General features: G+C 59.9%; 45 protein-coding genes (1 of these 45 running past the window's edge). 22 read left to right on the top strand and 23 right to left on the bottom strand.

The genetic code is table 11. The annotated features are described in order from the left end of the window. Positions 1–223: the 5' portion of a hypothetical protein gene (locus DY926_RS01565; protein WP_116701782.1), read on the bottom strand. 122 nt of this gene lie to the left of the window's left edge; 223 of the gene's 345 nt are visible here — the first part of the coding sequence; it begins with the start codon at positions 221–223; the stop codon falls past the left edge of the window. Positions 224–714: 491 nt separating this feature from the next. Between DY926_RS01565 and DY926_RS01560 the strand changes: the two genes are divergently transcribed. The 15 genes from DY926_RS01560 (at position 715) to DY926_RS01490 (ending at position 17,395) form a co-directional block, all read left to right on the top strand. Next, entirely contained in the window at positions 715–1,140 is a 426-nt protein-coding gene (locus tag DY926_RS01560) for an NADH-quinone oxidoreductase subunit A (RefSeq protein WP_116701786.1), read from the top strand. Next, positions 1,137–1,772, top strand: coding sequence for an NADH-quinone oxidoreductase subunit B (locus tag DY926_RS01555; protein WP_116701781.1), 636 nt, complete (start codon positions 1,137–1,139; stop codon positions 1,770–1,772). Before DY926_RS01560 ends, DY926_RS01555 begins: the two co-directional genes overlap by 4 nt. A 5-nt stretch (positions 1,773–1,777) precedes the next feature. Further along, a complete protein-coding gene (gene nuoC, locus DY926_RS01550; RefSeq protein WP_116701780.1) occupies positions 1,778–3,559 on the top strand; it encodes an NADH-quinone oxidoreductase subunit C/D in 1,782 nt (593 codons plus the stop codon). Next, a complete protein-coding gene (nuoE, locus tag DY926_RS01545; RefSeq protein ID WP_116701779.1) occupies positions 3,546–4,037 on the top strand; it encodes an NADH-quinone oxidoreductase subunit NuoE in 492 nt (163 codons plus the stop codon). Before nuoC ends, nuoE begins: the two co-directional genes overlap by 14 nt. Continuing rightward, positions 4,034–5,332: an NADH-quinone oxidoreductase subunit NuoF gene (gene nuoF, locus DY926_RS01540; RefSeq protein WP_116701778.1), complete on the top strand. Its 1,299-nt coding sequence runs from the start codon at positions 4,034–4,036 to the stop codon at positions 5,330–5,332. The genes nuoE and nuoF overlap by 4 nt, the downstream gene beginning before the upstream one ends. Positions 5,333–5,355: 23 nt before the next feature. Continuing rightward, a complete protein-coding gene (gene nuoG / locus DY926_RS01535) occupies positions 5,356–8,085 on the top strand; it encodes an NADH-quinone oxidoreductase subunit NuoG (RefSeq protein ID WP_116701777.1) in 2,730 nt (909 codons plus the stop codon). Next, a complete protein-coding gene (nuoH, locus tag DY926_RS01530; RefSeq protein WP_116701776.1) occupies positions 8,082–9,035 on the top strand; it encodes an NADH-quinone oxidoreductase subunit NuoH in 954 nt (317 codons plus the stop codon). The genes nuoG and nuoH overlap by 4 nt, the downstream gene beginning before the upstream one ends. A 24-nt stretch (positions 9,036–9,059) precedes the next feature. Continuing rightward, positions 9,060–9,572: an NADH-quinone oxidoreductase subunit NuoI gene (gene nuoI, locus DY926_RS01525; RefSeq protein WP_116701775.1), complete on the top strand. Its 513-nt coding sequence runs from the start codon at positions 9,060–9,062 to the stop codon at positions 9,570–9,572. Between the two features lie 6 nt (positions 9,573–9,578). Next, a complete protein-coding gene (nuoJ, locus tag DY926_RS01520) occupies positions 9,579–10,079 on the top strand; it encodes an NADH-quinone oxidoreductase subunit J (RefSeq protein ID WP_116701774.1) in 501 nt (166 codons plus the stop codon). A 1-nt stretch (position 10,080) separates the two neighbouring features. Continuing rightward, a complete protein-coding gene (gene nuoK, locus DY926_RS01515) occupies positions 10,081–10,392 on the top strand; it encodes an NADH-quinone oxidoreductase subunit NuoK (protein ID WP_116701773.1) in 312 nt (103 codons plus the stop codon). A gap of 4 nt (positions 10,393–10,396) precedes the next feature. Then, the gene (gene nuoL, locus DY926_RS01510; protein ID WP_116701772.1) at positions 10,397–12,352 is read left to right on the top strand and encodes an NADH-quinone oxidoreductase subunit L; all 1,956 of its coding nucleotides are present in this window, start codon (positions 10,397–10,399) and stop codon (positions 12,350–12,352) included. Next, positions 12,349–13,857: a complex I subunit 4 family protein gene (locus DY926_RS01505; protein ID WP_116701771.1), complete on the top strand. Its 1,509-nt coding sequence runs from the start codon at positions 12,349–12,351 to the stop codon at positions 13,855–13,857. Before nuoL ends, DY926_RS01505 begins: the two co-directional genes overlap by 4 nt. Then, positions 13,854–15,269: an NADH-quinone oxidoreductase subunit N gene (locus DY926_RS01500; protein ID WP_116701770.1), complete on the top strand. Its 1,416-nt coding sequence runs from the start codon at positions 13,854–13,856 to the stop codon at positions 15,267–15,269. Before DY926_RS01505 ends, DY926_RS01500 begins: the two co-directional genes overlap by 4 nt. A 51-nt stretch (positions 15,270–15,320) precedes the next feature. Then, entirely contained in the window at positions 15,321–15,821 is a 501-nt protein-coding gene (locus DY926_RS01495) for a CBS domain-containing protein (RefSeq protein ID WP_116701769.1), read from the top strand. A 218-nt stretch (positions 15,822–16,039) separates the two neighbouring features. Next, positions 16,040–17,395, top strand: coding sequence for an 8-oxoguanine deaminase (locus tag DY926_RS01490; protein WP_116701768.1), 1,356 nt, complete (start codon positions 16,040–16,042; stop codon positions 17,393–17,395). Positions 17,396–17,452: 57 nt separating this feature from the next. Here DY926_RS01490 and DY926_RS01485 read toward each other — a convergent pair whose 3' ends face one another. From DY926_RS01485 to DY926_RS01420, 14 genes are all read right to left on the bottom strand, one after another. After that, positions 17,453–19,042 (bottom strand): acyl CoA:acetate/3-ketoacid CoA transferase, encoded by a 1,590-nt coding sequence (locus DY926_RS01485; RefSeq protein WP_116701767.1) that lies wholly within the window; start codon positions 19,040–19,042, stop codon positions 17,453–17,455. 179 nt (positions 19,043–19,221) lie between these two features. Continuing rightward, entirely contained in the window at positions 19,222–19,914 is a 693-nt protein-coding gene (locus tag DY926_RS01480) for a TetR/AcrR family transcriptional regulator (RefSeq protein ID WP_116701766.1), read from the bottom strand. A 193-nt stretch (positions 19,915–20,107) separates the two neighbouring features. Then, a complete protein-coding gene (locus DY926_RS01475) occupies positions 20,108–21,142 on the bottom strand; it encodes a zinc-dependent alcohol dehydrogenase (RefSeq protein WP_116701765.1) in 1,035 nt (344 codons plus the stop codon). Positions 21,143–21,155: 13 nt separating this feature from the next. Further along, positions 21,156–22,112 carry an ABC transporter permease gene (locus DY926_RS01470; protein ID WP_196778560.1) on the bottom strand — a complete coding sequence of 319 codons (957 nt, stop codon included), beginning with the start codon at positions 22,110–22,112 and terminating at the stop codon, positions 21,156–21,158. Continuing rightward, complete coding sequence (locus DY926_RS01465) at positions 22,109–23,614, bottom strand: sugar ABC transporter ATP-binding protein (protein WP_116701763.1); 1,506 nt, start codon at positions 23,612–23,614, stop codon at positions 22,109–22,111. Before DY926_RS01465 ends, DY926_RS01470 begins: the two co-directional genes overlap by 4 nt. A 6-nt stretch (positions 23,615–23,620) precedes the next feature. Continuing rightward, the gene (locus DY926_RS01460) at positions 23,621–24,586 is read right to left on the bottom strand and encodes an ABC transporter permease (protein WP_116701762.1); all 966 of its coding nucleotides are present in this window, start codon (positions 24,584–24,586) and stop codon (positions 23,621–23,623) included. A gap of 45 nt (positions 24,587–24,631) precedes the next feature. Continuing rightward, on the bottom strand, positions 24,632–25,726 hold the full coding sequence (locus tag DY926_RS01455; protein WP_116701761.1) for a sugar ABC transporter substrate-binding protein: 1,095 nt from the start codon (positions 25,724–25,726) through the stop codon (positions 24,632–24,634). A gap of 102 nt (positions 25,727–25,828) precedes the next feature. Continuing rightward, positions 25,829–26,872: an aldo/keto reductase gene (locus DY926_RS01450; protein ID WP_116701760.1), complete on the bottom strand. Its 1,044-nt coding sequence runs from the start codon at positions 26,870–26,872 to the stop codon at positions 25,829–25,831. A gap of 178 nt (positions 26,873–27,050) precedes the next feature. Beyond that, complete coding sequence (locus DY926_RS01445) at positions 27,051–27,986, bottom strand: FAD-binding protein (protein WP_116701759.1); 936 nt, start codon at positions 27,984–27,986, stop codon at positions 27,051–27,053. Continuing rightward, positions 27,986–28,747 carry an electron transfer flavoprotein subunit beta/FixA family protein gene (locus DY926_RS01440; RefSeq protein ID WP_116701758.1) on the bottom strand — a complete coding sequence of 254 codons (762 nt, stop codon included), beginning with the start codon at positions 28,745–28,747 and terminating at the stop codon, positions 27,986–27,988. The genes DY926_RS01445 and DY926_RS01440 overlap by 1 nt, the downstream gene beginning before the upstream one ends. Before the next feature lie 15 nt (positions 28,748–28,762). Continuing rightward, positions 28,763–29,620, bottom strand: a complete 858-nt coding sequence (locus tag DY926_RS01435) for a sugar phosphate isomerase/epimerase family protein (RefSeq protein WP_116701757.1) — start codon at positions 29,618–29,620, stop codon at positions 28,763–28,765. Position 29,621: 1 nt separating this feature from the next. Further along, positions 29,622–30,770: a dihydrodipicolinate synthase family protein gene (locus tag DY926_RS01430; RefSeq protein WP_116701756.1), complete on the bottom strand. Its 1,149-nt coding sequence runs from the start codon at positions 30,768–30,770 to the stop codon at positions 29,622–29,624. Between the two features lie 8 nt (positions 30,771–30,778). Continuing rightward, positions 30,779–31,546 carry a 3-ketoacyl-ACP reductase gene (locus tag DY926_RS01425; protein WP_116701755.1) on the bottom strand — a complete coding sequence of 256 codons (768 nt, stop codon included), beginning with the start codon at positions 31,544–31,546 and terminating at the stop codon, positions 30,779–30,781. Further along, positions 31,543–32,685 carry an acyl-CoA dehydrogenase family protein gene (locus DY926_RS01420; RefSeq protein ID WP_116701754.1) on the bottom strand — a complete coding sequence of 381 codons (1,143 nt, stop codon included), beginning with the start codon at positions 32,683–32,685 and terminating at the stop codon, positions 31,543–31,545. The genes DY926_RS01425 and DY926_RS01420 overlap by 4 nt, the downstream gene beginning before the upstream one ends. 715 nt (positions 32,686–33,400) lie before the next feature. Here DY926_RS01420 and DY926_RS01415 point away from each other — a divergent pair. From DY926_RS01415 to DY926_RS01405, 3 genes are all read left to right on the top strand, one after another. After that, entirely contained in the window at positions 33,401–34,900 is a 1,500-nt protein-coding gene (locus DY926_RS01415; RefSeq protein WP_116701753.1) for an aldehyde dehydrogenase family protein, read from the top strand. Next, on the top strand, positions 34,897–36,492 hold the full coding sequence (locus tag DY926_RS01410) for a GMC family oxidoreductase (RefSeq protein ID WP_116701752.1): 1,596 nt from the start codon (positions 34,897–34,899) through the stop codon (positions 36,490–36,492). Before DY926_RS01415 ends, DY926_RS01410 begins: the two co-directional genes overlap by 4 nt. A 456-nt stretch (positions 36,493–36,948) precedes the next feature. Continuing rightward, entirely contained in the window at positions 36,949–38,448 is a 1,500-nt protein-coding gene (locus DY926_RS01405; RefSeq protein WP_116701751.1) for a carbohydrate porin, read from the top strand. Positions 38,449–38,593: 145 nt separating this feature from the next. Here the strand turns inward: DY926_RS01405 and DY926_RS01400 are convergent, their stop codons facing one another. From DY926_RS01400 to DY926_RS01375, 6 genes are all read right to left on the bottom strand, one after another. Further along, positions 38,594–41,098, bottom strand: coding sequence for a phosphocholine-specific phospholipase C (locus DY926_RS01400; RefSeq protein ID WP_116701750.1), 2,505 nt, complete (start codon positions 41,096–41,098; stop codon positions 38,594–38,596). Positions 41,099–41,297: 199 nt separating this feature from the next. Continuing rightward, a complete protein-coding gene (locus tag DY926_RS01395) occupies positions 41,298–43,469 on the bottom strand; it encodes a TonB-dependent receptor (RefSeq protein WP_241502995.1) in 2,172 nt (723 codons plus the stop codon). Between the two features lie 898 nt (positions 43,470–44,367). Next, entirely contained in the window at positions 44,368–45,240 is an 873-nt protein-coding gene (locus DY926_RS01390; protein WP_116701785.1) for an acid phosphatase, read from the bottom strand. Positions 45,241–45,768: 528 nt separating this feature from the next. Next, complete coding sequence (locus DY926_RS01385; RefSeq protein WP_116701748.1) at positions 45,769–47,049, bottom strand: NAD(P)/FAD-dependent oxidoreductase; 1,281 nt, start codon at positions 47,047–47,049, stop codon at positions 45,769–45,771. Positions 47,050–47,253: 204 nt separating this feature from the next. Next, positions 47,254–48,765 carry an aldehyde dehydrogenase family protein gene (locus DY926_RS01380; protein WP_116701747.1) on the bottom strand — a complete coding sequence of 504 codons (1,512 nt, stop codon included), beginning with the start codon at positions 48,763–48,765 and terminating at the stop codon, positions 47,254–47,256. A 1,073-nt stretch (positions 48,766–49,838) separates the two neighbouring features. Next, a complete protein-coding gene (locus DY926_RS01375; RefSeq protein WP_116701746.1) occupies positions 49,839–50,393 on the bottom strand; it encodes a TetR/AcrR family transcriptional regulator in 555 nt (184 codons plus the stop codon). A 114-nt stretch (positions 50,394–50,507) separates the two neighbouring features. Here DY926_RS01375 and DY926_RS01370 point away from each other — a divergent pair, with 114 nt between their 5' ends. Both DY926_RS01370 and DY926_RS01365 read left to right on the top strand, forming a co-directional pair. Then, positions 50,508–51,167, top strand: coding sequence for a DUF1349 domain-containing protein (locus DY926_RS01370; protein WP_116701745.1), 660 nt, complete (start codon positions 50,508–50,510; stop codon positions 51,165–51,167). After that, positions 51,164–51,700 (top strand): sugar O-acetyltransferase, encoded by a 537-nt coding sequence (locus DY926_RS01365; RefSeq protein WP_116701744.1) that lies wholly within the window; start codon positions 51,164–51,166, stop codon positions 51,698–51,700. Before DY926_RS01370 ends, DY926_RS01365 begins: the two co-directional genes overlap by 4 nt. Before the next feature lie 19 nt (positions 51,701–51,719). On the opposite strand, the gene DY926_RS01360 is transcribed toward DY926_RS01365, so the two are convergent. Together DY926_RS01360 and DY926_RS01355 are read right to left on the bottom strand one after the other, a co-directional pair. After that, positions 51,720–53,024, bottom strand: a complete 1,305-nt coding sequence (locus DY926_RS01360; protein ID WP_116701743.1) for an MFS transporter — start codon at positions 53,022–53,024, stop codon at positions 51,720–51,722. Positions 53,025–53,202: 178 nt separating this feature from the next. Further along, the gene (locus DY926_RS01355) at positions 53,203–53,784 is read right to left on the bottom strand and encodes a TetR/AcrR family transcriptional regulator (protein ID WP_116701742.1); all 582 of its coding nucleotides are present in this window, start codon (positions 53,782–53,784) and stop codon (positions 53,203–53,205) included. A 156-nt stretch (positions 53,785–53,940) separates the two neighbouring features. On the opposite strand from DY926_RS01355, the gene DY926_RS01350 reads away from it, so the two are divergent. Beyond that, a complete protein-coding gene (locus tag DY926_RS01350; RefSeq protein WP_158551897.1) occupies positions 53,941–56,073 on the top strand; it encodes a xanthine dehydrogenase family protein molybdopterin-binding subunit in 2,133 nt (710 codons plus the stop codon). Beyond that, positions 56,070–57,362: an FAD binding domain-containing protein gene (locus tag DY926_RS01345; protein ID WP_116701740.1), complete on the top strand. Its 1,293-nt coding sequence runs from the start codon at positions 56,070–56,072 to the stop codon at positions 57,360–57,362. Before DY926_RS01350 ends, DY926_RS01345 begins: the two co-directional genes overlap by 4 nt. Positions 57,363–57,671 lie beyond the last annotated feature (309 nt).

Here is a 57,671-nt window from a genome sequence, read left to right as displayed (position 1 = left end):
CGTCCGATGGCTTCAGGAGTACGACAATATTTCCCCGTTTCACATAGCGGACATCGGTTATTTCTTCCGCGCAGGACGATTTATCCATGGCAAGCGAGGCCGTACGTTCGTTCAGGGTCAGATGGCCGTCCCCCCCGTCAAAATGCCCATCAAAAACCTGCGGGGCAGCATGCGCCGTACCACAGGCAAGAAAAACACCGAGAATGACGAACAGATATTTCATTTTAAATACCATCAAAATAAGCCGGGCGCTTATTTACGATATCTCTATAAATCCGTAAACCATTAACATAAATAACATATATGTTGTATGTTTAATGCATGTTTCTGACTGCGCCATGTCCGGACCATCGGTTACTGGTCTCGACTATTTTCTTCCTGCTGCCATTCTCCCAGAACATACCAGCATAGCTGTGGATACCTTATCTGCCGCACGGATTACTGCATCCCCTGCTCTGCCCCAATATCCATAATCCTCTCCCGCCTGCTCCACTGGCGCTGGATCAAAAAAGAAGCCCCTGCGCCTTCCTGCCGGAACTTCCTTTCCGGCGGGGCGTATAGCGATCAACAGTGTTTTTTCAGGCATCTATGCCCTGATGGCGTCCGGCACGAAGCTGCAATGCACGACGCGACTGCCGCTGCCCATACATAAACACGCACCAGTATTACGCCGTGTATTCACGTTCATAATAAATGAAAATGGAAGGCTCCGTCATGGAAAACGCTTCCGATATCTGGTCCGTGTTCATCTATGCCGCAGCCATAGGCGTGCTTCTTGCCTGCATGCTCGGGCTATCCGCACTGACCGGAACCCGGCGGAGGGAGTCTGCTGGCGGGCCGTCACTCTCCACGCCTTTTGAATCCGGTATCATTCCCACCGGCTCGGCATATCTGCGCCTGCCCGCCCAGTATTATCTGGTCGCCATGTTCTTCGTCATATTTGATGTTGAAACCGCATTTCTATTTACATGGGGCACCGTTGTTACCGAGGTGGGATGGATCGGTTACGGCGCGGCCATGGCCTTTATTGCCTTCCTTGCCATTCCGCTCGCCTATCTGTGGCGGGCGGGCGCGCTGGACTGGGGGCCACGCCCACGGTTTCGCACCCCCGATGGTGATGGAAAGGTTCCTGCGCCATGAGATGGTCCCTCTCATCCCCCACCGCCGCTCAGACAGGGCAGGAGCGCCCCAGCTTTACCGAGACCATACGGCGCAACCTTGTCATGGGGCGCCTGCAGGATTTCGTGGCATGGGGGCGCAGCAACTCCGTCTGGCCGCTAAATTTCGGCCTGTCGTGCTGTTATGTGGAAATGGCGACCGCCTTTACCAGCCGGTTTGACATCGCGCGCTTCGGTTCCGAAGTCCTGCGCGCCACCCCGCGTGAGGCCGACCTGATCGTCATCTCGGGCACCGTGTTCGTCAAGATGGCCCCGGTCATCCAGCATCTGTACGACCAGATGCTGGAACCCAGATGGGTGATCTCCATGGGGTCGTGCGCCAATTCCGGGGGCATGTACGACATTTACAGCGTGGTGCAGGGCGTGGACAGCTTCCTGCCGGTTGATGTGTATGTGCCCGGCTGCCCGCCCCGGCCCGAAGCCCTGCTGGAAGGGCTCATGCTGCTCCAGAACGCCATCGGCACACAGCGCCGCCCGCTGAGCTGGATGGTGGGTGAACAGGGTGTGGAACCCGTCACGCCCCCCAGCCTGCGCGATGCGAAACGGGCGCAACGCCAGGGTGTGCGTGACCTTCGTTCACCAGATGGGGTCTGACAGCCATGGCCACGACCCTTTCCCCCGCACGCAGGCGTGAGCAGACCCAAAGCCTGCCGGACTGGATTTCCACACGCCTTGCGCCCCCGGGCATACTGGCGACCCAGCCCACGCGGGATGGCGTATGCACCATCTGGATTGCCGCAACCGACCTCCGCCCCACGCTTGCCGCGCTGAAGGAGGACGCCAGCACCACGCTCATGCTGTTTGACCTGACCGCAATAGACGAACGCGGCCGCACCCATCGGGAAGGACAGCCGCAGGCTGCCTTTACCGTAGTCTATCACCTGCTCTCCCTCACCTCCCGCGCGGATGAATTACGCATCAAGGTGCCACTGGGCGCAGCCAGCCCCGGCCTGCCCACCATCAGTGACCTGTGGCCCAACGCCAACTGGTACGAGCGCGAGGTATGGGACCTGTTCGGCATCCGTTTTGACAACCATCCCTTCCTGCGCCGCATCCTTACGCCGCCCACATGGACGGGCCACCCCCTGCGCAAGGACCATCACGCCCGCGCCACGGAAATGCCGCCCTACAGCCTGACCGAAGATGAGGAAATGCACGAGCAGCACGCCCTGCGCTTCGATCCCGCCCGGTGGGGCATGAAGCGGCACAGCGCGCATAGTGATTTCATGTTCCTCAACCTCGGCCCCAACCATCCCAGCGTGCACGGGGTCTTCCGCATCGTGCTGCAACTGGAGGGGGAACGGATTGTCGATGCCGTGCCCGACATCGGCTTTCACCATCGCGGCGCGGAAAAGATGGGCGAACGCCAGTCATGGCACACCTACATCCCCTATACCGACCGGGTGGACTACCTGGGCGGGGTCATGAACAACTTTCCCTACGTCATGGCGGTCGAGACACTGGCGGGCATAACCGTGCCGCCACGCGCGCAGATGATCCGCGTCATGCTGGCGGAACTGTTCCGCATTGCCAGCCACCTCGTGTTCTACGGCACGATGGCGCAGGATGTGGGGCAGCTCTCTCCCGTATTCTACATGTTTACGGACCGTGAGCGCGTATTCGGCATCATCGAGGCGATATGCGGCTTTCGCATGCACCCGGCATGGTTCCGTATCGGCGGTGTCGCCATGGACCTGCCTGCCGGGTGGGACGGGCTGGTGCGCGCGTTCATCAATGACCTGCCCAAACGGCTGGATGAATATGACGCCATGGTCATGCGCAACCCGATCTTTCGTGCCCGCACGCAGGGCGTGGGCGCCTACACCACCGCCGAGGCCGTGGAATGGGGCGTGACCGGGCCGGGGCTGCGCGCCACCGGGCTGGCGTGGGATTACCGCCGCCACGCGCCCTATGCCTGTTACGACCAGCTTGAATTCGACATTCCCACCGCCGCCAATGGTGACTGCTTCGACCGCGTGGCGGTGCATGTAGCCGAGATCCGCCAGAGCCTGCGCATCCTGCGCCAGTGCGTGGACAACATGCCCGCAGGCCCCATCAAGGCCGAACACCCCCTGACATGCCCCCCGCCCAAACCCCGGACGATGCATGACATAGAAACCCTGATCCACCACTTCCTCGGCGTAAGCTGGGGGCCGGTCATTCCGGCGGGGGAAGCACGCTGCTGCATTGAAGCGACGAAAGGGCTGAACAGCTACACCCTGGTCAGCGACGGGGGCACGACATCCTACCGCACCCGTATCCGCACGCCCTCCTTCGCCCATCTGCAGATGATACCGTTGCTCAGCCGTGGCGTCATGATTGCCGACCTGATCGCCATTCTGGGCAGCATAGACTTCGTGATGGCCGATGTTGACCGCTGATCCCCCCCTGCCCGCCACCGTGCGTGCGGAGATACTGGCCCTTGCGGCGGCGGAGCTTCACCCGCGCGGCGCGGCCGTTGCCGCCCTGCGGCTGGTGCAGGCGCATTTCAGGTGGATCAGCACGCCGCACCTGCGCGAGGTGGCGGAACTGCTTGGCATGTCGGCCGATGACCTGGATGGCGTCGCCACCTATTTCAACCTGCTGTTCCGCAGGCCGGTGGGGCGGCATGTCATCATGCTGTGTGACAGCGTTTCGTGCTGGATCATGGGGCGTGAACGGCTCTGCGCCCATCTGTGCCGGACGCTGGGCGTGAAACCGGGTGAAACCACGGCGGATGACGCCATCACGCTCCTGCCCACGGTATGCATCGGGCATTGCGATCATGCGCCAGCCATGCTGGTCGATGACACGCTGCATGGCGATGTGGACATCCCGACCCTCGACCGGCTGGTCGCGGCCCTGAAGGAGCAGCCCTGATGTCGCCCGCCGAACGCCCGCTGACCGCCATGATCGATCCCGCCGCCGGGCCACCGGACTGCACGGCCTATGAACGCGCCGGTGGCTGGCAGGCCGCACGCAGGGTGCTGACGGCCATGACCCCGGCGGAGGTCATTGACATCGTGACCCGCTCCAGACTGCGCGGGCGGGGCGGGGCTGGCTTCGGCACCGGGCAGAAGTGGAGTTTCGTGCCGCGTGAACCCGCATCCGCACGGCGCAAATACCTCATCGCCAATGCCGATGAAATGGAGCCGGGCACCTTCAAGGACCGATGGCTCATGGAGGGCAATCCCCTCCAGCTTGTCGAGGGGATGATCGTGGCCGCCTACGCCGTGCAGGCCGGGCATGGCGTGATTTTCCTGCGCGGGGAATACCATCTGGCCTGCACACGCCTGCAGGACGCCATAACCGAGGCCCGGCAGCGGGGCTGGCTGGGGGAACATATTCTGGGCACGGATTTCAGTTTCGACATCCACGTCCATTCCAGCGCCGGGCGCTACATATGTGGGGAGGAAACCGCCCTGCTGACCGCGCTGGAGGGACGTCGCGCCACACCGCGCAGCAAACCCCCCTTTCCCCAGACCGGCGGGCTGTGGGGCGCGCCCAGCGTTGTGAACAATGTCGAGACACTGTGCAATCTGCCCCACATCCTTGCCAACGGGCCGGAATGGTTCCTTGCGCTGGGCCGGGGGGAGGACGGCGGCACCAAGATCTATGGCGTAAGCGGCCGGGTCGTGCGCCCCGGCGCATGGGAGATGCCCATGGGCACGCCGCTGCGCCAGATCATTGAGGAGCAGGCCGGTGGCATGCGCCCCGGCTACAGGCTGCGCGCGCTGCTGCCGGGCGGGGCCTCCACCGCGTTTGTGGACACGAGCGCGCTGGATGTACCGATGGATTACGGCGCGATGGAAAAAGCCGGCAGCCGCCTTGGGACCGGCATGGCCATTGTCATGGATGACCGGACCTGCCCCGTGGGCATGATCGCCAATCTGGAACATTTCTTCGCGCAGGAGTCCTGCGGGTGGTGCACCCCCTGCCGGGACGGGCTGCCATGGGTCGAGCGCCTGCTGAACGCGATCGAGGCAGGCACGGGGCTGGAGGAGGACATTGACCAGCTTGTCCGCCACACCCGCATGCTGGGCCTGCCGGGGCGCACCTTCTGCGCGCATGCCCCAGGCGCCATGGCGCCGCTGGCCAGCGGGCTGAAACTTTTTGCGCAGGATTTCGCGGCCCACATCACCCAGGGCCGCTGCCCGCTGCGTCACGCCGCCTGAATGTCGGCCGGGGAGATACGATCATGACCAGCATCCGCATTGATGGAAGGGACTGCCCCACCCGCCCCGGCCTCAACCTGCTGCAGGCCTGTCTGGAAGCGGGCGCGGACCTGCCCTATTTCTGCTGGCATCCCGAACTCGGCTCCGTCGGGGCGTGCCGCCAGTGCGCGATCCGGCAGTTCAGTGGCCCTGATGACACGACGGGCCGCATCGTGATGGCCTGCATGACCCCGGCCAGTGATGGCGCCATCGTCTCCATTGCGGATGAGGAGGCCCGGGCGTTCCGCGCGGACGTGATCGAATGGATGATGGTCAACCACCCACATGACTGCCCGGTCTGTGAGGAAGGGGGCGAATGCCACCTGCAGGACATGACGGTAATGACCGGCCACAACATCCGCCGCTACCGTTTTACCAAACGCACCCACCGCAACCAGAACCTTGGCCCGTTCGTCAAACACGAAATGAACCGCTGCATCGCCTGCTATCGCTGCGTGCGGTTCTACCGTGACTATGCGGGCGGGGACGACCTGGCGGCCTTCGCATCGCATGACAATGTGTATTTCGGGCGTGCGGCGGATGGAACGCTGCAGAATGCCTTCAGCGGTAATCTGGTCGAAATCTGCCCGACCGGCGTGTTTACCGACAAGCCCTCTTCCAGTGTCTATACCCGCAAATGGGACATGCGCGGCGCGCCCTCCGTCTGCGTGCATTGCGCGGTGGGGTGCAACACCATTGTCAATGCGCGTGAGGAAACCCTGCGCCGTGTCCTTAACCGCTACAATGCCGATGTAAACCGCTACGTCCTGTGTGACCGGGGGCGGTTCGGGCATGGCTTTGTCAATGCCACCACGCGCATCCGCACGGCCATGCGCGCCATTGCGGGCCAGTACGTTCCCGTACCCGTGGCCGACGCGCTGGCACGGTTCGCAGATATGGCGGTGGAGGGACCGGTTGTGGGCATTGCCTCCCCCCGCGCCGCGCTGGAAACCTGCTTCGGCTTGCACACGCTTGTCGGGCCGCAGCATTTTTGCACCGGCCTTACACAACATGAACAGGCCTGCGCGGAACTGGCCCATACCCTATTGCGCGGGCACCCCGGCCCTGTTCCCACCGTGCATGACATGGAAAGTGCTGACGCCGCACTGGTACTGGGCGAAGATGTATGCACCACCGCCCCCCGGCTTGGCCTTGCCCTGCGCCAGTCAGTCCGGCAGGCGTCCTTTCACGCGGCGGATGCCGCCAAGGTGCCGCGCTGGATGGACGCCGCCGTACGCACGCTGGGGAGTGAATGTCCCACAGGGCTATATGTACTCACGCCTGCCCCGACCGATCTGGATGATGTCGCGGCCCGGCCCCATCGCGGCGCACCTGACGACATTGCACGCCTTGGCTTTGCCATCGCACACCTGATTGACCCGTCCGCCCCCGCCGTTGCCGCACTGGGGGACGAAGATACCCGACTGGCGGAACATATTGCCGCCACGCTCATGGCCGCACAGAAGCCGGTTATCGTATCAGGCATGCAGTATGGCGCGCCCGCGCTTATGCATGCCGCGGCCAGTATCGCCGCAGCCCTTGCGCGGCGTGGGCAAGTTGCCGGGCTGTCGCTGGTCATGCCGGAGTGTAACAGCATGGGGCTGGCCATGCTTGGCGGCCTGCCGCTTGAGGCCGTGCTGGAGCGGGCAAGAAATGGGGATATCGCCACCCTTATCATTGTGGAAAATGACCTGACCCGTCACCTGTCCGCCGCAATGGTGGCAGAACTTGTGGCCTGTGTGCCCAATATCGTCGTTGTGGACCACACGCTGACACCGCTTTGCCAACATGCGGAGCTTGTGTTGCCTGCCGCCGCGTTCAGCGAATGTAGCGGCACGCTGGTCAGCCACGAAGGCCGGGCGCAACGCTTTTTCCAGGCGGTTTTTCCTGCCGCCCCCATACAGGCAGGCTGGCGGTGGATGCAGGAACTGGCACGCAACACGGCGCAATCCCACCCGGCGGGGCTGACAACGTGGCGGAATCTGGATGATGTCATCACCGCACTGGCCCGCGCGTTCCCTGCCCTTGCCGCCATCACGGACGCGGCCCCCCATGCCGATTACCGGCTGGATGGCCAGAAATTGCGCAGCCAGACCTACCGCGCCAGCGGGCGCACCGTTATCCGCTCCTACATAAGCGTGCATGACCAGCCGCCCCCCGCCAGCCCCGACACCCCTTTCAGCAGTTCCATGGAAGGAGCCTACACCCCGGACATGCCCGCGCCACTGGTGCCGGGCTATCAGGTATCCCCATGGAACTCGGTGCAGGCGCTCAACCGCTTCCAGAACGAGATCGGGGGGGAAATGCGTGGGGGTAAATCCGGTGTCCGGCTGTTCACGGGGGGCGGAGGGCGCGATACCCCGGATGCGCCCCATCCCTACAGCACCGACATCCCGCCCCCGTCTGCCCCATCGGAGGGCAGCGTCCTTGTCCTGCCCGAGACACGCCTGTTCGGCAGCGAGGAACTGAGCATGCTCTCGCCCCCCGTCGCAGCCCGTGCCGATGCCCCCACCCTGCGGGTCCCCGCAGGGCCCGGGCTTCCCACCCACATGACACTCCATCTGGAAGACGGGCCGCATGTCCTGCCTGTTGCGCCAATGGTCGGACTGCCCACGGGCATCGTGCTGTGCCCGGCCCACATGGTCGCGCGCGCCTTCCATTTCCCCTGCCGGGCGCGTCTGGACATGGCGGATGGTGCGGGAGGTGGGTCATGATGCGCCTCTCCCTTCCGGTTCTGACACCGCTTGCGGTCCTCGGGCTTGCTACCATGCTGACATGGGTGGAGCGGCGGCTGCTTGGCTTATGGCAGGACCGTTATGGCCCCAACCGCGTGGGGCCGGGCGGTGTGTTCCAGGCCGTGGCGGACGGGGTCAAGCTATTGTTCAAACAGGACTGGGTGCCCCCGTTTGCCGACAGGGGCGTGTTCGTCCTCGCCCCCGCCATCGGCATGATGACGGTGCTGCTGTCCTTTGCCGTCATACCCTTCACCGCCATGGGGGGCATTGCGGGCGGGATGAATGTCGGGCTGCTGTTCATCCTGGCCATGATGGGGCTGGGGGTTTACGCCGTTGTGCTTGCGGGCTGGGCGTCCAACAGCAAATACGCACTGCTGGGCGGCATGCGGGCTGCGGCACAGATGATCAGCTATGAAGTGTTCATGGGGGTTTCCCTGCTGGGCGTGGTCATGGCCGCCGGTTCGTTCAGCCTGCGTGACATCGTGGCGGCACAGGGGCGTGTATGGTTCGTCATCCCGCAATGTCTCGGCTTTTGCGTGTTCATGCTGGCGGGCATTGCGGAGACGCACCGGCTTCCCTTTGACCTGCCCGAGGGTGAGAACGAGCTGGGGGCGGGCTTTCACACCGAATATTCTGGCCTGAAATTCGGCATGTTCTTCATTGCCGAATATGCCGGGATCATTCTGGTCTCCGCCCTTGTCACCACGCTTTACCTTGGTGGCGGGCTAGGGCCGGTACTGCCCGCCGCCGTGTGGTTCACGCTCAAGACCTGCGGCATGGTGATGTTTTTCATCCTGCTGCGCGCGGCCCTGCCCCGCCCGCGTTACGACCAGTTGATGGCGCTGGGCTGGAAGATCCTGCTGCCGCTCTCGCTGCTCAATGTCATGGCGACGGGCACCATCATGATGCTGCGTGCCACTACTCCCTAGCGCCCCCGTACAAAGGCATATCCCATGCTTGATACACTGCGCACCCTGTTCCTGACCTTCCGCCACGCCTTTTACCGGCGCGCGACGGTGCAGTACCCCGAGCAGCAGCCCTATCTGCCCCCGCGTTACCGGGGGCGGATCATCCTGTCACGCGATCCCGACGGGGCGGAACGCTGTGTGGCGTGCAACCTGTGCGCCGTCGCCTGCCCGGTGGACTGCATAAGCCTGCAGAAAGTCGAGGCCGATGGCCGGTGGTATCCGCAATATTTCCGGATCAATTTCTCACGCTGCATCTTCTGCGGGTTCTGCGAGGAAGCCTGCCCCACCTACGCCATCCAGCTCACGCCCGATTTCGAGATGAGCGAATATTCGCGCCCCAACCTTGTATATGAAAAGGAAGACCTGCTGATCAGCGGTACCGGGAAATATCCAGATTACAGCTTCTACCATGTCAGCGGAATTCCCATCCCCGGCAAGGACCGTGGCGCATCCGAACGTGAGCGCCCGCCGGTTGACATCCATTCCCTGCTGCCGTGACGCGCCATGCATGCCCTGGCCCTCCTTTCCGCCGGTATCGCATTCGTGGGGGCCATCATGGTCATCACGCGGCGGGTGGCCGTGCATGCCGTGCTCTATCTGGTCGTGACCCTGCTGGCCGTGGCGATGGTGCTGGCCCTGCTGGGGGCTGCGTTCGCGGCGATGCTGGAAATCATCATCTACGCGGGCGCCATCATGGTGCTGTTCGTGTTCGTGGTCATGATGCTCAACAGCGGCCAGCCTGATGCCGCGCGGGAGGGGGAATGGCTCAGGCCGCGCGCATGGGCGGGGCCGGGTGTGCTTGCCGGCCTGCTGTGCGGCGAACTCCTTTATGCCGCCACGCCCTTTTCCGGCCATGCGTGGCCCCTTGCCCCGCTTACGGCACGTGATGTGGGGCTAGGCCTGTTCGGGCACTACGTGCTGATGGTCGAACTGGCGTCATTCCTGCTTCTTGCTGGCCTGATCTCGGCTTTGCACATCGGGCGCAACCGCGTGGAGGACCGCTGACATGCCTGTCCTTTCCCTTAATGAAAGCCTGCTTTTCACCAGCATGCTCTTTTCAGTGGGGCTGGCCGGGATGCTGGTGCGACGTAACCTTGTGTTCATGCTGATGTCGCTCGACGTCATGCTCAATGCTTCCGCCGTACTGTTCGTCGCTGCCGGTGCGCGCTGGCATGATGCATCGGGGCAGGTGATGTTCCTCATGATCCTGGCGCTGGCTGCCGTGGAAACATCGGTCGGGCTGGCCATCATACTCTGCCTGCATGCACAAGGCCGCCCCACGCTTGATGCCGATACCGGCAACCTGTTGCGGGGATAGGCGCATGATGTCCCTCCTGCTCCCCTTGGCGGTCCTGTGCCCGCTTGCGGCATCCATCATCGTGTTCCTGTCTGCCGGGCGCCTGTCCGCGCGGGCCGTGGGGGGAGTGGCATGTGGTGGCGTGGGGCTTGCCGCCCTTTCCGCCATCATGCTGGCAACCGGGCTTCTGGCCGGGCCGCCGGGGGGCGTAGTGCATGCTCAACTGTGGGAATGGGTGCGTGTATCCGGTTTTTCAGCGGATATTGTCTTCACGCTGGACCGGATTTCCATGGTCATGATCCTTGTGGTCACGGTCGTTGGCCTGCTGATCCATGTCTATGCCGCACGTTACATGGCGGATGATCCGGGTATTGCGCGCTTTTTTGGCTGCATGACGCTGTTCGTGGCCGCGATGCTCGTGCTGGTGCTGGCATCGGACCTGCTGTGCCTGTTCATCGGGTGGGAGGGGGTGGGCCTGTGTTCCTACCTGCTCATCGGGTTCTGGCATGACGACCCGGCCAATACCGCCGCCGCGCGCAAGGCGTTTTTCATGACCCGTATCGGGGATACCGCCCTGCTGTGCGGCCTGCTGCTGCTGGCCACGCAAGCCGGGTCACTCCGGATCGAACCCATTCTGGCGGCCACCATGGCGGGTCTTGTGCCCTCATTTACCCTTATTGCGGCAGCATCGTTCGTGCTGGTGGGGGCGCTGGCCAAATCGGCCCAGATCCCGTTCCAGACATGGTTGCCCGACGCCATGGCCGGGCCGACACCCACATCCGCACTGATCCATGCCGCCACCATGGTTACGGCGGGGATTTACCTGATTGCGCGGCTGCATGTGCTGTTTGCTGCGGCCCCCGTCGTCATGGCGGTCATGGCCGTGACCGGGGCGCTCACGCTCCTTGTGGCGGCGTGCACGGCGCTGGTGCAATCCGACCTCAAGCGTATTCTTGCATGGTCCACCATCAGTCAGCTTGGCTACATGTTTCTCGCGCTGGGGTGCGGCGCGTGGCAGGCGGCCCTTTTCCACCTGATGACACATGCCTGCTTCAAGGCACTGCTCTTCCTTGCGGCGGGCGCCATCATCATGCGCCTTGGTCATGAACAGGATATTTTCCGCATGGGGGGGCTGCGCCGTACCATGCCGGGGCTGGGCGTGGCCTTTGTGGCCGGGGCGTCCGCGCTAGCGGGTCTGCCGGTGGTGACGGCCGGGTTCTACAGCAAGGAAATGATCCTTGCCGGTGTATGGGGCAGCCGCTTCATGACGCCCCTGTCCGCGCACGTCCTGTGGGCGACGGGATTGCTGGGGGCCTTCCTGACCGCGCTCTATATTTTCCGCTGCGTGTTCATTGTCTTTGCGGGGGAAGGAAAGGGCGCGGTTAGCGGCGGGACGCCGCGCCTCATGGCTGTGCCACTTGCCTGTCTTACCTTCCTCGCCCTGTTCGGGGGGATCATTGAAATGCCGGATGTAATTGCGCCCGTTCACCTGTTTACGGCCCTCCTTTCCCCCTCCGGCCATCCATCACCCATGCACGAACCCGGATGGACCGTGCTGGCAGGCGCGATCGTGCCCCTTGCCGGTCTGGCCGTGGCATGGGTGCTGTGGGGCCGCACGCCCGCCGTCATGCGCGAAATGCCGCAGCAGGCCGCCATTATCCGCCTCGCCCGGCCCGGACACGGCATGGACGTGCTGTATGACCATATTTTCGTACAACCGCTGCGCCTGCTGGTCTGGCTTACGCGACGTGACGTGCCTGACCGCCTGGTTGCGCAGGCAGGCTGGCTGACCCGTAGCGCCAGCATCGCGCTTGCAAAAACCAGAAAGGACATTCTCGACACCGTGGCCCGCCGCACGGCCATAATGACGGCAGAAGGCAGCCTGCTGCTGGGATGGATGCAGAATGGCCGGGTGCGATGGTACGCGGGCTGGGTTGCTGGCGGGCTGTGCGTGGCACTTGCCGTGGTGATGCTGTCATGAACCCGCTTCCCGCGCTTGTGCTGCTGCCCATTGCGGGCGGGGGCGTGGCATGGCTGGCTGGCCGCTCCCGCATGGCGGCGGCGCTGCGTGTGCATGATGCGCCGTGGCGCATCGCACTTATGACACTGGTGCTGGAAACCCTGGTGCTGCTGGTCGCGACCCTGCGCCACCCGGCCCATGCGGAGCCATGGATGGCGCATTTTTCCATGCCATGGGTTCCGACCATGGGTATTGCGGTCAGGCTTGATATGGATGGGCTTTCGCTCGCACTGATCTGGCTGTCCCTTATCCTGTGTCTTGCGTGCCTGTTCCTTGCGACACGTCAGGTCATGGCCAATGGGGGGGTGTTCCATTTCCTCCTGCTTGCGACCCTTGCGGGTGTTATCGGCACGTTCCTTGCCACCGACCTGTTCCTGTTCTTCTTTTTCTGGGAACTGATGCTGGTGCCGATGTTCGTCCTGATTGCCGTATGGGGGCATGAGGACAGGCAGCGCGCAGCGCTGAAATTCTTCCTGTTCACGCAGGGTGGCGGGCTGCTCATGCTGCTCTCCATCCTCGGGCTGGTCATGATGCACTACCGGGCGGATGGGGTGCTGACATTCGACTATTTTGCGCTGGCGGCCACACCACTATCCCCAACGGTGTCCATGCTGCTCATGCTAGGGTTCTTCGCCGCCTTTGCCGTCAAGCTCCCGGTCGTGCCGGTTCATGTCTGGCTACCAGATGCCCATACGCAGGCCCCCACGGCGGCGAGCGTGCTGCTGGCGGGCATCCTGCTCAAGACCGGCGGCTACGGCATGATCCGGTTCAATGTCATGCTCTTTCCCGATGCGGCCGCCCGCTTCGCCCCGCTGGCCATGGGGCTTGGCGTGGCCGGTATCCTTTACGGGGCGTGGCTGTCGTGTTCGCAGGATGATGTCAAACGCCTGATTGCCTATGGCAGCATCAGCCATATGGGGTTTGTGCTGCTGGGCATCTTTTCCAGCTCCCCGATGGGCATGGAGGGGGCGATCGTGCAAATGCTGGCGCACGGGCTGAGTACGGGCGCGCTCTTTCTGGTCGCGGGTTCCATCGAGGAACGCATGCACACGCGCGACATGCGCCGCATTGGCGGATTGTGGGCCGCCATGCCGCGCCTGTCCAGCGCGGGCGTGTTCTTTGCCGTGGCCTCACTCGGCATGCCGGGGCTGGGGAATTTCGCCGGTGAATTCCTGGTCCTGCTGGCAACGTGGCATGTCAGCCCCCCCGTTGCGGTGCTGGCATCGGTGGGGCTGGTGCTTTCGGCCATCTATGCGCTGCGCCTGGTCAACAGCATTTTTCTTGCCCCGCAAGGGGGCAGCCTCCAGCCGATGGCGGATTTTCCGGCCCGGCAGATGATGGCTTTGGGCTGTATCATGGCCTTTCTGGTCGTGCTTGGCCTGTACCCACAGCCTTTCATGACATTTTCCGCGCCTTCCTCCCCTTTCCCCACGACGGCAGCGGGTCGGGAGGGGCACGCATCATGACCCTGCATGATACCTTCCTTCCCTCGCCCCTGCTGGTGCTTTCCGCAGGAATCATGCTCATGCTGGCAGGCATGGCGTGGCGGCGGTCAGTCGTGCGCGGGCTGTCCATCGGGCTTGTGACCGAACTGGTGGCACTGGGCATGGTGACGCACCATACCGGAACAGTGCCTGATGGCAGCATGGGGCTGTTCATTCAGGACCACTGGACAGCCTTCACGGCCATGCTGGTCCTATTCTCCTCCGCCTGCATCCTGCTCATGTCATGGCGTGACCTGACGGATGATGGCGCGCGCCCGGCGGAGGAATATCCCCTGCTTTTGCTGCTGGGCACGCTGGGCGCGACCGCCATGGTGTTCAGCGCCAGTTATGTGCCCTTTTTCCTGGGGCTGGAAATAGTGGGCATTTCCCTTATGGGGCTGGTGGCGTTCAATCATCGCCACTTCATGCGCGGCTGTGAGGCGGCGATGAAATACCTCATCCTTTCGGGCCTGTCCTCCGCCGTGCTGCTTTTTGGCATGGGGCTGGCCTATGCCCTGACCGGGTCGTTGCGGTTTGCACCACCCATACCGGCCGACGGCATGCCGCCCGCCATGGCGATGGTTGCGACGGTCATGATCCTTGTCGGCATGTTCTTCAAACTTTCGGTCGTTCCATTCCATATGTGGCTGCCTGACGTGATGGAGGGCGCGCCGCTTCCCGTGGCCGCCTTCATTGCCGTGGTCTCGAAAATCGCGATATTTTCCACATTCGTGCGGTATTTCGGGACCGGGTCCCTGCCCCCTGCCCTCAACGGCATGCTGTACGCGGTCATCATCCTGACCATTCTGGGGGGCAACCTGCTGGCGCTGCGCCAGAGCAGCCTCACACGGCTCATGGCGTGCTCATCCATTGCGCATGTGGGTTATCTATTGATTGCCTTCCTCTCCCCCGGTCCACTGCAACCCGGCGTCATCACGGTCTATCTGGTGGCCTATACGGTCAGTACGCTGGGTGTGTTCGCCGTCATGTGCGCGTGTTCCCCGTCCCTGTCCCCCAATGGGGCGGCCATTACGCAGTGGGGCGGGCTGTTCTTTACACGTCCCTTTATGGCCACGGCCATGTCGCTCATGCTGCTTTCACTTGCGGGGATTCCGCCCGGTATCGGTTTTTTTGCAAAATTCGGGGTCGCGGCCACCGGTGTCGCACGCCAGCGTGACCTGCTGCTGGGTGCACTGGTAACCGGCAGCATCATGGGGCTGTACTATTACCTGAACATCATCCGCGTCATGATGAAGGCACCTGCCACGCCCGCCACAAAAACGGCCTGGCGCATGGAACCGGAACTGACCACGCTTGTCATCGTTCTGACCATGATCGTGGTGATCGGGGGGCTGTTTCCCGCCCGTATCATCCACCCGTTCCTTCCCGGCTGAATGACGGGAAAAGTCGGGAACACGCCCCGGAAACATGGAAAGGATTTTCCCATGTCCTCACGCGTCTTTCATATCCTGGCCCAGAAGGGCAACAACGTCATTACCGTAAAGGCGGACGACCCGGTACTTGCCGTGGCCGATACGCTTGCGCGGCACAATATTGGCGGTGCGCCCGTTGTTGACCCCGATGGCAGGCTGGTCGGCCTTGTATCGGAAAAGATGATTGTCAACGCGCTGGCGCAAAAGGGCCCGGACATCTCGACCCTGCATGCCGGGGATATCATGCGCACGGACATTCCCACCGCCACGCCGGATGACAGTATCTATGATCTTTCCTGCCGCATGACCTATTCCCGCAGCCGGCACATACCGGTTGTGGAGGATGGAAAGCTGGCGGGCGTGGTCAGCATCGGGGATGTTGTCAAACTCCGCGCGGAAAATGCCGAACAGGAAGCGCGTGAACTGCAGGACTATGTGACAGGCAGCGACCATGCCTCCGTCCAGTCACAAAAGAGCGCACCACTCATGCAGTGTGGGGAGAAAAATGCCTGATCATGCACCCTGATGCCGCCCGCCCCGTGCCGGGCGGGCATTAAGGGCAAGCCCGACCGGAATCGTTGCATTCCGGGTGCGGGCGATGATAGACATGGGCAGTCAACGCCCGTTCGATACCCATACGATGACGATCCGGACCTCGCACCTCCGGTACAGGGCTTCATCGCGACGAGATGGCAGCCATCTCGCAACCGGTATTGAACGAAGGCAGGTCCATGACCGTCGATCTCCTGATTACCGATGCCTACATCTATATTGACCGTGGCCACGAAATTCCCAACGGCTGGATCGCCATAAAGGACGGGCGTGTCCATTCCACCGGCGCCGGGGGCCAGACCCCGCCCGTAGCCAGCCGGGCCATTGACGCGCGTGGCCAGCTTGTCACGCCGGGGCTAATCAATGCCCACCACCACATGTACCAGAACCTGACCCGTTCCTACGCGCCCGTTACCAACGGTACGCTGTTTGAATGGCTTCAGGGCCTGTACCCACTCTGGGCCGGGCTGGATGAGGAATCCGTCTATCTCTCCACCTTTGTCGCGATGGTGGAACTGCTTATGGGCGGGTGCACGACCTCGATGGACCATATGTATGTCCACCCCAGACCCAACCTGATTGATGCACAGTTCCGCTCCGCGCATGAAATCGGCTTCCGTTTCCATGCCACGCGTGGGTCCATGACCCGCTCGGTCGAGGATGGGGGCCTGCCGCCCGCCTCCGTCGTACAGGATGAGGATACGATCCTGGCCGATAGCGAACGGCTGGTCACCAAATTTCACGACCCCGCCCCCGGTGCCATGGACCGTGTGGCGCTGGCCCCGTGCTCGCTGTTCAGCGTATCCGAACGGATCATGCGTGAATCCGCCGCCATGGCCGACAGGCATGACCTGCGCCTGCACACCCACCTTGCGGAAGACCCCGAGGAAGACACCTACTGCGCCGAGGTGTACGGCTGCACCCCGACCGAGTATTTCGAGCGGGTGGGCTGGGCCTCACCCCGGTCATGGGTGGCCCATTACATCTATCCCTCCAGCAGTGAAATCGACCGTCTGGCCCATGCGGGCGTATGTACCGCGCAATGCCCGTGTTCCAACATGATGATTGGCGGCGGCGCGGCGGATGCGATGAACCTGCGCGCCCGTGGCATGCGCGTGGGGCTGGGGTGTGATGGTTCGGCCTCGACCGATCATGCCTCCATGTGGCTGGAAACCCGCATGGCGCTGCTACTTGGGCGCTTCAGGAACGGCCCGCATTCCATGTCCGCGCGCGATGCGCTGGACATGGCGACACGGGGCGGCGCCGCCTGTCTGGGCCGCGAAGATGAACTGGGCCACCTGCGCGTGGGTGCCTGCGCGGATCTGGTGATCTGGAAAATGTCGGAGGTTGCGCTGGCCGGTGCGCTGACCGACCCGGTGGAGGCGTGGCTGCGCTGCGCGCCCGCCGTAGCGGGCACGACCATCGTCAACGGGAAAATCCTGGTGGAAGATGGCGTGCCCCGCCTGTCCGGCCTGAACGAGGTCCTGCGCGCCCATATGCACGAGGCCCGTCGCATCCAGCGGCTGACCGACTGACACGGCCAAAGCATCCGCCCATCCCGGTCATGGCCGGGATGGGACAGGTGCCATTCCTCACGCCGCGACGCGGGAGCCGTGGGTGGGGATTTTACCATCGGGCTGGAACAGGGCCGCATCCATCAGGCGCAGCGTGGGCGAGACCAGAAGGCTCGCCTGCGCCTGATCGAGCACCTGCGTCTGCAGGTCAATGCCCGGTGCGATTTCCGTCACCATCAGCCCGTCCGGGGTCAGTTGCATGACGCAGCGCTCCGTCACATACAGCACCTCCTGCCCCTGCGCGACCGCGCGCGGGCCGGAGAAGGAAATCTGTTCAAGCTCGTCCACGATCTTGGGAATCCGCCCCTCGCGCTCGATCACCAGCCGACCATCCACGATGTCGAATTTCGCGCCTGCGTTGAAATAACCCGAAAAGACGATCCTGCGCGCACGCGACGTAATATCGACAAACCCACCCGACCCCGCCGTTACATGCGGCCGCGCGGACAGTTTCGAGACATTCACCGACCCGTTGCCCGCGATCTGGAGGAAGGAGAGAAGCGACACATCAAACCCGCCTGCCTGAAAATAGGTGAACTGGTGGGGCGATGCGACAAAGGCTTCGGCGTTGGATGAACAGCCGAATTTGAAATCAAGCAGCGGAATCCCGCCAACAGCCCCCTGCTCGATCACCCATGTCACCTCGCCATGGCGGCCTTCCTCCAGCAGGATACGCGGTACATTGGCCGATATGCCAAAGCCTATGTTCACCGCCCATCCCGGCCTGAGTTCGCGCGCCACGCGCCGCGCCATGACCTTGGCCGCATCAAACGGCGGCAGCGTAAAACTGTCGATCGGACGGAACACCTCACCCGAAATGGCGGGGTCGTACGGGGTGGCCGTGGTCTGTAGCTGGTTGGGGGCTTCAACCACATAATCCACCAGAATACCCGGCACACGCACGTCATGAGGGCGCAGTGTGCCGGACTGGGCTACGTATTTGACCTGTGCAATCACGATACCGCCACTGTTATGGGCGGCCAGCGCCAGTTCCATGGCACCAAGATAGGCGCCTTCGTGCTCGAATGTCAGGTTGCCGCGCTCATCGGCGGTGCTGGCGCGGATAATGGCCACATCGGGCTGGATGGCGGGAAAATACAGCCAGTCCTCGCCCTGGAATTCCACCCGGCTGACAAGCGGTTTCTCACGCGCGGCGTCATTCATGGCGCAGCCTTCGTGCGCAGGATCGACAAATGTATCCAGCCCCACCTTTGTCAGCACGCCGGGGCGCATTGCCGCCCCTTCGCGCAGGATGTCGAATATGATGCCGCTGGGCACGTTATAGGCCGCGATCTCATTACGCCCCAGCATCTGGCGGATCAGCGGCGGCTCGGCCGATGACGGGCCGGAAGGGTAGGACCCGCCGATAATACGGGAAATCAGACCCGGTTGCGCAAGGTGGTCCACCCCCCGGGTCCCGAACATGTCGCCCGCGGCGATGGGGTGGATTGTCGTGATATTGCGGGGCGCGCCTTCCGTGCGGAACCGCTCGCCAATGGCGGCCAGAACCGCATCGGGGCAGCACAGCCCGCTGGAGGAATTCACGGCAACGACGGCATTATCCCCGATTAACGCGGCGGCGGCGGCAGCGCTTCTTGTTTTTGACATACCGAACCTCTTTCACCACATATAACTATCTGGTTATTTATATGTATGGGCCGGGCTGATCTCAAGCGCTATCGCCCTGTCAGCACCCGACCCACGCGCATGTGAATGACCGGCACACAGGCTGTTACCAACATGTGGCCTGACCAGTGGACCATATAACCTGTGGGGGAATAAAAGGTTTATTTACAGACCGTTCTGACAACCGTTTCAATATTGAACTCAAGCCGCCTGCGCAGCATTTCGGGCTCCATGAAGTCACATTCAAAGATGATGGAGCCGGTAAAACGGTTTGTGATGTAATAATACCCGATGGCCGCAATCGTTATGTTCAGTTGCATGGCGTCAATGCCGGGCCGGAACACACCCGCCTTTTCCCCGCGCGCCAGCAGGGTCTCCATCATGTCCAGCCGGTTCCGGCTGATGACGGGCAGGACTTCGGAACCGTGGAGATGCACGGCTTTCTGCAGGTTCTCGTTATTGACCAAAGTCAGGAAATCAGGATTGTCCAGATAATACTGCCATGTGAACCTGACCAGCGTTTCAAGTGCTGTTTTCGGGTCCAGATGGTTCAGCCTGAGTGACTGCTCGGCCACGCATATATCCGTATAGGCATCTTCCAGCACACGTTCGAACAGTGCTTCCTTGCTACCGAAATAATGGTAGATCATGCGCTTATTGGCTTCGGCCTTTTCGGCTATGATATCAACACGCGCGCCAGCCAGTCCGTTCATGGCGAATTCCTGCCTGGCAGCCTGCAGGATGCGGCGCTGCGTGGCCTCCGCATCGCGCGCATGCGTCACGACGGGTTTTCTGCCGGATGCCTTCCTGCCCTGTGCCGCTGCCTGTCTGGTGGTGTTCGACACTTTTGGCATGGTTTCTCCTTGGGCTGATACGGGCCCGGGCTGGCAGTGGCTGGCGGAATATACGCCCCGATGCCCCTCCTGTTAGCCTGTCGCACCCTAAGTAACAAGGCATTTACCTGCCATGAAAACCTCCAGCGTCCATACCGGATACATCACCGGCGGGCATCGGGCCTGCTGCTTTATGTCACTACGTTCCTGTTTTTCAGGCAGGCGGCGCGATCTGGACTTTCAGGATTTCAGGTCTGTCTTTCAACGTATCAAATGCCTGCTGTATCCGCTCAAGCGGTACAATGGCGCGTGTAAAGGCGTCCACCTGAAAACGGCCATGTGTCAGCAGGGTCAGGGCGTCATGCATGTCCTGACCCATCCCGGCCACCGACCCCTTTATCGAATTTTCCTTAAGGATCATGTCCAGTATCTTCAGCGGGACAGTGTCATCGGGGCCGGTAATACCAAAGGCCGCGACATGGCCACCGGGCCGGATCAGGTCAAACGCGCGGGCGTACAGCGCGGGTGAACCGATGCTTTCAATCACGATATCCGCGCCCCGGCCACCCGTATGCATTTTCACGACATCCGTCATCTGCGCCGGATCGGTAATGACGACATCCGCCCCCGCCCGTGCCGCAAGGTCCGCGCGTTCGGGGGAGAGTTCAACGGCAATGACCGGCGCCGCCCCGATCAGCCGCATCATCTGGATGTGCAGGTTACCGACCGGCCCTGCCCCCAGCACCACCACGGACTGGCCAAAGGTGGCCCCCGCCTTGCGCGCCGCACGGACCACGCAGGCCACGGGTTCGGTCAGGGCCAGCACCTCGGCTGCCGTATCCTGCGGGGCAGGAATGATCTGCCGGGCGGGAACACGGACATACTGGGCAAAACCGCCATCACGATGGATGCCGATCTGGCTGACCTCGCTACAGTTCAGGATCTCGTTGCGGCGGCAGAAGTAACAGTGGCCACAGCCGACATTGATGTCCGCCACCACCCTCTGCCCCACCTGCAGCCCCGTAACCCGCGCGCCCAGACGCGCCAGCGTTCCGCTGAACTCATGCCCCGGGATGAGCGGCAGCCTGTCCGCCACGTAATGCCCCTGGAATATATGGACATCGGTGCCGCAGATTCCGCAGCGCTCCACCTTTACCAGCACGTCATCAGGCCCGGTTTCGGGTATGGGCACGTCCCTGACCTCGAAATGGCCGGGGGCGACCAGCACGGCGGCCTGCATGGTTTCCATTATGCCTCTCCCATTATTTTACGATCCGCATTTTTGAGCGGTCTATTGTTGTCGCGATTGCGATGATCAGGACCACGCCGAAGAAAATCTGCTGGCCGGTTGCCGGAATACTGAAATAGATCATGCTGGCGCGCACCACTGCGACGATCATGGTCCCGATCAGGGTATTCAGCACACCGCCCACGCCGCCGGTCAGTGGCGTGCCGCCCACAAGAACGGCCACGATGGCGGGCAGCAGGAACCCCTCCGCCAATGTGGGGGAACCGCCGGACAGCCGGACCGAAAACACCAGCCCCGCAAGAGCCGCGAACATGCCGGACAGTGCAAAGGCAAGAACCCTGTACCGCTCCGCACGGATGCCCGAGGCAATAACGGCAGGCTCGGCCGCGCCAATCGCCTTGAATGTCCGCCCCGGCACCATCCGTACCTGGATGAACCACGCGGCTGCGACGATCAGAAGCGCCAGCACAAGGGCATGCGGAATGCCCGCCGTCTGCCCCACCAGCCAGCCAAAGGCATGCAGCCGCTGCGCCATGTCCATATGCAGCGCCTGCTGGCCCGATGCATACTGCCCTACAGATAGTGCGATCCCGCCCACGGCCAGCGTGGAAATGAAGGAAGGCACCTTCAGCCGCGTCGTCACCACGCCCGACACCGCGCCGGCCACAAGGCCCGCCACGATCACCAGCAGTCCCGCGCCGACACCAAGAGCCGGCAGGGAAATGGTGGCCAGCACGGTCGCCATATTGGCGATGGACTGGGAAGACAGGTCTATGCCGCCAATATAGATGACAAAGGTCATGCCCACGGCCATGATGAGCAGCGGCACGAAATCGGACGCCAGATTGACCAGATTTTCCGGGGCAAGGAAATTGATGTCCTTCATCCCCACCACCAGCAGCACGCTGACCAGCGTGATCCACGGGAAATGACGCCGCATCCGTTCGGTCAGGGTCAGATCGCCACTCACACCATGTGCTGGATGAGATCGTAAAGGGACGGCTTTGCGCCCGGCTGACAGTTGAACCATTTCCTGATTTCCCCGTCTTTTATGACAGCAATGGTGTGACTGAGGCCAATGGCCTCTTCCAGCGTATCCGCGACCAGGATGATCCCCACGCCCGCGGCGGACATGTCACGGATCATGCCGTACACATCCACCTTCGCCCCGATGTCGAGGCCACGCGTGGGGTGGTCGAGCAGAATGATTTCCGAGCCGCCGCTACGCCATTTCGCCAGCACGACCTTCTGCTGGTTGCCCCCTGACAGGTTGCCGCAATCCGCGTATTCGGATGGCACCTTGATGGAGAGCTTCCCGATCCATTCACGCGCCAGCGCCCGTTCGGCCCCGATATCGAGAACACCACCCCTTGAATAGTTCCGCATCTGCGACAGGGTCATGTTCTCAAACACGTTCATGCCGCTCGCGATCCCCTCGACCTTGCGCTCCCGGGGCACGTAGCCCACGCCATGGGCGACACTGCGCGCGGGGCTGAAGGCGCGCATCGGCTCGCCACGTATGCGCAGCGTGCCCTTTTCGGGTTTCAGCATGCCGAATATCGTGCGCAGGATCGGCTCCCGGCCTGATCCCTCCACCCCGACAAGGGCAAGCACCTCACCCGCATGGAGCCTGAGGGAAACATCGTTACCGCGCCCGGCAATCCTGACATGGTCGAGTTCCAGCAGGACCTTGTCCTCATCATACGGGGCCTGCCTGTCCTCTCGGTAATATTCGGTGTTGATGTCGCGACCGACCATTTTCTTCTGGATGGTGCCGATATCGGCGTGCCTTGCGTCAAGGACATCCACGACCGACCCGTCCTTGAGCACATAGATGCGGTCGGACAGGTCAATGATTTCATCCAGCCGATGGGAGACGAATATGAACGAAGCCCGCCTGCGCAGCGCCCGCACCACGCTGAACAGCAGGTCGATCTCATCACGCGACAGGACGGATGTCGGCTCATCCAGCAGGATGACAAGCCTGCCCTCCACCCGTTCTTCAAGCGCGAGGACCTTGGCCAGTTCCACAAGCTGGCGCTGGGCGAAGGTCAGGTGCGATGTAATGGTGGCCGGGTCAATGTCCAGCTTCACCTTGGCCAGTTGCCTGCGCGCGGCCTGCGCCATCTTCTTCCACCTGATCGCGCCGAACCGGACAAAGGGTTTTTCAAAGCCCAGAAAGATGTTTTCCATGACCGTAAGGTTGGGGATCAGGGACTGTTCCTGGTACACCATGCCCACGCCCATCTTCATGGCATCACGCGGGCTGCGGAAATTCACGGCCGCGCCATCCACCAGCACGCTCCCGGCATCATGCTGGACCGCGCCGTACATCACCTTCATCAGGGTGGACTTGCCCGCGCCGTTTTCCCCCACCAGGCCGATGATCTCCCCATCATCAATACGGAAATCCACGCCCTTGAGCACATGCACGCCCATATAGCGCTTTTCGACATTCTTCAGCTCGAACATGACATTCTACTTTACGAATGAGAGGGACTGCCGGTTGGTGGACAGATAGACCGCGGCAATGACCAGAAGCCCGAGAACACCGTCCTGGAAGTAGTCAGCCAGCCCGATCACGACCATGCCGTTGCCGATGACATTCACGATCAGCACGCCCACCAGCGTGTTCCACACGCCACCGGCCCCGCCCCGCAGCGCGGTTCCCCCCACCACGACCGAGGTGATGGACATGAACATGAAATTGCGGCCCGTCTCGGTCTCGGCAATGCCAAGCCGCGCCACCGCGAAGATCGCGCCCAGCGCATAGAACACACCCGCCAGCACAAAGCCGATAATGCGCAGCCGCCCCACATCCAGCCCGGATGCCCGCGCCAGATCCTCCGCCCCGCCCACGGCATAGAAATTGCGCCCCATGGTGGTGTGGTCCTGAATGAACCACGCCACCAGCAGGCAGCCCAGCGCTGCATAGGCCATGAGGGGAAAGCCCCAGACCCGCACCGTCAGCAGGGAGCGGAAAAGCGGATCATCAATCAGTATCCGGTTGCCGCCCGTAATCAGCAGTGACAGCCCGATCCCCACAAACCCCAGCGAAAGGCTGGCCATGAAGGACGGAATCCTGAGCATGACATGCACCATGCCATTCACTGCCCCCAGTGCCGCGCCAACCAGCAGCGCACCCGGAATGGCCACCCACCCCCACCCGGCAATCGAACCGCCAAGCGCGTTGAGCGCAAGCGCGAACAGCACCGCGCAGACCGCGACCGTCCCCTCCATGGACAGGTCGATCGACCCCATCAGGATGACAAACGTCACCCCGACCGCAACCATGAGCGCAGGCGTGGCGGAAATGGCGATGCGGGCGAAGTTGCGCAGCGAGAGGAAGTTGGGATTGACCACCGTAAAAAACAGGCACAACCCCACAAGCACGAGAAGCGGCACCCATTTCCTGAGGGCATCCATGGCCAGGAACCTGTTCATTGATCCAGCCTCGTTCCATTTTCAGAAGTGATTTTTATTATTGTTTTACTTACTGGCCAGCGCCCAGAAGTTCTTCCAGTCGTATTGCGGGTTGGTGTCGATATACCTGGCCTTGAACTCACGTGCATCTTTGGTCGTGACCAGGATGGTGGGGCCAAGGAATTCACGGTGTTCGTGCGGTTCCGCCGATGGCTTGAATGCCCCGGTCGCAGCGTAATAGGCCAGTGCTGCCGTAATTCCCCCCGCCCAGTAGGGATTGGTGAAAACGGTGGCCAGAATCTTGCCCTGTGTCACCAGTTCCACCGCCTGGGGGTTGCCGTCATAGGATACGACGGGCATGTCCTCGATCCCTTCGGCACGCAGGGCCTCGATCACGCCATAGGCCATGGTGTCACTGGCGCAGTGCACGCCCTTGATTGAATCCCCATAGCGCGTAAGGAAGCCCGACATGACCTGATTGGCCTTCTGCGTATCCCAGTCGGCCGCCTGCACGGCCAGCAACTGGATGTTCGGATAGGCCTTCAGCGCATTGCGGAACCCCGCAAGGCGCTCGATCGCCGGATTGTTCGAGGCGATGCCACCCAGATGCACGACGCCGCCCTTGCCCCCCATGGCGTCGAACAGCACGCGGGCGGTCTGCTCGGACGGGCCGACATCGGACCATGTCATGTGCGATACGTAATTATCGCCAAAATCCCACGGGTGCAGGTCATCGGTCTTGTTCCAGATGGTGGAAACATAGGCCCCTGCCTTGCTGACCGCCTCGACCACGGGGCGGCAGTTGGGCATATCGTTCGGGTCCACCGCCAGCGCGACACCACTGCCATAGCGTGAAAGCAGAGACTGGATATCGGCCAGTGACTTTTCACTCGAGCCTTCATTTATCAGGTTGATCAGGGCGCTTTCGGGCATGCCAAGGCTCCGGACAAAGGCATTGCCCCCCGATACGATGGCATTCCAGTACGGATTTGTCCGGTCGCGGTAGCTCCACGCAATCCGGGGGTTGGCAGTTACGGCCCCTGCCCGGCCCGGCCCGGCCGCAGCACCCAGCACCGCCCCGCACAGCCCGTAGGCCGACATGAGCAGGAGGTTACGCCGGTGGAGCGTCTGCCGCTCCACATACTCCTTGATGAACGACATATCTGTCTCCGGGACGTCTTGTTTGGGAAAATGCCGTTATGTCCGGCATGTTTTACGACGCTCTTGGTATCGAACCAGATAGTTACAATTATACGCGCTACATTATCGGGAAACATCATGGGCAAGGTCGTGTTGCGGCACGGGCGCATCCACGCGCAATAGCCCACGTTCCTTCAGCGCGCCCCAGAATTCCGCAGGGATAGGATAACGGAACCAGCCAAGGTTCTGCTCAAGCTGCGCGATATTGCGCGTGCCAGCACAGAATGTAGGAATGGCGGGATGCGCCACCACGAACTGGAGGGCAGCAGCGGGGAGCGGAACATCATATTCCCGACACACCGCCTCGATCCGGGCAACACGTTTCATGATATGGTCGGGCGCGGGCGCGTAATTGTACTTTGCCCCCGCAACCGCGCCGGTGGCGAGTATGCCTGAATTAAACCCGCCACCTACCACAACCGCCACGCCCTGGCGTTCACACAGCGGCAGGAACCGGTCAAGCGCATCCTGCTCCAGCAATGTGTAGCGCCCGGCCAGCAGGCAGCAGTCAAAATCATGCTGCCGGATGGCTTCGTAACATACCTCCCATTCATTCACCCCCACCCCGATGGCCCTGACGGCACCCTCATCACGTAGCCGTTCCAGGGCGCGCCAGCATCCATCCATGGCCTGCCGGAAGACTTCGGGCTGGTTTTCACCATGGGTGAAGCGGTCGATGTCGTGGATGAAGATAATATCAATCCGCTCCAGCGCGAGACGTTGCAGCGAATCTTCAAACGCACGCATCGTCCCGTCATAGCTGTAGTCAAAATCCATGGTGTTGGGGGCTGCGTTGTTCCACGGCGTGAAATCAATATCCGCACGCCTGCCAGCATGCAGGACACGCCCCACCTTGGACGCAACCACGAAATCATCGCGGTTTTTCCACCGCAGCGCATGCCCCAGCCGCAGTTCCGCAAGCCCGTGGCCATACATGGGCGCGGTATCATAGAACCGGATGCCCGCATCCCATGCGTGGCGGATCATGTCCCCGGCAACGCCTTCATCCACTTCGCGCATGAAGTTGCCAAGCGGCGCGGTTCCGAAAGCAAAGGCCGTTACGTCAAAATCACAACGGCCAAACCTATGTTTTTCATCAGGGTTCATAGCCTGTCATCCTGTTCTTGCGCCACGCCGTGCTATCTGCCGTGGCTTCTTTTTCTGGACGGCTGTCATTCCTGTATAAACCCCATAACCCCTGCTTACGTTTCATCCTCACAGGAAAATGGGCATGAATTATTCTGTGCAGTTTGCTCCCCGCCAAGTATTCCGGCCGTAAGCCTGCTTACAGTTTTGCCGTAAGCTCGGGCACGATGGAAAAGAGATCCCCGACCAGCGCGTAATCGGCCACCCTGAAAATGGGGGCATCCGCATCCTTGTTGATGGCGACAATGACCCGGGAATCCTTCATTCCGGCCAGGTGCTGGATCGCGCCGGAAATACCGACCGCAAAATACAGGTCGGGCGCGACAACCTTGCCCGTCTGCCCCACCTGCCAGTCATTGGGTGCGTATCCAAGGTCCACCGCCGCACGGCTTGCGCCCACGGCCGCCCCGATCCTGTCGGCCAGTTTCACGATATCGCCAAACCGTTCGCGCGAACCAACCCCACGCCCGCCCGATACAACCACCCGCGCCGATGTCAGTTCGGGCCGTTCCGATACAACCGTGCTGTCCTCAACCCATGTGGAAAGCTGCGGATCGGGCACCGTGGGCACGGCCTCGATCGGTGCGGCCTCTCCCTTTTCCTCTCCCACCGCATGGAATACCGAGGTCCGTATGGTCAGGAGCCTGATCGGGTCATCTGATACGACGGTCTGCACGGCGTTGCCCGCGTAAACAGGGCGATCAAATGTCGCGGCATCCCGTATGGCAATGACATCCGTTATCACCATGACATCAAGCAACGCGGCGGCACGGGGCAGGATGTTCCTGAAACATGCCGTGGCTGGCGCCGCGATATGGGTGTAACCGGCGGCAAGGGACGCAATGAGTGCCGCCGCAGGCTCGGCCAGCCCATGGGCCAGCATATCCCCCTGCGCCAGCAGCACGCGCCGCACACCATCCAGCCGCGCGGCCTGCCGCGCCGCACTGTCGCCTTCCCCCACCATGACGAGGACATCGATCCCGTCCCCAAGCGGGGCTAGCGCGGACAGGGCTTTCGCCACCGCATCGACCACCAGGTGCCCGTTATTGACTTCGGCAAGCAGCAGAACAGACATCAGATGACCCCCGCTTCGTTTTTCAGTTTCTCTATCAGTTCATCAACCGACGCCACGCGCGCGCCAGCGCCGCGCTGGGGTGGCTCGACCGTGCGCACCACCTTCAGCCGGGGGCTGGCGTCAATGCCCAGACTGGCGAGGGCGTGTTCCTCCAGCGGCTTTTTCTTCGCTTTCATGATGTTGGGCAGGGAGACATAGCGCGGTTCATTCAGCCGCAGGTCAGCAGTCATGACCGCAGGCAGGCGAACGCGGATGGTCTGCAGCCCCCCATCCACCTCCCGTGTGACGATGGCGTTCCCGTCCACGATCTGGAGGGCCGAGGCAAAGGTCGCCTGCCCCCAGCCCAGCAGGCCCGCAAGCATCTGCCCCGTTGCATTCATGTCGTTATCAATGGCCTGCTTGCCCGCAATGACCAGATCGGGGCTTTCCTGCCGGACAATGCGCGCAAGGATCTTCGCCACGGCCAGGGGCTCGATATCGTGGTTCACATCCACTGTCGCCTCGATCAGGATCGCGCGGTCAGCGCCCATGGCCAGCGCGGTGCGCAGCACGTCCCTTGCCTGCGCCACCCCGATGGAAACGACAATGACCTCGGAGGCGATGCCCCTTTCCTTCAGCCGGACCGCCTCTTCCACCGCGATCTCGTCAAACGGGTTCAGGGACATCCTGACATTCGCCAGATCGACCCCGGAACCATCCATGCGGACACGGACCTTCACGTTGTAGTCGATCACACGCTTTACCGGGACAAGGATTTTCATGGTTTCCTCGCAGATTCAGCATACCGTGCGGAAGCGTTCGACCATCACGTCCAGAACCTCCGCCGGGTCACGCTTCCACCAGTTGGTTGCGGAGAAGATTTCGACCTCGCACATGCCGTCATACCCGGCCTGTTCCACCGCTGCGCGAATAGTGGCGATATCGGCCACGCCATCGCCCATCATGCCACGGTCAAGCAGCACATCCGTCGTATGGGCCAGCCAATCACACAGATGAAACCCGAAGATACGCCTGCCCGCGCGCGCAAGCTGGCGTGGCAGGTCGGTATCCCACCAGACATGATAGACATCGATCGCCACGCCCAGATTTTCCGCATTGATCTGGTCGCACATATCCAGCGCATCGCGCGTGGTTGTCAGGCAGGAGCGATCCCCGCCATAGACGGGATGCAGCGGTTCCAGCGCCAGCCTGACACCCGCCGCCGCCGCATAGGACGCTGCCGTTGCGACATATTCCGCCACAAGGCCAAGGCTGGTGGCCACACCCTTCGTTCCCGGCTGTACGCCACCGACCACAATGGTCAGGATGTCAGCACCCAGCTCCGCCGTCTGGTCAATCGCTGCACGGAAATCATCCACCACGTCGTCCCGCCGTACCGGCGCAAGTGGCCCCACCAAGAACGGCGCGCGACACAGGCCGACCACCTTTATGCCGACAGCACGCGCATGGGCGGCAACGGCCGCTTCCCGCCCCGCGACCTCCCTGCGCCACAGCACGATCCCGCCAATGCCGCGCGCCACACAGGCATCCATGGTCCGTTCCGGCGACCAGCCAGCCCCGGCCCCCGCCACGTTATGGCCAAGCGTTGCGGTATTGAGCGCAAGGGCGGAAATGTCATGACGGAAATCACGCATCTCATGCCCCGTACACTGCCAGCAGGGATTTCATGCGGTGCACGGCCAGTTCAGGCTCACGCAACAGGCCACAGCCATCCGCCAGCCTGAATATCTCCGTAAAATAGGGCAGCGGCCGCATGGCCTGCGCACCGTTGAGCATGATGAAATGATCCTGAAAGCCATTCAGCCATGCAAGAAACACCACACCCGTCTTGTAATACTGGGTTGGCGCGCGAAAGATCAGCCGCGCCAGCGGTACGGTGGGGTCAAGTATGGCGCGAAACCCCGCAGCGTCCCCCGCCCCCAGCCTACTGACCGCCTGTGCCGCGGCAATGGCCAGCGGATCAAAAATGCCCAGCAGCGCATGGCTGAACCCCTGCGCATCCCCCTCGATGAGTTCGGGGTAATTGAAGTCATCCCCCGTGTACATCCGCACGCCCGCGGGCAGGCGGCGGCGCATGATGATCTCCTTTTCCTTGTCCAGCAGGGAGATCTTGATGCCGTCAATGCGCGACCTGTTTTCCCCGATGATGGACAGCACCGTTTCCAGCGCGCCCGAGAAATCATCCGTGCCCCAGTATCCCTTCAGCGCCGGGTCGAACATGTCCCCCAGCCAGTGCAGGATGACGGGGGCATCCGCGCTGGCCAGCACGGTGCGATAGACCCGGATGTAATCATCGGGCGTTTTCGCCACCTGAACGAGCGCGCGGCTGGCCATGAGGATAATGCGCCCGCCAACCGCCTGAATGGCCTCGGCCTGTTCAAGATAGGCGCGGATGACCTGATCGACGGATGTAACGTCACGCGGATCAAGCTGGTCGGTCCCGCAACCGTTCGCCACCAGCGCATCAGGCAGTTCGGCCCTTGTGCGTCGGATCAGTTCAAGCGAGCGGGACCAGTCCAGCCCCATGCCACGCTGTGCGGTGTCCATTGCCTCGGCAATGCCAAGCCCCAGGCTGGCAAGGTGGCGGCGGAAGGCCAGCGTCGTATCCCAGTCAATCGCGGCCTGCCCGGAGGGATCGGTCGCGGCAAACGGGTCCGCCGTGACATGGGCCGCCGAATAGACAACCCGCACCGGGTCGGGCGGCAGCACGGTTGGGGGGAGTGGCGTTCCGGCCAGAAGGTAGTCCACCTTCCGCCCGGTCTGGTCAGGCAGTGCGATTTTCATGACAGTTCTCAGAAACGGGGCACAAGCATTCCGGCATCAGCCGAAATGACCTGCCCGGTCGTGTAGGGAAGCTTGCCGGTTGCAAGGGTCGCGATAATGCCGCCCATGTCCTCGGGCGTGCCGATGCGTGGCATCAGCGTCAGGCCATCTTCCGCGCGCTGGCGGTACGTCCCGATGACCGATGCGGTCATGTCGGTTGCGATCAGGCCGGGCTGCACATCGTAAACGGCAATGTTTTCCGGGCCGAGCCTGACCGCAAAGGCCTTTGATACCATGGCCGCCGCCGCTTTCGATGCACAGTATTCGGCCCGCTGCACCGCCACGGCCATGGCGTTGGACGATGTAACATTCACAATGGAATAAAACAGTTCCGCATCACGCCTGCGCCCGAGCAGGCGGCGGGCAAAGGCCTGTGACAGGAAAAACAGCGCGCGGGCGTTGATGGCGTGGCAACGGTCCCAGCTCGCCTCCGTCACATCAAGCAGGTCGCCGCGCTGGAGCACGCCCACACCGGCGTTATTGACCAGCGTGGTCAACGGGCCAAGCTGGTCTTCTATCCGCGCCAGACTGTCCGCATGCACGCTGACATCACCCACATCAAACGCCGCCGCCATGATCGGCGCGCCAAGGGACTGCATCTGCCCGATTGCCGCATGCAGTTCCTCGTCTTCCACCGGGCCATTGACCGCCACCGCGAAACCGGCCTGCGCAAGGGCCTGCGCCGCAGCAAGGCCGATCCCGCGTGACGACCCGGTAACAAGGGCCACCTGTCTCATGCGCGGGCACCCTTTTTCAGCAGTTCACGCGCGATGATCATGCGCTGGATCTGGTTGGTGCCTTCATAGATCTGCGTAATCTTGGCATCGCGATACAGGCGTTCGACCTCAAAGCCGCGAATATAGCCCGACCCGCCAAACACCTGCACCGCATCAGCCGTGCGGGCAACCGCCATGTCACCCGCAAAGCATTTGGCCATGGAACATGAACGTGTCGCGTCAAGCCCACGGTCGATCTTGACGGCGGCCGAATGGACCAGCAGGCGCGCGGCCTCGATATCCTTCGCCATATCGGCCAGCAGCCATTGCACGCCCTGAAATTCGGATATCTGCCTGCCAAACTGCTTGCGCGTGGCCGCGTAATCCACGGCGGCTTCAAGCCCCGCCTGCGCAATGCCGACCGCAAGTGCTGCAATCCCGACGCGCCCCTTGTCCAGCACGCTCATCATCATATGGAACCCGCGCCCGGCCTGCCCCAGCAGGGCATCAGACCCAAGGCGCACATCGGAAAAGGTAAGGCCGCCAACCTGGCTGGCGCGCTGCCCCATCTTATGCTCCTTCGGCCCGCGCTCCACACCCTGGGCATGAAGATCAACGACAAAGATCGACATGCCACGATTGCCTGCCTCCCTGTCCGTGCGGGCGAGGACAAAGCCGGTATCAGCTATGGGAGCGTTATGAATCCACAGCTTTCCGCCATTAAGGACCCAGCCATCCCCATCCTTTTCAGCCGTTGTGCGGATGCCCGAGACATCCGTCCCGGCCTCCGCCTCGGTAATGCAGTACGCCACCTTGCGCTGCATGCTGATCACTTCGGGCAGCATCTTCTGCTGCGTAGGCGTGCCATGGCGGACCAGCAGCGTGGAAATCAGCTCAACCAGACCGCACTGATCCGCCACGCTGGCATAGCCGCGTGAGAGTTCCTCCATCACCACGGCATAGGTCAGCGTATCGAATCCGGGGCCGCCCAGTTCTTCCGGAACGCCAATTCCGAACAGGCCGACCTTTGCCATCTCATCGTATATTTCAGAGGGGAAGCGCTCGTCGCGGTCCAGTGCCTCGGCGGCGGGGCGGATGACTTCCTCGGCGAAAGCGCGCGCGGTGTCGCGCACCTGTTCCTGTGTCTCGTTCAGATACATTCCGGCAATTCCTGCTCTTATATGAACTAACTGGTTACATACATTCTTCACCCCTGAATGGCAAGTACAAATACGGGCGTCTATTTTTTGTTTTCCTGTGTTTTTAAATAATAACGATCACATGCAAGTGTTCGTGCGATGATCCGTATTACAGAATTTTCCACAGAGTGCCGGTTTCCCGCCAGCATGTCGCCGCCAGCCGGGCCGACATTGTGGCCAGACGGATTCCCGATGCTATCCATATTTTTTAGATATACCTAAAGATCACATAAATATGAATTAACCCTGTGGTCTGTACCCTCTATCACATACGTAACCAGATGGTGCATCCCAGATGATGCATCAGGTGATGTTGTCCCGAATAAGTCCCACCGGCTCGAACCGGCGGAACACAGAACAAGAAGACAGGACATCGACCAATGGATATGGCCCAGACCATGCAGCATCCGTCGCGCACGCGCTGCTCATTATATGTAAATCCATAAGAAAGCAGAGACATCTGCAAACCATAATGCGGGTATAGTTCTGCATTTTTTCTGAACACAAATTACATACCCCGTCACGTTACATGAATATTTTCATGAAACGACTCCTTTTTCCTTACGTTCAGGGAGTCCGGGTATTTCTCAATCTGCTTCGGCAGCAGGTCGGTTCACGCAACAGCAATGGCCGCCATGAACATAATGAGCGGTTCACGATAACAGAGAGGCCGTCAATGCACGAGATGACACACGGGGTTACGTTACCGAAAACCCCGCGCGAATTCGGTTTCTTTATCAATGGCGCATGGCGCAGGGGCCGGGAACTGTTTGAACGCAACTCCCCCAGCCATGATCTGCCGGTCACACGCACATCACGCTGCACGCCCGAGGATGTAGATGACGCCGTGGCCGCCGCCCGGCTGGCATTTGAAGACCGCCGCTGGGCCGGCCTGCCGGGCGGTGCGCGCGCGGGCGTACTGCTGCGCGCGGCCGAGGGCATCCGCAGGCGCCGCGATGAAATCGCCACATGGGAAGTACTGGAAAACGGCAAACCGATCGCCCAGGCCCGTGGGGAGATCGACCACTGTATTGCGTGCTTTGAAACCGCGGCAGGTGCCGCACGCCTTCTTCATGGTGAAAGCTTCAATAACCTGGGCGACAACCTGTTTGGTATGGTGCTGCGTGAGCCGGTCGGGGTTGTCGGGCTGATTACGCCGTGGAACTTCCCTTTCCTCATCCTGTGCGAGCGCGTGCCTTTCATTCTGGCATCAGGCTGCACGCTGGTGGTCAAACCCGCCGAAGTGACAAGCGCCACAACCCTGATCCTGGCCGATATCCTTACCGATGCGGGCCTGCCTGCCGGGGTCTATAACGTCGTGACCGGAACCGGGCGCAGTATCGGGCAGGCACTGGCGGAACACCGTGATGTGGACATGCTCTCCTTTACCGGGTCAACCGCCGTGGGGCGTTCATGCGTTCATGCATCGGGTGACAGCAACCTCAAGAAACTTGGCCTTGAGCTGGGGGGCAAAAATCCCATCATCGTATTCGCGGACGCCAATCTGGAGGATGCTGCCGATGGTGCGGCATTTGGCATAAGCTTCAATACGGGGCAGTGCTGTGTTTCCTCCAGCCGCCTGATCGTGGAGCGCACGGTGGCGGACAGGTTCGAGCGCATCCTTGCCGAGAAAATGAAGAAGATCCGGGTGGGCGACCCGTTCGACCCGCAGACACAGGTGGGCGCCATCACCACCGCGGCCCAGAATGAAACGATCCTTGGCTACATTGCCAAGGGAAAGGCCGAAGGCGCGCGGGTGCTCACCGGGGGTGATGCGCTGGAATGTGGAAAGGGGCGTTATATCGCTCCCACCCTGTTTTCTGGTGTCACGCCCTCCATGTCCATCGCGCGGGAGGAAATATTCGGCCCCGTCCTGTCATCCTTTCATTTCGATACGCTGGATGAAGCCATCGCGCTGGCAAATGATACCGTTTACGGGCTGGCAGCCTCGGTATGGTCCAAGAACATAGACCAGGCGCTATGCGTAACGCGGCGTGTGCGGGCCGGACGTTTCTGGGTCAACACCATCATGGCGGGTGGGCCGGAAACGCCAACCGGCGGTTTCAAGCAGTCCGGATGGGGGCGGGAAACCGGCCTTCTGGGTGTGGAGGAATACACGCAGGCCAAATCCGTCCATATCGAAACAGGCGACCGTTCCCACTGGATTGCATCATGACCCAGGGTTTCGACTATATCATTGTTGGCGGGGGCTCGGCCGGATGTGTACTCGCCGCGCACCTGTCGGAAAACCCCAGCGCGCGGGTGTGCCTGATTGAAGCGGGCGGGCGTGATACCAACCCCCTCATTCACATGCCCATCGGCTTTGCCAAGATGACGACCGGCCCGCTGACATGGGGCCTGACCACCGCGCCGCAGAAATATGCCAACAACCGGCAGATCCCGTATGTGCAGGCCAGGGTTCTGGGCGGCGGTTCATCAATCAACGCCGAGGTCTATACCCGTGGCCACCCCTCCGATTATGACCGCTGGGTGGAAGAAGGGGCGGAAGGCTGGGGGTTCAGGGACATCCAGAAATACCTGCTGCGCTCCGAGGGCAATACCTTTCTGGCCGGGGCGTGGCATGGCACGGATGGCCCGCTTGGTGTGTCGAACCTGCCAACGCCCAACCCGGTCACGCGCGCCTTTGTGCAGAGCTGCCAGGAAATGGGCATGCCCTACAACCCGGATTTCAACGGCCCCACGCAGGAGGGGGCGGGCATTTACCAGATGACCATCCGCAATAACCGCCGCTGCTCCACAGTGAGTGGTTACCTGCGTCCAGCCCTGAAACGCCGCAACCTGCATGTCATTACCAATGCCTGCGTGCTGCGCATCCTGTTCACGGGCAACCGGGCGACGGGCGTTGAGTATATCGCGCGCGGCACGCAGCATGTCGTGCAGGCGGATCAGGAAGTAGTGGTGACATCCGGTGCGATTGGCACGCCCAAGCTGCTGATGCTCTCGGGCGTAGGCCCCGCCGCCCACCTGCGGCAGCATGACATCCGCGTGGTGCAGGACCTGCCGGGGGTTGGGGAGAACTTGCAGGATCACTTCGGCATCGACATTGTCGCTGAACTGAAAAACCATGAAAGTTTCAACAAATACAACCAGATGCACTGGATGTTCTGGGCCGGTCTGCAATATGCCATGTTCAATTCCGGCCCCGTGACATCCAATGTGGTCGAGGCCGGGGCATTCTGGTACGCGGACCGCAATGCCCCCTGCCCTGACCTGCAGTTCCATTTCCTTGCAGGGGCCGGGGCTGAGGCCGGGGTATGTTCCGTGCCCAAAGGGGTATCGGGCATTACGTTAAACAGCTACACCCTGCGCCCGAAGTCACGCGGCACGGTAAAACTGCAATCTGCCAACCCCGCGGATGCGCCAGTCGTGGACCCGAATTTTCTGGCGGACCCGGATGACCTGCGTATTTCGTGTGAAGGTATCAAAATCAGCCTTGAAATATTCAACCAGCACTCTCTGCGTAAATATATTCGGAAAATAGGATATTTTGATGCAAACACAGTAACACCGGAAGCGTTTCAGAATTATGCACGTGAGCATGGCCGGACATCGTATCATCCGACGTGCACCTGCAAGATGGGGCGGGATGCAATGTCCGTTGTTGACCCGGAATTACGTATTCATGGGCTGGACGGTATCCGTATCTGTGACAGTTCGGTCATGCCGTCCATCATTGGTTCCAATACAAACGCACCAACAGTGATGATAGCTGAACGGGCCAGTGACTTCATACGCGGGAACGCATGATAGCGGGGAAATGTACTTTCCATAACAACACACTAATTCCATAAGTTATTTCCTGTTTAAAACCAGAAAAAACGCAATAAAATACAGTTCCAGAGAAATTTTATGTAAATGAAAAGCAATGCATGATGGCCATATCGTGCATTGCACTCCCCCTGCGCGTGCAGTCTGGCACCCCAAAGCAACCTGAACTCCCTATCCCACAAAACAAAAATAATCGTGGAGATAAAAATGGTATACCAGGCACGCCAGATATATCAGGCAGAGGAATGGAAATACCGTTCCATCAAAGGCCCGACCGGAAACAGGGCATATCAGCCAATAAATACCAGACTGCCCGATGATGGCAGAACAGAGATCAAAGTAAATCCGTATAAACCTGACTTTATAAAACACAGCGCAAATATACGCGACCTGCCTGTCCGGCGACAGAGTGCTGCAGGTTTCCTGTGCCTTGGCATGACGCTGCTCTTTTCACATATAGGCACTGCACATGCACAACTGGCGCCGGACAATGTTTCCGTCAACAAGGCAAAGCCGCTCGACCTGTCAGATGTCCGCCGCAAATATTATGCGCCCAACCCGACCAAAACCATCCAGCCTGCCCCCTTGCCAACGGTTACCGCCCCCAGCCCGACGCAGGCTCCGGTCCTTTTGTCCGACACGACGGAACACAGCCTTTTCCCCGCCAGTTTTCATGACTGGCTGACACAGGACACCATGACCGGCAACTGGGCGGGGCGAAGGCCATGGCTCATAAACAGGGGCATCACCATTACCGGACATTATTTTCAGGATAGCGCCGGAAACCCCATGGGCGGCAGGTCCCGCAATGTCCGTTACGCCCATGAATTCGGTATCAACGTGGACTTCAACCTCCAGAAACTGACAGGCTACCACCTCGGGCTGTTCCATTTCACGGTCACATCCCGCGCGGGCAAGGGACTGGGAGAAAAACTGCCCGCACTGGACAGCCCGCAGGAAATCTATGGCTCTCCCACCGTGCGCCTGACGCTTCTGGCGTGGGAAATGCCGTGGAATCATTACGTGACAACAGATGTGGGTGAAATCAACGCCGAAACGGATTTTGAAACATGGTCCATTTACTGGGGTATGAACAATTACTGCCAGTTCCAGAGCAACGCAATCTGCGGCATGCCGCAATCCATCGCATTCAATTCAGGCTATAGTTATTACCCCACGGCCCATCCCGGCGGATGGGTGAAATTCTACCCGGCCGGGAACAACCATTACTCGATCCAGTTTGGTGTCTATTCCGTGGACCCGACTATCGCGAATACTCATAACGGGTGGAAGATGAACCTGCACGGGGCAACGGGCACGTTCCTTCCGTTCCAGCTGGTCTGGCATCGCGGCGGGAAGGATGATTATTCTGGCCCGCTCCAGACCAACGTCAAAATTGGTGGTTACTGGGATACGACAGAGACCAAGAACGTGTACGCGCAACTGGGAAACTTCGGGATTGCGTCCCGATATCTGGCCGTTGCGCCTGTTGCAAATGTCCGTGGGCGGTATGGCGGCTGGTTCCAGTTCGACCGGATGCTTGAGCGTGACAGAAAGGACGCCCAGAGGGGAACATCCTTTTTTGCGTCCTTTACATGGGGCGACCCGCGCACATCGGTTGCCCCCTATTTTGTGGATGCAGGCCTGACACGCAAGGGAACATTCTGGAACCGCCCCAATGACACTGTCAGTTTTGGCATGAAAATGCTCTGGGTCAATCCGAAGCTTACAAACTGGGTGCATGAGCTACAGGGCACGGGCGTGCAGGGTGTGTACAAACCATCTGGCGAGCCCGCGATTGAACTGAACTATGGCTGGCGCCCCACACCGTGGCTTCTCATCAGGCCGGGTGCCCAGTACATATGGAGCACGGGGGGCAACAACCGGTATAAAAATCCCCTGATCATTGATTTTGAAACGGGTGTCACGCTCTAGGCACCCATCAGATCACAGCGGCCCGACTGTAAAATGCGAAAAAAACAAACGGTATCAGAGGTGCGCCCACTGATACCGTTCTTATAATTCTGACTATCCGAAGCTTTTGGAAAAAAGCTTCACCAAAAACTTCCTTAGGCCAGAATTACTGTTTCCCGTGGGCAACTGCGCCCATGGCAGGGTCCGTGCGCCCGGCCTGCCCGGTCTCGACGCGCCCGGCAAGCTGGTAAAGAAATTCATGCTCGTTCGGACTGGTCAGGGAAATATCGTACCAGAGCATGCTCTGCGCCAGATCAAATGGCACTTCCACCGTCTGGCCAGCAGCAATTTGCAGGGCGTGCGTTGTGCCCGGTCCCGCCAGTGTGCATGTCACGTCAACACCCTTCGGCCCGTGGTTGCTGATCCGCAGACACAGATCCTTTCCCGGTCCGCGCAGGTAGATACATTCCACCTGCAGGCGCAGGCCACCCTTCAGCCCCTTGTAGCGCCTGTAAAATCCGTTGGGCGCATGCACATCCAGATCGTAAACACTGTTCACGAAACCGGATAAGGGGAAGGAAACATTGAGCGTATCACCCGCCGCCACGGCATAGGTGCCCGCCTGCATGCCGCTGTCGGATTTCACGCCATGGCGATAAATATTGAACGGCACGCCAGCGGAGCGGGCACCAAACATACCCGTCCCGGAGCGCAGGAGAATGACACTCCGCCTGCCATCCGCCGATACGCCGCCGTTGCAATATGGCTCATAAGGCAGGGCGCAGGCAGGGCGGGTGCCGGCTTCCTGCTGCACCGTCTCACGCAGCTTTGCCGGATCATCACGCAGGGCGGTAATCTCGGCCGTATCCAGTGACCGGAAGCCGCCCGGCATTGGCCGGTCACGGGCATCTTCCACAGTGTGCAGATAGGCGTCGCGTTCCAGGAACGGCAGGGTCGGGATGCTGCCATCATACGGGCGGAAGCACGAAGTCAGGTCACCACTAATGGCCCGACGCCACGGCGAAATATTGCTTTCCCTGATTTTCTTGCCAAATTTCGCCTCAACATAGGCCTCAAGAAAACGCAGCGTGGATGTATGCTCGAATAGCTGGGAATTGACATACCCGCCCCTGCTCCACGGGGAGGCGATGATCATCGGCACCCGGAAGCCCAGGCCAATCGGCCCACTGCGCGCCAGCCGTTTGGGCACGCCACGGTCTATTTCATCCTGCGCGGTCGTATATTCCAGCCCTGTCTGTCCGATCCCGTGCGATGACACGCCCGTATCCGCCCGTTTGGGGTCCGGCGCGGTATAGGAACAGCAATGGTCGAAATACCCGTCATTTTCATCATAGGTCATGATGAAAATCGTTTTTTTCCAGACCTCCGGGTTCTCGGTCAGGATGTCCATGATTTCGGAAACATACCATGCGCCATACCATGGCGAAGTCGGATGGTCCGAGAAATGCTCGGGCGCGGCCAGCCATGACACTGCCGGGAGCTTGCCGCTCTTCACATCCTGACGGAACTGATAAAGCACGTCCCCCTTGGGCGCATCCATGTGAATGGTCTTTTTGCCATCATGGAACTTCAGCTTTTCCAGCGTGCGATAATTTTTGTCGCCACTGTTGATGACGAAGGCCTTCTCGAACAGCCTGCGCTCCTCAGGCGTCAGTTTTTCCACCGAAGCGCCACTCGCCAGCTTGCGGCGGCGCGTCAGCACATCCAGCAGGGCACGCGCCTCGGCAAGCTGTTCGGCATGTGTCTCGGAGACAAGCATTTCCTGATTGTTCAGCCCGGCAATATGCTTCTGGCAGTCGCTGATACGCTCATCAAGCCAGACGCTGAACCCCGGATTGGCCGCGGCCGAATACTGATCGAAATACTCCAGAACATTGCAGCCGAAATTGGAAAGCCACCCGCGCTCCTTGTGGCTCATGCCCCCGGTCTGGGAAAGTTCGTTCTGGTAGAACTTCCATGAAACGCCAGCCTGCTCCAGACGCTCGGGGAAGGTGGTCCATTTCATCCCCCCCTCCAGTATCTCGCCATTGCGCATATAGACGTTGGATGCCGGGTCCTGCCTGTCGCGCACGGTCCCCGTCCAGAACAGCAGGCGGTTGGGCGTGGTGCTGGTCATCGCACCACAGTAATTCTGGTCACAGACGGTAAACGCATCGGCCAACGCGTAATAGAATGGCAGGTCCTCACGCGTGTAATGACCCATGGTCATCGGGTAGCTGGCATATTCCTTATGGTGCGACTTCTTGGCGTCGATCCACCTGTCATGCCTACCATTGTTCCATGCATCGACCTGGCTGTCGCGTGAATGGGGGATCGAACCCATCCACGTAATGCGCGTGTCACGGATATTGAGCCGCCACGGCAGATAGGTCTCCCCCGCCTGACTGCGCTGGACAAAAGCCGGGCTTCCATCCGGCAGGCGCATGACACGCGGGTCGTTAAACCCGCGTACCCCCTGAAGTGTGCCAAAGACATGGTCGAATGAACGGTTTTCCTGCATCAGGATCACGACATGCTCGGCATCCTGCCATGTGGAACCGACCTCCGGCGCGATGGCGAATGCGCGGCTAATGGAAGCTGGCAGCCTTGAAGCCGAACCGACCGCACCGGACAGAAGGGCATATTTCAGGAAATCTCTACGTGTCGTCATTGTTCGCTCGCGCAAGGGAATATGAATTTAAACCCGGAAAAACAATATTTATACAAAAATGCTCTGGGCCTGACGGGGAAGGGCCGGATGCCGTGCGGGAGTGCACGGGATTGCAGGCATTTTGCCTAACCCCGCCCTTCGCTCAGCCATGTCCATGGGCCTGACTGTCATGATGCTCCCCTCCCCGTTCTATCCGTTTTCAGAAATCAGCGGAAAGGGTCGCCATGATGACGAACGGGGAACCAATCACGTAAGTCGGCTGCGAACCCGAAAAGCTCTTTCCGCTCACCACGCCATGCTGTGTCGTCGCGTTGGTCGTATATCCATACATCGAGGACAGGTAATGTTCGTTACCAAGGTTGATGAGGTTCAGCTTGATCTTGGGCGCGACCCTGCCCACTTTCGGCAGGTTCCTGCCCACGCCCAGATTGGCCGTTATATAGCTGGGAATGCTCTGGTCGTTCATGAGGGTGGAATACTGGGAGTCGGTGTACTGCAGGTTGAAGTTACCGAACCAGACGCCGTCATTATATGTCAGGCCAAGTGACCCGCTGAATTTCGGCGCACCGACTTCCTGCTTTCCCTTGGTCGCCAGATAGTCACCTTCATAGGCAATATTGTTGCCATTCTTGGTGTGCATGTACTGGCCGGATGCATAGAAGCTCAGATGGTGCCATGGATGCGTGGCAAGTTCGGCTTGGATGCCATAGGCTTCCATCCCGCCTGCGTTGATCAACTGGGAAATGGTTGACGTTGACCCCGGCTCATAACTTTCGGCAGAGACCTGATGGTTCGTGACGTTGTAATGGAACCCGGCAAGGTTGGCCATCATCAGCCCGCTGTAGCGATAGCCGACTTCCTCGGTAATCATGTATTCCGGCTTGTAGTCCGACATGGGCAGAGACGTAGCCTTGCCGGTCGAATAACTGTAGGTCGCAAGCTGTGAACTCAATGAGCCGGGAAGATGATAACCCGTTGTGCCATTAACATAGATCTGGTGGCGCGGGTTGAAGCGGTAGCTGATCAGGACCTGCGGTGAGGGCACGAATACATTGTGAATGGACTTGTTGGCTGTCACGGCCGTCAGGTCCTGGGTGTACTGGCGGTTCACCATCGCCATCCTGATGCCGCCATCAATGGTCAGGCGATCATGGAAGAACGACATCTTGTCATCCACGGCAAAGCTGCTGAGCTGCTGCAGGCCGTTTTCGTTATCTTCATCAATGGGAATTCCCCCGTTTGCCGTCAGCGGCGCACTGTGGGAACTCCATTTCCCGCTGCTGTTAACGGGATAGAAGCGCTGGTCAGCCGCTTCCTGTGCATAAGAATACCAATAGCTGAAGTTCAGTGTATTGAACTTGTGCTTCCAGTGCCCGACCAGTGTCAGGCCGGAAGATATCGTGTACCAGTTCGACACTTCAACAGATGTCAGTTTACTGTTGCTCGGGCTGTACCCCGGCAGATTCTTGTAATCATCTAGGTGTGAATATTTCTCTGACCCGACATAACCGTTCGAGACGGGCACGCTTTCCCCGTAATAATAGGGGCCGTGGAACTCAACGGAATAGGCTTCCGCATCAAGGCTCAGCCCATGTCCGAAACTGAAGTGGTTTTTCAGCGCGCCATAGATTGCCCCGGTATTCTTGCCGTTCAGGCCGACATAGTGCGTATCCCCGGCGTAATACTGGTTATTCAGGCCGTAATTGACGCCATACGTCTTCCAGTTCGCCAGTGATGGGTAGAGCCATTCACCCTGTGCGGCCTGCGTGAAGCCGAATATCGCCTCAGATTCATTGCCAGGCGACCAGCTTTTCGTCAGTGCGGCATCCACATGCCAGCGCCGTATATCGCCCTCGCCACGCCACATGTCACTGCGGGAATAGGAACCGGAGACAAAACCACGCACGCCGGAATGACCGATTTCGCCCGTATCATAACGGATGAAATCCTTGTTGGTCCCGTAAGACCCGCCCGAGGAGGAGATATGTATGTTCTGGTGGCTGGAAGGACGCCGGATCGAAGCCGAGACTTCAGCACCAGTGGCGTTATAGACCGGTGAATTGATGTCCACCGCCCCCTGCATGACATTGACCTGCCCCATGTTCTCGCTATCGACGAGCGACGGGGTGTAGGTACTGTACGTAAAGGGGTTGGCGGCGGGCATCCCTTCCAGCGTGACACCAATTTCCGCCTGCGCCATGCCGCGGATATGGATGGTTGAGAAGGATGTGGTCAGCGGCCCTTCACTGGCGGAGACAACGCCAGGAAGTGTCTGGATAAGGGATTCGATGGTTGATGTGGGCGACTGCATGGCGATGTAGTCATGCGAAAGCGAACTGACCGTTTCAGCAGCCGTATGCCGCACCATCATGCCACCGCCCGCCACTTTCCGGCGGGAAAGAACGGCAATTTTTTCGCCGTTCTCTTTTGTCTTGTCGTCCTGCTTTTTTGCTTTGGCTACAGCCGGATCGGCCTGTTTTTTCCCTTCCTGATGGTTGTCAGATTTTTCTTTAGCAAATGCCGGGCTCTCGTACGCAAAAACCCAGACAGCACTTAACAGTAAAAACTTCTTCATTGCGACGGGCTATTCCACATTAATTCTTAATGCAGGTCGTCTATCAAATCCTTTATTGAATTTATACAGAATAAATTCTGTTTCATTTTTAATTCACTTAAGTTTATTAAAAAATTAACAATATGATACTGCGTTAAACTATTACAAAAAAATGCAGGAAACAGGCACGCCAGAATGTCCGGAAATCCGCCATGAACGGGTTATGGCCAGAACAGGATGGGTCATTGCATTGAGATCAGGAGATAACAGCGCTGCACGCACCAAAATCGCCCCCTACAATCAGGGGAACACGTCCACACCGCTGGACAGGTTTACTGGAGCATAAATAGCGTGCGGATTGGCGTTATCGTGGTGCCCGGATCATCGGACCGGAACATCACCGCCACCGGTTTGTATTCCATCCGCTCTGCCGCAATCCGGATTTCATAAGCCTGCGCACATCCCCAAGGGATGCTCAGACGCACATCGACATCTGGCTGCAAAAATACAGTCTCGCGAGCCTGTAGAAGATCGGGCCAACATGTTTGGGAGTGCATCTGTAATGCCGCCCTTTTGGAAAAAGGCGGCACCCAAAAACTTTTGTTATGTTTTTGTTAAATCTTATTTTTAGACGGTTTTTTGGAAAAATGACGTGCCCGGCATGCCGGGCACGTTCACGAATCGAGAAGTCTCGTCTCCCTCTTCCCATGCGATTCTAGAGGGGAGAATGTGTGGCCGCACTGTTCTCATTGGCGCAGGTCGCAGCCTTGGGATGGGGCGCCTTACGCCGCAGGGCATCAAGCTCCGCACGCGCACCCGCCATATCTGCCTGAAAAGCCGGGCTTGCATGCATGGTTGTAACCTCGGCCGTACCAAGCATGTAGCCGGCCTGCACGTCGCTCTCCCAATGCACGCCGCATACAATGCGACTTTCCCCGAATACGCGGCCCCGTTGCAGGATTTCCGTTGCACGGTCAGGCAGCAGTTCCGCCAGAACAAGCGCCGTACTCCAGCCCAGCATGGTATGCCCGGATGGATAGGAGCCAGACGTGGCCAGATGCGCGCGATCATTCTCGGTGCAGATCCGTTCCTTGTTCCCTACAAACGGGCGCGCACGGTGCCAGTAATCCTTGCTGGCGCGCATGTCAGGGATTTCGGATACGTCCATCTTGTGAATCAGGGCGGTCAGGCGCGGCGCATGCGCGGTATCAATCACAAACCCGGCGGCGCAGGAAAATGAATGGAGCAGCGCATTTTCATGCAGGTCCGCATCGGACGTAGCCAGTGCCCAGCGCTGGCTACCCACCTGCGCGCGTGTGGATGTAAAGGCCTTATCATCGGTTTCCTGCCGCACCGTGCCTGCCTGCGGCGGGGGCGGCAGGTATTTTGTTGCATCCGGCGCGGGGATGGTGGCGGTAAAATAACCCGGTTCATCCTGCACGTTGGAAAGCGGTTCAGCCGCATGGCATGCTCCCCCGACCAGAAAAATCGCTGCTGCCGCCAGCACGGGCAATGCACGCCGCGCTACAGGCACACCCCGCCCGGTATCGCCATGCAGGACAGGAGCATGAGGGAAGTATCGCGTCATTATCTTACTCAGAAAAAGAATGGGGAAGGACGGCCAGCAGCGCAAACCGTGCCGAAAAACCTGCATGGCGACAGGGCAGGTACGGATAAGAAAAATCCTGCAAAAATGGACCTGGCCCGGACATGTACAAGCTTGCTGATGTTGCGCTGTAGCTTCAGATAGCCCGCCTATGCGAACCGGAAAAAAATGTATCCTGAACTGAAAGCCGATGTAAACCGGCCCCCAACCCGCAGGCCAGCCGTGACATCCCACTTTATCGCAACCTGCGTTATGGCAATTGTGACGCAACGCGGCTGATGGCTGGCGTTCATGTCCACCCATCTGCGCGGAAGAAATCCGGGTCATGACCCGTGGCACGAATGGTGCCGCTACCACGAAATTGCCCCCTCACCCGATCTTCCCCTGAACGGGCATATGGACGGCTGGCAGAGGGATCATGCAGGCTCCGGCATTATCCTGAAGTAACGGGCATAAAAAAACGCTGCCTGACAGCAGGCAGCGCTAAAGAAAACTCTATGTCTGTACCCGTCAGTCCAGACGCACGGATGGGCGGACAAAAACATCCAGCCAGTCCACAAGGCAGGATATCATGCCCCGGAACGGTCCATAGATCTCGAACTGGTGCTGGCGATACAGCATCAGATGGACCATGCGTGCGCTGATGCCACGCAGCCAGCCACCACCGAATACCTTGCCACCGGGAAAGGTACCCCAGCCATTGTAATCACCCAGGGCCACAACCGCGCCCTTGTTGGAGAATTTGAAAGGCGGAACCGCACGGCCATTGATCCATGCGGGCAAGTGGCGGGCCAGATGATGGGCCTGCTGGCGGGCCGCCTGTGCGGTGGGGGCTACCGGCTTGTCCGCGATGAAGGCGCAGTCGCCCATGGCGAAGATGCTGTCATCCTCGACAAGCTGCAGTGTCGGGCGGACTTCAAGCTGGCCGGAACGCGACAGTTTCAGTTCACCGAATTTGCGCGTGACTTCAGGTGCTTTCACGCCCGCCGCCCAGACACGCAGCGTTGCGGGAATACGCGTGCCGTCCTTGAGCATGAAGCCCTTTTCATCGGCACCACTGACCATGGCGGATGTCTTCACACTCACGCCGATCGCCTCAAGTTCCTTCTGCGCGGCGGCGGATACCGCCTCGGGGAAGGCAGGCAGGATACGGGGACCGGCTTCAAGCAGGGTAATGTTCAGTTTGGGCGGCTTCTTGCCAAAGCTGTAGAGCGAGGCAAGATCGAGCGCCTTGTGCAGTTCAGCCGCAAGCTGCGTGCCGGTGGCGCCACCGCCCACAATGGCGATATCAAGCTGCTCGTTATTGCCAAAGGCCTTGAGCAGTTCAGTGCGGAAACGGTCATTAAAGCCGCTGGCATCCACAAGGTTGTCAATGAACAGGCAGTGCTTGGCCACACCGGGAGTGCCAAAATCATTGGCGCAACTGCCAATGGACAGCACCAGTGCGTCATATTCCAGCTTGCGCTCATCCAGCACCACCTCACCCGTGGGCGCGATAACCTGGGCAAGCGTAATGGTCTTGGCCTTGCGGTCCATGCCCGAAATCTCGCCGGGCCAGAATTCAAAATGATGGCGACTGGCCTGCGACAGGAAGCTGATGCGGTCGTTCTCATTGGCGGCCGTGCCCGCTGCAAAGCAGTGGAGCATCGGTTTCCATACATGGGCGAAACTCTTGTCAACCAGCGTGATTTCCGCACGGCCCGATTTGCCGATTGAATCACCCAGCCGGGTTGCCAGCGCCAGACCGGCAATACCGCCCCCAACAATTACAACCCGAAACTTTTGTGCCATCCTATGCCTCTTTTTTACTTCTGTCGCACAGTGTTCCGGTCCCGTAGGGAAAACCCTGTCGCATATCCTGAAATACCGAAAACTGTTCTAGTGTCGGGCCATACACGAACGGCCCCGGCAATACGCCATGGCGGCCGACCCGGTAAACCAGCCCGACCGCCATGCCATGCCTTATGGGCCTGGGGCTTTCACCCCATCAGCGGATCAGAAGAAGCCGCGCTTCTTGTCGCTGTAGCTGACCAGCATGTTCTTGGTCTGCTGGTAGTGTTCCAGCACCATCTTGTGGGTCTCACGGCCAATGCCGGACTTCTTGTATCCGCCAAACGCCGCATGCGCGGGATAGACGTGGTAGCAGTTGATCCACACGCGACCGGCTTCCAGCCCGCGGCCCATACGGTAGCAGGTGTTGGCGTCACGGCTCCACACACCCGAGCCGAGGCCGAAGGGAGTGTCGTTGGCGATGGCCAGCGCTTCTTCTTCCGTCTTGAAGGTCGTCACGGCCAGAACCGGGCCAAAGATTTCCTCCTGGAAGATGCGCATCTTGTTGTTGCCCTTGAACACGGTCGGCTGCACATAGCACCCCTTGTTCAGGTCACCACCAAGGTCCGGACGGCCGCCACCGGTCAGCAGTTCGGCGCCTTCGCCCTTGCCGATGTCGATGTAGGACAGGATCTTTTCCTGATGCCCGGCCGAGTTCTGCGCACCCATCATGGTGTTGGGGTCAAGCGGGTTGCCCTGACGGATGGCCTTGATGCGGGGCAGCGCACGTTCCATGAACTTTTCATAGATCGATTCATGAACCAGCGCACGGCTGGGGCACGAGCAGATCTGGCCCTGGTTGAGGGCGAACATGGTGAAGCCTTCGATCGCCTTGTCCAGGTAATCGTCATCATGGTCCATGATGTCGGCAAAGAAGATGTTGGGGGACTTGCCACCCAGTTCCAGCGTGGCCGGGATCAGGTGTTCAGCCGCCGCATGGGCAATCATCTTGCCGGTGGGCGTGGAGCCGGTGAACGCGATCTTGGCGATACGGTCGCTGTTGGACAGGGCGGCACCCACATCCCTGCCAAGGCCGTTGACGATGTTCAGCGTTCCGGGCGGGAACAGGTCACCGATCAGTTCCATCAGCACCAGCATGGATGCGGGCGTGCTTTCGGCAGGCTTCATGACCACGCAGTTACCGGCAACCAGTGCGGGCGCCAGCTTCCACGAACCCATGAGCAGCGGGAAGTTCCACGGAATGATCTGCGCCACGACGCCCAGCGGCTCATGGAAATGGTAGGCGATGGTGGTGGCGTCGATTTCGCTCAGCGTGCCTTCCTGTGCGCGGATGCAGCCTGCGAAGTAACGGAAATGGTCAATGGCCAGCGGGATATCGGCGGTCAGCGTCTCACGGATGGGCTTGCCGTTGTCCCATGTCTCGGCCCGCGCCAGCAGGTCGAGGTTCTTTTCCATGATATCCGCGGCCTTGAGCAGGATCAGCGCACGATCAGCCGGCGCCATCTCACCCCATGCGGCCTTGGCCTTGTGCGCGGCATCAAGGGCCAGCTCCACATCGGCTGCGGTGGAGGCAGGCACTTCGCACAGCACGCGGCCATCAACGGGGGACGTATTGGTCAGGTAATGACCTTCGACAGGGGCGACCCACTTGCCACCGATGTAGTTGCCATAGCGGGCCTTGAACGGGGGGGCGGCTGATATACTATCTACTGACATGGAAATAATTCTCCGGGAATTGTTTTTAATCAAAAATATATGCAGGAAATTTGTATTGTTACTTATTTAACACCTGCAACATTCCTGATCTTTCAGTAAACCCAAAACAACAGGCATGGGTCCGGCCTTGGTGACTATCCAGATTGCATGACAATCATTTCGCGTGGACATGATCCCCTTTTTCAAACTGGATCGTCTTCCTGCCATACCCCGACAGGTTATCGAGGCATCGTCTGTATCCGTTGATATATAGACGAATCCGAACCCGCAACCCGACGCGATGTAACGTACACGTGATACATACATCTGGTGCCATAAGCGCCACGGTGTAAGTTGTTTAATATCAGCATGTTATTGCGGTCATATTCGAAAAAATATTTAGTTTTATGCCCGTTTGGTCTAAATAGAATTAAGACACTCGATGCCACGAATCTACCATCTGACCAGCGTGATGAGGGGAAAGGCATTTTTCATCCCCTCACCTGCCCCATACATGGCAGCAATTATTTCATAAATTATATTCCACCTATACATTGATGGATAAAGAAATACTCATGGAATGGATATCTTTTATCCAATTCCAGTTTAGGGGAAATCGCAGCTACATCCCCCATCGCGCTACCATGACCGAACGGTGCGGCGCTTCATGAGGAATGCTTCAATTCAGTCGGTACGCATGTCTTTGTATGTCACTTCAGATGGAGGCTGCCTGGCTCGAGACCCGGCAAGGTTCTCCGTTCAAGCCGGGGTCTCCTGTCCATGGTGCCGATAGCGAACCCATCCATAACCTGACCGATCAGGACACGATGTCGCCGTCATGTGGACAGGCAAAAATGCTCATAACCATCGCGACTGGCAGTGTTGTTCCGAGCTTTGCGCCTCCGGCACAATGGAGAATGATAGAAACGCGGCCTTCTGGAAGAAGTTAAAAAACTTCCCTCCTGTCAGCACATCATCCATGATGGGAGGTAATTGCCAGCCCTCTCATCCAGCCACAGCGAACATGTAAATAAATACAATCCAGATTATTTATTGAAAAATACATATTTAATATAAATATTTGTTGAAATTTTCTATCCACAAACCCGACGAATGATATCTTCCACCTCCTTACGGTCCAGTAGTGAAGGGTCCACAGACCCATGGATACCCATCCCCTCCACCAGAGCATCCAGCGCACGGCATGTCAGGGGATCAAAGAAGCGCCCCAGCGCATCCCTGCTGGCCTGCATCCATTCGCGCATGATGGCGGTCAGTTCAGGCCTGCGGGCGGCAAATGCATAAAGTTCATAGCTCAGCAATAACGTGCGCGGTGTTGACCATATATTGCCGGCAATGATGTCAACGATTGCCTGTATCGCCTCTTCCCGATTCCGGGCCTGGGCCAGTCGCGCAACGAATTCAGACGAACTGGTCCGGGCAACCTGCGTAAAGGCAATATGCAGCAGTTCGTCCATACCCCGGAAATGATAACTCATGGAGCCAAGGGGCACACCTGCCGCTGCGGCCACACGCCGGTGTGTCGTGCCCTGCACGCCATGCTCCAAAATGACATCAAGCACTGCATCAATAATGCGCTGCTTGCGGTCAGGATCAAAGCGGCGGGTCGTATTCCGGTTGCTGGACATGTGGGGGCGGTTTGGCCTTGCGCTATGTGTACAAACGTACATAAATAAAAAATCCTAACGGACACAGGAAGTCTAGCAGTGAGCGACAGAGGCGAGAAGAACAGGCATCCCAGTATGACACGGCGCACCGTTATCGCGGCGGGAGCCGTAGCGGGCGGCATGGTTCTGGGCGCGCGGGCACACGCCCGGACAGCCAGCGCGTGGCGTGGCGGTGTGTGGCTGAACCGACCGCGCAAAAGCGCCATCACCGCCGATACTCTGGACATGATAACCGATAAGGGATCGGATTTCTGGCGTGAGACCTTTTATGGGTTCACACGCGATAGCGGCCATTTTTACGGCATGCCTGCCCCTGCCCGTTTCACGGCACAACTCCGTATCCGTGCCGCCTATGAAAAGCTGTACGATCAGGCCGGTATCATGGTCCGTATTGACGAAGGGCACTGGGTCAAGGCCGGGATTGAACTGTCAGATGGGCGCGCCATGCTCAGCAGCGTTCTGACGGATGGCCGTTCGGACTGGGCCACCGCTCCCTATACGGACGATCCGAAGGATTTCTGGATGCGGGCGACCGTGGCCGATGGCGTATTAAGGCTTCAGGTCTCGAATGATGGCAAGATCTGGCCGCTTGTGCGTCTGGCCCCCTTCCCGCAGGCACAATCCTATCTGGTGGGGCCGATGTGCTGCACGCCTGAACGGCAGGGGCTGAAAGTCCGGTTTTCAGACTGGCAACTTGGCCCACCACTGGGCAAGGCGCTGCATGACCTGACATGATGCCCCAACGGACCGAAAAACAGAAAATGCTGGCGGGCGACCTGTATGTCGCAAGCGACCCCGAATTACAGCACGACATGGCGCAATGTGCCGAATGGCTGGCCCGGTATAACCGCCGGGATGCTTCCCTGCATGAACGGCTGGGCGCAGTTGGACAGCACGCTACCATACGCGCGCCTTTCCATTGTGATTACGGCTATAATATCTTTCTGGGGAACAACGTGTTCCTGAACTTCGGCTGCATCGTGCTGGACGTGGTGCCGGTCAGGATCGGTGACGGCACGCAGATTGGCCCCGGCGTGCAGATCCTTGCGGCCGATCACCCGCGCGACCCGGAATTACGCAGGAAAATGCTGGAATCAGGCCGTCCCATCACCATTGGTAAAAATGTCTGGATTGGCGGTGGCGCCATTATCCTGCCCGGGATCACTGTCGGGGATGATGCCATTATCGGGGCTGGCAGTGTCGTTACGCACGATGTTGCCCCTGGCACAAAGGTCGCAGGCAATCCGGCACGGCTGTTGCGTAGCTGACTTCTTATCCTTTGAATACTCAGTCCCTGTCGCGCCATGCCAGCAGGCACAGCGTCTGCATGCAGACCGCCCCCAGCGGCAACCAGACAAATCCGGCTGTAATCCACGATGACAGTTCCGGTGGCTGCGTAACTCCATTTTCAACATAGTGGCCCTGTGACAGGAACTGCGCCAGAACGAAGCCGGTCAGGCCCATCGCCAGTTTCGTGACCCATGTATTGATCGAATATGCAAGACCTGCCGATCCGGTTGATGTGCGCGGATCACCATCATCCACGGCCTGTGCCAGCAGGGTGTAATACAGCGGCGACATAACACCCTGCGCCAGCGCCAGAAGGCTGACCGACAGGAAAAAACCGGTCACGGAGGCGCCTGCCACAGCCATGGCCAGATAAGCCGCTCCCTGCGCAATCAGGCATACGATCCCGCTGCGCACGCTCCCTAGATGACGGGCAAGCGGAAGACACGCGGGTACGCCCGCAAACAGCAGGACAGTGATAAAGGTAATGATATTGGCGCCAAGCTGCTCCGTACCACCAAGAATGATACGGGCATAGTACAGGGCAAACCCGAAAAGGGCCGCCTGCCCTACAAAATAGAAGAACGCAAGAAGGTTACTGAGCACCCACTGACGGTTTACACCCAGATGCCGCAGTGTAACCACCAGATTCTGCCGGACGGGGGCTGGCGGATGCCGCACGGTGCAGCCACGCGCCACGCAAAGCCATAAAACACTGCCCAGAACCGACAGGCCCAGCACATACACTGCCATGCCATACCGGTGCTGCGCCGCACTCTCGCCCCCACCCAGCCAGGTAATGGCGGGAATGGTCAGTAACGCGACAAGCAGCGATCCGGCCTGGCAGCCCATCATACGGAACGCATTCAGGCCCACACGCCCTGTGACGGATCTGCTCATCATGACCGCCAGCGCACCATAGGGCGTATTGATGCACGAATAGATCGCACCGAACACAATATAGGTCAGCCCCGCCCACAGGACTTTCCCGGCAGGCGAAAGCGGCAGGGCCAGAAAACACAGGAACCCCGTCAGGCCGAAGGGAATGGCAAGAACGCGGATCAGGCGCGGCACGACCAGACCTCCCACACGGTCAACGACATAGCCGATAGCCGGATCACAGAAGGCATCAACAACACGGGCCACCAGCAGTATCCACGATACGGCAACCAGAGGCAGGCCATAAATATCCGTGTAATAATACATCAGGTAGGATGACGTCATGCCCCACATCATGTTGGAGGCAGCATCACCACAACCGTAAGCCATCTTTTCTTTCAGGGATAGAATCTGACGGCTTTCCATTATTCCATTGCCCCTGAAATATCTGGTTCAGACGAACGCTATCATACACTGACAGAACGACAAGCCACGCGTACGCGGTTCATTCCCTGTCCAGTCATGAGAGGTCCACATTCAGGGGAGATCAGCGTGGCTCGATGCCGCCCAATACCTGTATCTACACGTAAGAATACGGCACTACTTACAGGACCTGATCCACGATCTGTTCAATCCATGTATCCGTTATGGGCGCGTATGGAATCAGCATACGGTAGTAAAACGCCCCATACAGCAGGTCGAGAATACGCCCGCCAGTCTCCGCATGCGCCCCAAACTGCTCGAGTGCGGCGATCCCGGCCTTTCTGCGCGGTTCAATCCATCGTTCCCAGAATGCCTGCTCAAGTGACGGACTGGACTGCGCCGCGGCGATCATATGCCGCAGAAGCCGCCGCCGTGAATCATCCAGGGCGTGGCTGAGGTCTTGCAGCGCCAGAATGAGCGTCTGCCTGACATTCTCCCCCGCACGATAGGCAATGCGCGGTGTCAGTTCGGACAGGAATGCATCCATGATAACGGCAGCCGCACTGTTCCACCGTCGGTAGAGCGTCGTTTTTGCTACGCCCGAATGGCTTGCTATCGCCTCCATCGTGACCCGCTCTGGCCCCAGATCATATGCAAGCGTCAACGCCGCCGCACGTGCAAGGTCCGTGGCTTCCTGACTTCGCCTGCGTCCACTACCTGCGGGCGCGGTGCTGGAAACGCGGGCTGGGCTGGCGGTGCTCAAAATGGCTCTCCGGCGGTCTGTATCAGGAAACTGCCATGACCTGATATTTTTCGCAACGCTCCGTATCGATTATTGACTACGATACGTTCCGTAGCGTATTGGCGTTCATATGCCACATCAGCGAACGCCATGACCCGAACACGCCGGAGCACAGCCGTGATTGGACAATCCATCCAGAAATGGGACGCCCTGGATAAAGCCAGCGGCACGTTCCGATATCCATCCGACCTGTATCGGGACCAGATGGTTCATCTCGCTGTCCTGCGGGCCGGGCGTGCCCATGCCCGTATCCTTGCAATCAATACGCTTACCGCCCGACAGGCGCCGGGGGTCCTGCGCGTGCTGACCCATGCCGATGTTCCGGGCCTTAACAGTTTCGGCCTGATCGCCCCGGATCAACCTGTCCTGTGCCATGACAGGGTACGCTTCTGTGGTGATGCCGTGGCCCTTGTCATTGCTGAAAGCGAACGGGAAGCACAGGCGGCCTGCCAACTGATCCGGGTTGAATATGAAGACCTGCCCGCCATCATGGATGCAAGGCTGGCGCTGGAGCCGGATGCACCCCGGATCGGGCCTGATGGCAATCTCTGCCATGAGGTCGATCTTGGCTTTGGCGATGTCGAGGCAGTCATGGCAGCCTCGGATCATGTCGTACGCCTGACCTACAGCACCGGCCGGCAGGAACATGCGTTTCTGGAGCCAGAGGCGGGCATTGCCTATCGCGACGACAGGCAGCGGATCGCCATTATCTGTGGCGGCCAGAACCCATTTGCAGACCAGAAACAGATTGCCGCCATTCTGGGTGTGCCCCTTGAGGAAATCCATGTGTCCCATCCCCCCATGGGCGGGGCTTTTGGTGGCAAGGAAGACCTGAACGTTCAGGCGCATCTGGCACTGGCCGTGCAGGCAACGGGTCGTCCCGCGCGGTATGTCTATGGGCGCGAGGAAAGTATCGCCTATTCCGTCAAACGCCACCGGTTTGAAGTCGATGTTGAGGTGGGGTGCGATACGCAGGGGCGGCTGACGGGTTTCCGGGCAAATCTGCTGGCTGATACGGGTGCCTACATGACGCTGGGGCCACCTGTTCTGGTCCTTGCCGCGGAACATGCATCCGGTCCCTACCGCTTTCAGGCCAGCCGTATCCGGGGCCGTGTCGTGCATACCAATACCGGGAATGCATCGGCATTCCGTGGTTTTGGCAATCCTCAGGTCATTCTGGGCATTGAGCAGGCCATGGATGAACTGGCGGCGAAATGCGGCATTGATCCTATCGATTTCCGGGTGCGCAACCTTTTATCCGGCGGGGATCGCGCCGGGGCGGGCCATATCGTGCGCAATGATGTGACCCTCTCCCGTCTGGTCGCGGCAGCACGTAAGGGGCCATTACTCTCGTCCCCTGACAGGACACTTCCGCAGATTGCAGCCGATGGTAAATGCCGTGCGACGGGGTTTGCATTCGTCTGGCAGGGTTTCGGGTTGGGGGCCGGTGCTGAACCAGGATCGAGTGCTACCCTGCGCCGGGATGAAAACGGGCAGTTCTGGCTGGACTGTTCAAGCGCTGATCTGGGTGAGGGCAATCTGTCCGCATTCCAGCAGATCGCCGCGTCACGTCTGGGCTGCACGGCGCAGGACATCCATCTGGATATTGGCACAACGGACAACACGAATTCATGGTCCACCAATGCATCCCGCTCCGTGGTTGTAACAGGCAATGCCGTGGCGCGGGCCGCAGAACAACTCGCCATACGCATTGCCGCCGGTGAAAATGGCGCGCTGCAGGAAACCGCGCATTTCGCACCAGCCTTTCCGGAAAAGCTTGTGCTTGGTGCACCTCACGTGGGTTATTCCTACGGAATACAGGTGGTACGCCTCGCGCTGGATACCGTGACGGCCAATGTGACGGTGGAACAGGTCGAAACATGGCTTGATGCCGGAACAGTCATCAACCCCGATGGCGTGACAGGCCAGATCGAAGGCGGGCTGGCGCAGGGATTGGGCTTTGCGCTGAGCGAAGATCTGGTGCAGCGCGACGGGCACGTCCTGAACAACCGGTTTTCATCCTATATCCTGCCCACCATCCGCGATGTGCCGACAGATGTGCGCGTCCATCTGCTCAACCATCCCGATGCATCAAACCCCCTTGGCGCGCGAGGCATCGCGGAAGTCGGGCTGACACCTGCTGCTGCGGCTGTCGCCAATGCCTTGGCCCGCCTGCTGGGCCATCGGTTCACACAATTTCCGATCAGGCCGGAAGCTATCCTGCCGGTCATGGAGGAAGCGCTGTCATGATTACATTCCAGATCAATGGCGCCCCCGTTCAGGTTCCGCATGGTGGCCGGACATTGCTGCAGGTCCTGCGCGACGACTTCCACCTGAACGGTGCCAAATCTGGCTGTGGCGAGGGAGAATGTGGAGCCTGCACGGTACTGGTTGATGGCAGGCCAGTATGCTCCTGCCTGCAGGCAGTCGAAACACTGGAAGGTGCCACGGTCACAACCATTGAAGAACTCGCGCAGGCCCCGGACGGGTCTGAAATCTGCGCTGGCCTTGCACGCGCCGGAGCGGTTCAGTGTGGCTTCTGCACGCCCGGAATTGTCATGGCATGGGCTGGCCGACACCCGGATGATACGCCTGACGATGCACTTGAAGGCAATCTGTGCCGCTGCACAGGATACGTAAAAATCCGCGCCGCGCTGGAAAAGACAGGCTGTCAGCCACGAAAAAAAGACTGCCCTTCACGCCGGGCAGATCTGTCCATGACAGAAGGGCTGGCCCGTCTGGCCCAAGAGCCGGATCTGGTCCCGATTGCTGGTGGAACTGACCTTGTGGTACGTGCCGGGCATGACCTTGATCAGCTTCGTCTCTTTCCGCTTGATCGACTGGATGCACCCGAACTGCATCAGGTCTTTCGGGAAGGCGGCAATCTTGTCATCGGCGCCCTGATGCGCTGGCAGGACCTGCTGCATCATCCTGTCATTGCGCGCCATGTCCCGATTATCCGGGATGTCGCACACGGCGTTGGCAGCCCGCAGGTCAGGAATGCCGCAACCATTGGTGGCAATATCGCAACAGCGTCCCCGGCGGGTGACGGCCTTCCAGCACTGGTGGCCCTGCAGGCACGAATCAAGCTAATCCATCGCGACGGTAGCCGGGAGATGCCTGTCCATGAATTCGTGACAGGTGCGGGGCGCACGCAGCGCGCACCAGGTGAACTGATTTCAGGTTTCGTTATTCCTGAAAAATGCCTGGCACAGCCGCAGAGATTTACAAAGGTCGGACCACGCAGGGCGCAAGCGATTTCAAAACTTTCCCTGGCAACAGTCATGGTCCCCGAAGATCCTGCCGGAGTCAGCTTTGCTTTCGGGGCAGTTGGCCCCGTGCCGATGACGTGCCCCGAAGCGCACCGCCTCCTCGCAGCAGGAACGCAGGATGCAGAACACATCCGATCCGCAGCAGAACTGGCAATGTCAGAAATCGCACCCATTGACGACATGCGCTCTACCGCTGCTTACCGCAGACGTGTAGCCCGCAATCTTCTCATTCGTCATTGTCATGAAATCTTCAGTCACGACAGATGAGATGTAGTCTCGTGTGAGTTTTTATGGACATCCCCACTAAACGGCGCAGGACCGTCCATCTACAGGATATATTCTCCAGCAGAGGACACGAGACACACCACAATCCGGTCCCACTGTTCAGCATCCGAAGGAATGCCGTTTGCGGCAAATTACGAAAGAGACAATACGAGAGCACCCACCTTCACACATCTGTGACCTTCGACAAAACTGCGCCGGATTATCTTTCCGTCTGTTTCCTATGTATTTCCTGCGGTGGAATTCAGGACGCAAAAAAGCCGCCTCAGGGGGCGGCATTTTTTGTCAGATATC

This window comes from Komagataeibacter melaceti (assembly GCF_003403295.1).
Taxonomy (GTDB): domain Bacteria; phylum Pseudomonadota; class Alphaproteobacteria; order Acetobacterales; family Acetobacteraceae; genus Komagataeibacter; species Komagataeibacter melaceti.
This window is presented reverse-complemented; position numbering and strand designations above follow the sequence as displayed.

Excerpts from the sequence above, each read along its gene's own strand:
- DY926_RS01560 (WP_116701786.1), top strand. The coding sequence starts at position 715 with ATGGAAAACGCTTCCGATATCTGGTCCGTGTTCATCTATGCCGCAGCC.
- DY926_RS01555 (WP_116701781.1), top strand. The coding sequence starts at position 1,137 with ATGAGATGGTCCCTCTCATCCCCCACCGCCGCTCAGACAGGGCAGGAG.
- nuoC (WP_116701780.1), top strand. The coding sequence starts at position 1,778 with ATGGCCACGACCCTTTCCCCCGCACGCAGGCGTGAGCAGACCCAAAGC.
- nuoE (WP_116701779.1), top strand. The coding sequence starts at position 3,546 with ATGTTGACCGCTGATCCCCCCCTGCCCGCCACCGTGCGTGCGGAGATA.
- nuoG (WP_116701777.1), top strand. The coding sequence starts at position 5,356 with ATGACCAGCATCCGCATTGATGGAAGGGACTGCCCCACCCGCCCCGGC.
- nuoH (WP_116701776.1), top strand. The coding sequence starts at position 8,082 with ATGATGCGCCTCTCCCTTCCGGTTCTGACACCGCTTGCGGTCCTCGGG.
- nuoI (WP_116701775.1), top strand. The coding sequence starts at position 9,060 with ATGCTTGATACACTGCGCACCCTGTTCCTGACCTTCCGCCACGCCTTT.
- nuoJ (WP_116701774.1), top strand. The coding sequence starts at position 9,579 with ATGCATGCCCTGGCCCTCCTTTCCGCCGGTATCGCATTCGTGGGGGCC.
- nuoK (WP_116701773.1), top strand. The coding sequence starts at position 10,081 with ATGCCTGTCCTTTCCCTTAATGAAAGCCTGCTTTTCACCAGCATGCTC.
- nuoL (WP_116701772.1), top strand. The coding sequence starts at position 10,397 with ATGATGTCCCTCCTGCTCCCCTTGGCGGTCCTGTGCCCGCTTGCGGCA.
- DY926_RS01505 (WP_116701771.1), top strand. The coding sequence starts at position 12,349 with ATGAACCCGCTTCCCGCGCTTGTGCTGCTGCCCATTGCGGGCGGGGGC.
- DY926_RS01500 (WP_116701770.1), top strand. The coding sequence starts at position 13,854 with ATGACCCTGCATGATACCTTCCTTCCCTCGCCCCTGCTGGTGCTTTCC.
- DY926_RS01495 (WP_116701769.1), top strand. The coding sequence starts at position 15,321 with ATGTCCTCACGCGTCTTTCATATCCTGGCCCAGAAGGGCAACAACGTC.
- DY926_RS01490 (WP_116701768.1), top strand. The coding sequence starts at position 16,040 with ATGACCGTCGATCTCCTGATTACCGATGCCTACATCTATATTGACCGT.
- DY926_RS01485 (WP_116701767.1), bottom strand. The coding sequence starts at position 19,042 with ATGTCAAAAACAAGAAGCGCTGCCGCCGCCGCCGCGTTAATCGGGGAT.
- DY926_RS01480 (WP_116701766.1), bottom strand. The coding sequence starts at position 19,914 with ATGCCAAAAGTGTCGAACACCACCAGACAGGCAGCGGCACAGGGCAGG.
- DY926_RS01475 (WP_116701765.1), bottom strand. The coding sequence starts at position 21,142 with ATGGAAACCATGCAGGCCGCCGTGCTGGTCGCCCCCGGCCATTTCGAG.
- DY926_RS01465 (WP_116701763.1), bottom strand. The coding sequence starts at position 23,614 with ATGTTCGAGCTGAAGAATGTCGAAAAGCGCTATATGGGCGTGCATGTG.
- DY926_RS01460 (WP_116701762.1), bottom strand. The coding sequence starts at position 24,586 with ATGAACAGGTTCCTGGCCATGGATGCCCTCAGGAAATGGGTGCCGCTT.
- DY926_RS01455 (WP_116701761.1), bottom strand. The coding sequence starts at position 25,726 with ATGTCGTTCATCAAGGAGTATGTGGAGCGGCAGACGCTCCACCGGCGT.
- DY926_RS01450 (WP_116701760.1), bottom strand. The coding sequence starts at position 26,872 with ATGAACCCTGATGAAAAACATAGGTTTGGCCGTTGTGATTTTGACGTA.
- DY926_RS01445 (WP_116701759.1), bottom strand. The coding sequence starts at position 27,986 with ATGTCTGTTCTGCTGCTTGCCGAAGTCAATAACGGGCACCTGGTGGTC.
- DY926_RS01440 (WP_116701758.1), bottom strand. The coding sequence starts at position 28,747 with ATGAAAATCCTTGTCCCGGTAAAGCGTGTGATCGACTACAACGTGAAG.
- DY926_RS01435 (WP_116701757.1), bottom strand. The coding sequence starts at position 29,620 with ATGCGTGATTTCCGTCATGACATTTCCGCCCTTGCGCTCAATACCGCA.
- DY926_RS01430 (WP_116701756.1), bottom strand. The coding sequence starts at position 30,770 with ATGAAAATCGCACTGCCTGACCAGACCGGGCGGAAGGTGGACTACCTT.
- DY926_RS01425 (WP_116701755.1), bottom strand. The coding sequence starts at position 31,546 with ATGAGACAGGTGGCCCTTGTTACCGGGTCGTCACGCGGGATCGGCCTT.
- DY926_RS01420 (WP_116701754.1), bottom strand. The coding sequence starts at position 32,685 with ATGTATCTGAACGAGACACAGGAACAGGTGCGCGACACCGCGCGCGCT.
- DY926_RS01415 (WP_116701753.1), top strand. The coding sequence starts at position 33,401 with ATGCACGAGATGACACACGGGGTTACGTTACCGAAAACCCCGCGCGAA.
- DY926_RS01410 (WP_116701752.1), top strand. The coding sequence starts at position 34,897 with ATGACCCAGGGTTTCGACTATATCATTGTTGGCGGGGGCTCGGCCGGA.
- DY926_RS01405 (WP_116701751.1), top strand. The coding sequence starts at position 36,949 with ATGACGCTGCTCTTTTCACATATAGGCACTGCACATGCACAACTGGCG.
- DY926_RS01400 (WP_116701750.1), bottom strand. The coding sequence starts at position 41,098 with ATGACGACACGTAGAGATTTCCTGAAATATGCCCTTCTGTCCGGTGCG.
- DY926_RS01395 (WP_241502995.1), bottom strand. The coding sequence starts at position 43,469 with ATGATGGTGCGGCATACGGCTGCTGAAACGGTCAGTTCGCTTTCGCAT.
- DY926_RS01390 (WP_116701785.1), bottom strand. The coding sequence starts at position 45,240 with ATGACGCGATACTTCCCTCATGCTCCTGTCCTGCATGGCGATACCGGG.
- DY926_RS01385 (WP_116701748.1), bottom strand. The coding sequence starts at position 47,049 with ATGGCACAAAAGTTTCGGGTTGTAATTGTTGGGGGCGGTATTGCCGGT.
- DY926_RS01380 (WP_116701747.1), bottom strand. The coding sequence starts at position 48,765 with ATGTCAGTAGATAGTATATCAGCCGCCCCCCCGTTCAAGGCCCGCTAT.
- DY926_RS01375 (WP_116701746.1), bottom strand. The coding sequence starts at position 50,393 with ATGTCCAGCAACCGGAATACGACCCGCCGCTTTGATCCTGACCGCAAG.
- DY926_RS01370 (WP_116701745.1), top strand. The coding sequence starts at position 50,508 with ATGACACGGCGCACCGTTATCGCGGCGGGAGCCGTAGCGGGCGGCATG.
- DY926_RS01365 (WP_116701744.1), top strand. The coding sequence starts at position 51,164 with ATGATGCCCCAACGGACCGAAAAACAGAAAATGCTGGCGGGCGACCTG.
- DY926_RS01360 (WP_116701743.1), bottom strand. The coding sequence starts at position 53,024 with ATGGAAAGCCGTCAGATTCTATCCCTGAAAGAAAAGATGGCTTACGGT.
- DY926_RS01345 (WP_116701740.1), top strand. The coding sequence starts at position 56,070 with ATGATTACATTCCAGATCAATGGCGCCCCCGTTCAGGTTCCGCATGGT.